The organism is Serratia sp. K1WW1 (assembly GCF_055790865.1).
Genome location: NZ_CM147697.1, coordinates 5,873,436 through 5,929,702, shown reverse-complemented (window position 1 = coordinate 5,929,702; position 56,267 = coordinate 5,873,436). Strand labels below are relative to the sequence as shown.

The window sequence follows — 56,267 nt, the reverse complement described above, 5'->3', positions numbered from 1 at the left end:
TGCAAACACCTTGACCAACGCCGGGACGATGCAGGCGGTCCTGATGGTCTTGTCACTGGCCAAACAGTTCAGCAACCAACAAAACGGCACCGTCAACGCGAGCGGCTCCCTGGCGCTGGCCACCCCTCAGTTCAGTAATGATGGCCAGCTGGCTGCAACGACGCTGACCTTGGATACCACGGCCCTGTTCAATACGGGGACTCTGCAAGGCAGCCGTCAGCTCAATATCGGCACCTCCACGTTAGACAACCAGCTCGATGGTGTTTTACTCAGTGGCGGAGCACTGACAATACGGGCAGATTCGCTGACCAATAGCGGATTGCTTCAGGGCCAGACACTGGATCTGTCCACCCAAGAGTGGCTTAACAACGGCAATGCGCTGAGTGAACAAACGGCGAGCCTGACAGTCGCCAATACGTTGACCAACCAAGGGAAGATCCTCGGCCAGCAAGGGATGAATATCTCTGCGGGCTCAGTGGACAACGCGGGATGGCTGGCGGCCACCGTGCTCTCCGTCGTGGGCGACGTTATCAACAAGGGGCTGGTGCAGGGTAGCCAGTCCCTGCAACTTTCCGGCACTCATCTCAATAACGCAGCCACAGGCCAGATGTTATCAAGCGGGGCGTTACGCCTTGAAGGCCAGCAGTTGGTCAACCAGGGCGCTCTGCAGGGGCAACAACTGGCGGTGAAGGCTCAGACCTGGCAGAACAGTGGCAGTGCCCAGGCGCAAGATCGCCTGACGGCAGACCTGACCGGTGACATGCTCAACAGTGGCCTGTTACTGAGCCAGGATCGGTTTGATCTCAATGCGGCCCAGATTCTGAACCAGGGAACCCTGGCGGCAGACAAGGTGGTATTGACCGCGCCACAGCTGACCAATAGCGGCCTGCTACAGGGCAACAGCCATCTGCAACTGGCTATCCCCAATATCAGTAACCTTGCCAGCGGGAAGCTGGTCAGCGGCGGTGCGCTGGAGCTGGCGCTCGATCAACTGGACAACGCTGGCCTATTGCAGGTGAACGATGATTTGTCTCTCACCGGACAGCAATTCACCAACCAGGGCAGCATCCTGGCGAACAACCTGAACCTGAATGTGCAGGGTGCCTTGGTAAACCAACAAGGCGGCCAACTGGTGGCCCGTGAAAATGCCATCTTCCGTAGCCAATCGGTGAACAATGCCGGAGTGTTGGCGGGTAATACGCTGGCGGTAGACAGTGGCACCGTGACTCACCGCGGCATCATGCAGGGTAATGCCGGGCTGACTCTGAACAGCACCGCGCTGAACGTGCTGGCCGGTGCACAACTGCTGAGCGGGGGTGAGCTGGCGATCAAAGGTGGCGCAGTCACCAACGCCGGATCCTGGCAGGGGAATGGCCTGACCTTTGGCGTCGATAGCCTGGATAACAGCGGATCGATAAACGCGGTTGCGGGCCTGACTGGCACCGTGGCTAACACGCTGCAAAACAGCGGGCAGATGGGAAGCCTGGGGACTCTGAACCTGAGCGGTGACTATCTGACCAACAGCGGCAAGCTGGTGGCCAACCGGTTGACGCTGGATGCCGCCACGCTGAATAACACGGGATTATGGCAAGGTAGCGAGTGGCTGAATGCCCACGGTGATGCGCTGACGCTGGGTGCGTCAAGCCGTACGTTGGCTGGAGGCGCATTGTCGCTGAATGCTGGGCAACTGACCTCAGAAGGGTTGGTTCAGGGTGGACAAACCCACGTCACTGCCACTAGCTGGTTGAACCGTGGCAGCCTGCTGGGGAGCGATTCTCTGGCCGTCAACGTCACCGATGAACTGGTGAATGAAGGGTCACTGCTTAGTCAGGGTAACAGCGAAATACAGGCGCAGACGCTGACCAATGACGGTGCCGTCCTGAGCGACGGAAGTCTGTCTTTGGCGGGCGCTACGTTGAACAACCAAGGAGCCGTACAGGGTAACATCCTCAACCTGACGCAGAACTTGGTGAATAACGCAGGTACGCTGATCGGCCTGCAGTCGCTGACGTTAGGCATTCAGGCATTCTCCGTCCCGTTGTTGACGCTGGTGAACCACAGCCAGGGATCACTTCTGACGCAGGGAACGCTTTCTGTTAATGGCAGTACGGTGACCAATGACGGTCGCTGGCAGGGGCAACAGATCCTGCTGAATGCTCAGACGTTGAATAACGGTGGCGCAATCCAGAGTGCGGATGCGCTGCAAATGGCTCTGTCTGGGGCATTGAATTCGACGGCTGGCAGCAAAATTACCGCCAATGGTGCAGCTGTATTACAGGCACAGTCGTTGACCAACGCCGGGCAGTGGCTGGCAAAAAATCTCATCCTACGCGCTGACACCCTGAATAATCAGGGCGAAATCACCGGCGTTGACGGCCTGACGGTCGCGCTGATCGGAGATTTCACCCAGCAGCAAGATAAAACCCTGCTGACGGCGGGTGACCTGAAACTGGATGCGGCCTCGGTCACCAACCTTGGGCGTATCCAGGGGAACGGCGTGTGGGTTAACAGCGGTACGCTAACCAACAGCGGGCGCGTACAAGGTGAAACAGGCTTAACGCTGAACCTTACCGGTGGATTGACCAATAACGCTACGGGTACCCTTCTCAGCCAGAACGCACTCACCATTACCTCGCCGTACTGGGTCAACAGCGGCCTGATGCAAAGCGGTGCTGACACCCGGTTCGAGGGGACGATATCAGGGCGTAATGACGGTAGCCTGCTTGCTGGCTCCGATCTGTCACTCTATGGCTCGCAATTTACCAACACCGGTTGGTTGCAGGCCGGCTCCCTGTTACTGAATGCGGATGCATTAGACAACAGCGGTACCTTGCTGGCAGAACTGCAGGGAACGTTGACCGCAGGCAGCCTGAACAATCAGGGCACGGTCCAGGGAAGCAACCTGGCGTTGAATACCCAGCAACTGACTAACGGTGGCACGCTGCTTGGTACCTCCGGGCTTGGCATCAATGCCAGTCAGGTGGTGCTTCAAGAGACAGGGAAAATGTTCAGCGGGGGCGATTTACTGCTGAGCAGTGGCGATTTTGAACAACGTGGCCAGGTCGTGGCGTTGGGCAACCTGACGCTGCAACTGGTGAACGCCTTTACCAACCAGAACGTGATTGCCGCAGGCCAGAGCCTGAATATTAACAGCCAGGGGGCGTTGACCAACCAGGGCACTCTGCAGGGGCAGAGCGTCAACCTTACGGCGTACGGCATCTTGACCAACAACGGGCAAATCACCGGCGGAAGTGGGGCCAGCACCCTCAATGGCAGCTCCATTGCCATGAACGCGGCCGGAACCCTGCAATCAGGGGGCGATGTGACCCTGAACAGCCAGAGCGATATCACCGTTGACGGGTTTACCGGCACGCTGGGTTCAATGACGCTGAATGCGGCTGGCAGCCTGATTAACACCGCCTTGCTGTATGCCGGTAACAACCTGTACTTGCTGGCCAACAGCATCAAAAACCTGCGCGGTGACATCCTGGCGGGCAATAGCCTGTGGATGCAGCGTGATATGGCGGGCAATGCTAACGGGGAAGTGGTGAACAGCTCTGGCACCATTGAGACACAAAATGGTGATATCACCATTAACACCGCCCATTTGCTGAATCAGCGCGATGGCTTGAGTGTGGTCAGCTCTGAAAGCAGCGCACCGCAGTACTCCTGGGTGACAGATTTTGAGGCCAAAATACCGTTAACCTTCTTCAACAAAGGCGACTACGGCTATGTCATCAAGTCCTGGGAATCGGGCGGCGGCAGCCCTGGCCACGGAGCATCTCCGACAACGCATTACAGTTCAACGCCAACGCCTTATCTTAACCAACGGATTAAGGAGTTTGCCTCTGGCGTTTCGACGGTCACCGTCACGGCAAACGGTGGCGCAGCCCGTATCGCGGCCGGGCGCGATCTCAGCCTTTATGCCGGCCAACTGGACAATCAGGCCAGCAACATTTTAGCCAATAACAATGCCTATCTTTCAGGGAGTAACCTGAATAACCAATCCTGGTTCTCGGGCACTGAAACCCGCTATCAAACGTATCAGTATGGTTATGGCCTGAGTAAAGTTCCGGTGCCAGAAACCAGTGTTTCTAAAGGGGAAATTACATCCAACTACATCGTCTACACGGCGACGGGCGAAGTACGCTATGAACGTGGAGAAGGTGAAATCTACCGTTCCGTTATTCAGGCTGGCGGTAACGTCGTGGCCAACTTTGCCAACGATCTGAGTAATACCACCACCTCACCCAACGCAGGTGGTGTAAGTCACACTATCAATGCCCCAACGCTCAATACCCTGAGCCAACAGACAATCGGTAATGCCGTAGAGAAACAGGCGTTGTCAGCCGGTGATAAGGCGGCGGTCAATTCGCCTGAATGGCAAGACAGCCTGCAAAATGCCCTGCAACAGATTAACGGGGGCAGCGGCCTGGATAACGTTACGCCTGAGCTCACCGGGTTAGGAAAATATAGCGACGCTGGCCAGGGCAGCGCCAATCTGGGGGATGGAACCGCGTTACAAAACACCACCACCGATGGCAAGGACCTGATCGGCACGGATGGTAAGGCCTTAAACCAGTATCAAGGCAAAACGGTCGATACCAGTGCGTATCCTCTGCCTACGGGCGAGAATGGCTATTTTGTGGCGTCTACCGATCCGGACAGCCCGTATCTGATCACCACCAACCCGAAACTTAACGGGCTGGGGCAACTCGATCCGAGCCTGTTTGGCGATCTCTACGCATTGCTGGGGATCATCCCAGGCCAGAGCCCGCGTGAAACCAACGAACAGTTCACGGTGGAAGACAAATTTATCGGCTCTTCCTATTTCCTTGACCGCCTGAACCTCCACCCGGATTACGACTACCGTTTCCTGGGGGATGCGGCCTTTGATACCCGTTACGTCAGCAATGCCATGCTCAATCAGACGGGCAGCCGTTATCTGAACGGCGTGGGTTCAGACCTGGAGCAGATGCAAACCCTGATGGACAACGCCGCCAGGGCGCAACAGTCTCTGGGGCTGAAGTTTGGGGTTGCGCTAACGGCGGAGCAGATCGCCTCTTTGGATCACAGCATCTTGTGGTGGGAAGCGACCAGCATCAATGGCCAGACGGTGATGGTGCCGAAGCTCTACCTGTCACCAAAAGATGTGACGATCAATAACGGCAGTGTGATTTCAGGGAAAAATGTCTCGCTCACCGCCGGTAATATCACCAACAGCGGCAGCACGCTGATCGCACAGAACGCGCTGACGCTCGATAGCCAGAACAGCATCAGCAACCTCAATGCTGGCCTGCTCAATGCGGGCGGCAACCTGCAACTGAGCGCGATTGGCGATATCAACAATATCGGCTCAATCATCAGCGGCAAAACGGTGCAGTTGGAAAGCCTTGATGGCAGCATCATCAACCAGACGCTGACGAATCAGTGGAATACCCAGGGTTCTCTGGGGGGCTGGATGCCACAAAGCCTGTCGCTGTCACGCACGGAAATCGGCGATATCGGCACCATCCAGGCCTTGGACAGCTTGAGCCTGAGCGCTGGCAACAACATCGATATCCTGGGAGCAAAATTGACTTCCGGTGGTGCGATGGACTTGCTGGCGGGAGGCGATATCAACGTCCTGGCCAACACCACCTACAGCGCCGATAAATATCAGAGCTGGCGGAACGTAAGAGAGAGCGAAACTCACAGCAGCCAGGGCAGCGAAATTAGTGCTGGTGGACCGCTGACGGTCGATGCAGGCCGTGATGTCAACGTGAAGGCCAGCCAGGTTGGCAGCCAGAGTGATACTACCCTGATGGCAGGGCGCGATATCAACCTGCAAACGCAGGAAGCGAGCACCCGGCAGAAAGATAACGGTACCGAACAGCGCAGTAACGATGCCACGCGCACCACCCTCACCAGCGGCGGCGATTTAACGCTGGATGCAGGCCGGGATGTGAACTCGCAGGCTGCAGCGATGGTAGCGGACAACAACGTCAACCTGAACGCCGGGCGTGACGTGAACCTCAACACCCAGCAAACCAGCGAATACCGCGAGAGCAAGGAAGGTAAACGCCAGCAGGTGGATGAGTCCATTCGCCAGCAAGGAACGGAGATCGCTAGCGGGGGCAACACCACCATTCGCGCCGATAGAGATGCCACCTTGAATGCGGCGCAGGTGCAGGCCAGCGGTGATGTTGCGGTGAGCGCCGGACGCGATCTGGCGCTCAACAGCGCCACCGAAAGCGACTACTCTTTCTTCGAGGAAACTAAGACCAAGAAAGGGTTCCTGTCGAAGACCACCACCCACACGGTGCGGGAAGATTACGCCACGCAGGAAAAAGGCACGCTGCTGAGCGGCGATAACGTGTCGCTGTCTGCGGGTAACGATCTGACGGTGAAGGGGTCTTCGGTTGTTGGCGACGGCAAAGTTAACCTGCAAGCAGGTAACAACGTCGAGATCGTGGCTGCGACGGAAGAGCAGTCCAGCTATCGGTTGGATGAGAAGAAAAAGAGCGGGCTGATGGGCACCGGTGGTATCGGGGTGACGATTGGTAGTTCAAGCTCTCGCCATCAGGTGAACGAAGACGGTACCACGCAGAGCCAGAGTGTCAGCACTATCGGCTCGACCGGTGGCGATGTGAATATCGTTGCGGGCGGCAAGGCACATATTGGCGGTGCGGATCTGATTGCCGGTAAAAATCTCAGCGTTACTGGCGACAGCGTCGTTATCGAACCGGGGCATGACCTGCGTACGGTAGAAGAACGGTTTGAGCAGAAGCAGAGTGGCCTGACGGTGGCGTTGTCCGGTGCGGCAGGTGCAGCGGCCAACTCAGCAATAGCGGCAGCGCAGAGTGCCAAAAGTGAAAGCGATGGCCGTTTGGCTGCCTTGCAGGGCACCAAAGCCGCGTTGTCTGGGGTGCAGGCAGGGCAGGCCGCGGTGTTGGATAATACCAAGGGCGATGCGGGTAATGCGATTGGTATCAGCCTTTCCCTGGGGGCCCAAAAGTCGTCATCCACGCAAAAACAGGTCTCTGATAATGTCACCGGTTCGACGTTGACGGCGGGGAATAATTTGTCGGTGACCGCAACCGGCAAAGGCAGTGGTGCCAACAGTGGCGATGTGGTGATTGCGGGTAGCCAGTTGAAGGCGGGTGGCGATACCACCATCGATGCCTCTCGCGACATTTTGCTTGCCGGGGCTGCTAATTCCCAGCAGCAGACGGGGAGTAACAAGAGCAGCGGCGGTGAAATCGGTATCGGCCTGAGCCTGGGTAAAGACACGGGTATCAAGGTGTTCGCCAACGTCAACGCTGGCAAAGGCAGTGAGAAAGGCACCGGTACGCAGTGGACAGAGACAACCATCGATAGCGGTAAGACGCTTGCCATGAACAGCGGGCGCGATACCACCCTGGCCGGTGCACAGGTCAGCGGTGACAAGGTGGATGTTGACGTCGGACGTAATCTGACGCTCTCCAGCCAGCAGGACAGCGATCTCTACGACATGAAGCAGCAAAACGCCAGTGCGGGTGGCAGCTTCACCTGGGGCTCGATGAGCGGTTCTGGCTACCTGAACCTGAGCCAGGACAAGATGCACAGCAACTACGACTCTGTGCAGGAGCAGACCGGGATTTATGCGGGCAAGGGCGGCTTTGACGTTAAGGTCGGCGAGCATACCCAACTGGATGGCGCGGTAATCAGTTCAACGGGCACGGCGGACAAAAACAGCCTGGATACCGGGACGTTGGGCTTCAGTGACCTGCACAATAAGGCGGACTACAACGTCGAACATGTCGGGGTCGGGATAAGCGGCGGTGGTGACTTTGGTGGTAAGGAGTTCCAGGGCAACCTGGCGGGCGGGATGCTATCGGGCCTGAACGGCAGCGGCCATGCTAGCGGCACCACGCAGGCGGCGGTGAGCGAAGGTAACATCACTGTTCGTGACAAAGACAACCAGCAACAAAATGTCGCCGACCTAAGCCGGGATACGGAGAATGCCAATGGCAGCATTGCGCCGATCTTCGACAAGGAGAAAGAGCAGAACCGGTTGAAACAGGCGCAGCTGATTGGCGAGATCGGTGGGCAGGCAGCGGATATCATCCGCACGCAGGGTGAGATAAACGGGCTGAATGCGGCGAAGGCCGATCTGGCGAAAGATGGGAAACTGCCGCCGGAGCCGGGAAAAAATGCCAAGCAGGAAGAGATTGATCAGTACGTCAGCATCCTGAAAGACACCACTGCGTATAAAGAGGCCATGAAGCAGTATGGTACGGGCAGTGACTTGCAGAAAGCGGCGCAGGCGGTAACGGCTGCGTTGCAGGGCATGGCAGGGGGAAATATCTCCCAGGCTCTTGCTGGTGGTTTGAGCCCGTACGCGGCAGAGCAAATCAAGAAGTATACCGGCACGAATGAAACGGCCAACGCGCTTGCCCATGCGGTGTGGGGGGCGATAGCGGCACAAGTGAGTGGCAACTCGGCCGCCGCTGGTGCTGCGGGGGCCGCTGGTGGTGAATTGGCCGCGCGTTATCTGGCAGAGAAGTTATATGGTGCAGACACGCCGGAAAAAATTGCTAAACTGAGTGAGGAGCAGAAGCAGAGTCTCAGTGCGCTATCGACGCTGGCAGCAGGTTTAGCTGGCGGCGTGACGGGCGATAGCACGGCGAATGCTCTGGCGGGGGCTCAGGCCGGCAAGAATGCGGTGGAGAATAACTTCCTGAAGGTTGTTGCGGAAGGCTGTGCCATTGCTGCTCCATGTCGTAGCAAGGTTGCAGAGCAACTGCTGGAGATCGGAACAAAAGCAGGTATCGCAGGGTTGGCAGGTGCCGCGATCAAGGATATTGCGGACAAGATGACCTCCGATGAACTGGATCACCTTGTTACCCTGAAAATGATGGGCAATGACGAGATCACCGGAAAGTATCTCAGTTCGCTTCAGGATAAATACGCGCCCGGCGCATCCTCAAATCCTAATATCGGCAAGGATCTGACTGATGAACAGAAGAAAGAGATGGGTGGTTCGGGGTCAGGAACACCAGGTGGGCATGGGCCAGAGGATGAGGAAGCAGGACGAAATAGTAACTCTTCATCGGACCCTAAAAGTAGGGGGCAGTATGAAGAATATGTGGACTCATTACGTGCATCAATGGAAAAACCAAATGTTAAAGATGGAAATCTTAAAAACATAATTGATGACTTATATCGACCAAATGCCAAAGTTGGTAATGGAAGTACGGCTGATGCTGTTCGTTACGAATTAGCTACTGGCGAAAAAGTCGGTGGCAGGGGACACGTTGAAAAAGCCCAAACATATTCTAAAGCGCTTCAGGATTGGTTAAATAAGAACCCTCAAGCTTCTTCGAGTGATAGAGCTGCGGCGGAAAACGTTCTGAAGGACATGCAAAATGCTCTTAAGGGTAAGTAATGATGGATAATTATATTGATGGTTACTTGAGTTTTTTTACTCAAGCGTCAGAGCATATAAAGAATGAAGTAAATAGATGTGTTGAGTATTGGTTGCCAGATCCTCCACCGACGATCTTGTTGTTTTCACTAGTGGGTAAAGCCTTGGTGAACCAGTTGGCTTCATTAAATCACTCGGAGAAATCAGCCCTGTTCCAGCACATTGAAACAGGTATGAGGTCTGATAATGATGAGTTAGCAACAGCGGTTGCAACTGGACTTGTTGAATCGTTAGTTACAGCATCTGATGAAAATGAGTCAGTCTGGAAAGAAATCGAAGCTTATCTGCATGTCGAGTCAAAAAAACATGCTCTAGCATGGAAAAACTTTGGCCAATAATCTTATATACAATCCCCCGGTCAACTGGCCGGGGGTCTTACTTCTAAGCCCTGCAAACCCCATCTTCCCGCAGTTGCAACCGGATCACACCGGGTGCAGCGGTGATCTCCAGTTGTTCCATATTAGTGATCCAATCTCCGGCGATGATCAGCTCGCCGTTCTGCCGTACCCAGTCCGCTCCCAAATCTTGCCTAAGTTGACTAGCCTCACAGACGGCCTCCCAGGTGGCCGCATCGGTGACGATGGTGATCCACAGGCCATCGGGCCGGAGCGTGAGCTGTAACGGCGTGCCGGGGATAAAACCCAGCCCGGCCAGTGTGTTGCCGCTGATCGTCAACTCCGGGATCGGCTGGGGTGTGAAGGTGATGTTCATGCGACTCCCCTGTCGATATAGCGCCGGAAACCGTCACAAAACCCCGACAGCGGTAATGGCAGGGACGAAAAGCGCTGTTATGATGGGGCGCTGGTTGCTCTTTAACAGCGTTGGGGAAAATGGCGTAACGGGCTGAAAAAGCGCGTCTGGGAAAAAAGTTGCCTGGGTCAGAGTGCACAGGGAAAAAGTGGTTGTAACCTACTGAGTGCGATAGGAAAAATTCTGTTGACTGGCTGACTGACTCCGCACTGGATGAAGTTGTTGTGGAGAATAATGCGCTGACAGCCGGTTCAGATCTTGGGTTCTGGCTAGGTAACACCCCAGGCTGTGATACTGCCTGTAAGACCGGCATTGCGAAAGGTGTTACTGAAGGAAATCTGGTGGTTTCAGCAGGTGTTGCTGGAGTGGCAGGCGGTGGCCAAAGCAGCACTGGAAGGCTGTAAAGCAGCCCCCGGCAATCTGTCTGAATAACGCAGGGTTGCAAGTAGCAGAAGGAGTTACGCCTGGTGGTGTAGGTGCTGCGGGAGCTATTGGGGTTGGTAAAACGGCAGCAGAGGCGACGGCGGCGAAAGCTGAAGCTGTTGCCGCGAGTATTGCAAAAAACACCAATAATGCTGCTCACAACTCTGCTAGCTATGCAGGTCTAAAATTGGATCTGAAAACCACTGAAGCGGCAAATGACGTTGTGGATAGTTTACGCAACACTGGGCAATTGCCTCAGAATTATGTAAATAAAACGCAGGCAGCGGCTAATGGTTGGAAACCAGGCAAGGCATTAAACAATACGACTCCTGGCGGCCAGTTAGGCGGGGATATCTTTGAAAACTCGACTAACATATTGCCCTCAGCTCAGGGTAGAGTGTGGCGAGAAGCTGATATAGGGTTAAATAATACTATATCGAGAAGCAACCAACCAGGCACAAGATTGTTATATTAAAATGATGGTTTGCTTTATATAACGACTGACCACTATGGAACTGCGACTTCAATAGGTAAGTGGAAGTAAGTATGAGTGAAATAATTTTAGATGGGACAAACATAAAAAACGAGTATGACTTCCATAAGGTTATGTCTGCTCTATTAGATTTTTGCCCCTACTATGGGGGCAATCTTGATGCTCTCAGAGATCGCTTAAGTAGTGACGTAGAAAGGCCAGTAACAATAATTTGGCTAAACTCCGAGCAATCAAAGAAATATCTTGGTGGATGCTTTGATAAAATTGTTAAAATCTTCGAGCAAACAAAAGAACAAGACATTAGATTTAACTGGGATGAGAAATTTGATTATATCTTGAAGTAACGAGAATCCCGGCCAATTGACCGGGATCTTTGCTTCTAAGTCCTGAAAACTCCATCTTCCCGCCGCTATAACCGGATCACTCCAGGTGCGGTGGTGATCTCCAGTTGTTCTGCATTAGTGATCCCAGACTCAGTGATCCAGTCGCCGCCGATGATCAACTCACCGTTCTGCCGTACCCAATCCGCCCCCAAATCTTGCCGCTGTTGGCTGGCTTCGCATAGCACGTCCCAGGTGGCTGCATCGGTGACGGGGGTGATCCACAGGCCATCGGGCCGGAGCGTGAGCTGTAACGGTATGCCGGGGGTAAAACCCAGTCCGGCCAGCGTGCCACCGTCGATCGTCAACTCCTGGATCGGTTGGGGTGTGAAGGTGGTGTTCAAGATGCTCCCATATCGATATAGCGGCGGAAGTCGTCACCCTCAAGGCTTTTGCACAGGGCCTCATGGGGGCTGGTGATCAGCTGTTCCAGCATCTGGCGCTGGGTCAGGCAGTGATGGTGCGCCGGTCGTTCAAGTGCAAAATGGGCGACGAGGCTCACTTCGATCTTCAGGGGAGTGCTAACCCCATCGCGGTACTCGGCCTGATGTTGTGCGTTGGTCTTGGCCATGATGAACCTCCCCGTTACTGCGTAATGACGCGGATGATCAACTGACCCGACTCGGTGATCGCTTCGATCCTCTGGCCGGCAGTAAAGGCAATTGAATTAAACAACTAATGGCAGCAAGGGATCTTGTTGGTACTATGACTAATGAGCAGGCAAGGATGCCAAGGCAGGGCGGTAGCTTGTCTTTTGTTCCCCGCCTTATTGTTCTAGCAGCCACTTCCATCGATTCGATCGACCACTGTGACCGACATTAGCTGAAGGTAGGTTGCGGTAGTGATTTGGATCGCTGCCATGGGGTTATGGCAGACAATGTTCATGTGGGCTTAGGGGGCAGGTCAAACGATTGTCATCAGTGTATATAGAGGCTTTTAATTAAATGGGGAATAAAGCTATTAAATCAGAGCAACAGTTGGTTGAGGGTTTGGAGTCGTATCTGGAATATGGTTATATTGATCCTTTTTATATCAATTGTGACTCATTCGATGAGAATGCAGATCAGGCTGAAGAATATTTAAGATATTTATCGTCTATCAATATAGAATTGGTTGAGACTTACTACAAAAGAATCATCGAGTCTGAAGCTATATGGAATGACTTCTTTAAATCACGTTGCATATATAGATTGCTATTATCAGTGTCAGAGAGGGGATATGTTTTTAATTATTTGAATGAAAATAGCGCAAACTTATCGATTCCTATCCTAAAAGAAGCATTATCTTATTTTTTTTACGCAAAAAATGATTATGAAGCTCGTTTAGTTCCGGAAGGATTATTTAAAAAATTGCAAGCCAGATATGAAGAGGTTAAAGATGAGCATGATGCTAAGTTTTATCATCTGGATGAAGAATATAACAATTTTGTTAAAGCTTATTGTTTGAGCTAAGTCAATTCCTTGCCTAGAAACTGTGAGGCTCAGTAAGTTCGGCTCTAAAGATTTTGAGGGTAAGTTAATGATTACCTTTGATGAGGCAGTAAAAAAGGCAAATGAATATTTAAGTGATACTGAGATTCCTGTCGTTATAACGTCTCAGGGGCGTTTTTCAGAGGGGTGGTTCTTTTGTTTTCAATCTAGAGAATATATTGAAAATGGTGATCCATCAGCTCAGCTTGCAGGGAATTCCCCATTTATAATAGATAAAGATAATGGGGAGATTCATGTGTTCGGGACAGCACAACCGTTAAACGAATATCTACAAGAATATGAAGAAAAGAAAAATAATATGAACTAGTAAAATCCCTGCAGCTGGGGCGGAAACTTTTATTCCAAGTCCTGAAAACGCTATCTCCTCGCCGCTGCAACCGGAGTACATCGGTTTTGGTTAATGATCGACCAGCTATCGGGTTGGATAAAGTGATTGTCATTGATAAGTCCGGCCAAATAATCAGAATTAAGTGAGTTTATATAAATGGCAATAGATATATTTTGTTATACTAAACTGGATGTTAGTTTTCTTGATGAGAAAATCAACTTAATAAAGTCAAAGTATAATAATGTTTTTGATAGTTCATATCTTATGTATAAAGCAAATTCGATTTTAAATCGGCAGGAGCTTGCTCTATTAAAAAGTAAGGTAGAGCAATATCATAAGGAAACGAAGTTATTAATCTCAGAGGAGTTTGGTCTTGGCAACGCAAGATCATATTTTATGATATCGGTTAATGATAAAACCTTCTCTAAATGTAGTACCTCTGGTGTGGCTGACATTTTACGTAAAGAGTTAGGTGGCGAAAATATTATTGTTCTTCATAATGGTGATGTATTGATTTGATTATTAACATCCGTCTTAATCACCAACACTAGCCGGATATTACGAGATAAACTGGATTGCGGCGACTAAAAAAAGTGGCTTGATTAGTGGTGCAGTATACAGGTGATGCTGTTTATGTTTGCCATACGCGTAAATAAATGAGGAGGTCATGCAATAGGATATTATCAGTTTGATATAGTAACGCTCGTTGTAGATTTACCAGAGGAGAATCTATATCGTGGTATGAAAGGAACAATATTGGATGTTTATACTCACCCGTCTGAAGCATATGAGGTAGAGTTTTGTGATGATAAAGGAGGAACTATCATGCAAATTGCGTTAGCTCCAGAGCAGATCGCATGATGAAGCCCAGCTATCAAGCTTAATGCTGAGCTAGTCAAGTACCTGATGCCGTATCCGTTATAACTTAGGTGACTCTTTCTCTAAGTTCTTAGACACTCAGAGGCTGCAATAATTATGCGTACTAATTTTGAAATTACTTCCTTTAGTGACTCAAGATATGAGGATCTTACGATTGAAATCTCTTATAAAGAGCAGATTCTTTGTCAACTGAACAAGGATAACGGCCTGGATAAAGTTGAGATTGAATTTTTCTCAGATGCTTGGCTTCTTACTGAGCAAGATGCGATGAAGTACAGTCTTGAAGATTTTTTACAAATTTTAGCAGAGGCTACAGACGAGCTAAAAAACTGATTGACCCATCGAGCCAGTTTTTTTCCTGTTGATTTCGAAAAATGCCATCTAAAAATACGATATGGCTCCGCTGCTGAAAATTGCTTATAATCTCAGGCCAAAATACCCCCGCTGGGAAAAATCATTATTATCAAGGATGTAGCATCCTTCTGAAAAAGAATGATATATATGTAAAAATTCTGGCGCTTGCCCTGCCTTATATAAGGAACGTACTTAATGATTATGGGGACTCTTTACGAATTTTTGAATGCGCTTCGCATTATTGAGATTTTCACAGTTAACCAATTGAATATATTAAAAATAAATTTTATAAATTATTTGTCCTACTCTAACCCGTAGGCTTGGTAGATCCGGCCGAACGATTAGTATCTGAAGATGACAGCTCAAAATCTAGCATGCATAATGACAACACAAATGACACCACGCAGGCGGAATGATAATGAGCACCATCCACTTCAGAATAGATGAAGAAACCAAGCGTCTGGCGATGCAGGCCGCAGAAAGACAGAAAACGAGTCTGACAGAGGTTATGCGGCAACGGGCGGAAGAACTGGCCGCAGAGGAGCGCCGCTATCAAAACAGTGAACATGAAGGCTGGTTGGAGCAGCAGATAATGGCTGCGTTCAGTCGCTATGATAGCGGTGAAAGTGACTTTATCAGCAATGATGAAATGGAAAATCATATGGATGAACTGAAAGCGAAGGCAGCACGAGGCGAACGGTGAGAACAGCTGTTGAGTGGGAAAAGCAGGCGCGGGCGGACAGGGAAGCGATCTTCCTCTATCTGTACCAGGAAGCTGGCGTTCTGGTAGCCAGCGCTACAGATGATAGATTCGCCAGCATGGTTGATATCCTGCTGGAAAACCCGCTGGCAGGTACGAAAGCTGGAAGCGTAGAGAAACAACGCAAACTAGTAGTTCCGCGCTTCCCGTTTATCATCGTATACGTGGTTGAGAACACCTCTGTTCGTATCCTGCGGGTACTGCATACATCGCGGAAAATAGCTGGCCTATATAGCAAAAGTTAACTTTATCTTAGGGCGGTAGAGCAGCCAAATCGAAGACCGATATGGAAGGCTTCTGTATTAAAGGAGTTTAAGATGGATAAGTTACACCTCTCATGGACTTGTTCGCCAAAAGGAGGCTCTAAGAAATCCGATAGTTGGGATGATATAGGTAACCAACTAAATAATCTTCGATTATCCAGTGGCTGTGTGACAGTGAATAAATTAGATGATGAGGGTTATTTAATCTCAGGAGTTCAAGCGAGAATGGAAAAAGGTATCTATTTGGTTACTTTTTTGAATGAAGATGATGAAGTTATGACACTTTCTGATTTAACTCAACCGAATGAAATGATACTTATCATCGGAGATTACTGGTCAGCAAGGCAGGTAACAAAAGATTTTGATCTTGTTGTCAGGATCTTTAAGGAGTTTTTTGATACTGGTAATGTATCAGGGGATCTATTGAACTGAAACACCGTAACATGGAACAATATTAATAATGTTCATAGAAGACAAGCCTGATGAGATAGAGTTACTCTCTTTCTTTGAAAGTGAGCCAGCTTACTTTGATAGAGATAATGTAAGTTACTTATATACGGCTAAAGATGAAAAAGGGCTTTGCATCGACTTCTTTTGCAGTGTTGTAGAGGGATGGATTCAGTACGTCATAAAACTTGATGGAAGTGAATGTGTACGTAACGCCATTGATGGGGTTAGCTCATTCAGTATAAAAATTGACAACTCAGGGGAGTATTTGTTTACTGAAGTAATAACTCATGGGTTTATTACGAAAGTCATAATACGTATAAAACCATATATATCAGTAAGTAGCAGTTCTTTGGTTAGGTGATGAATCCCGACCAAATTAGCCGGGATTTTTATTTCTTAGTTCTGCAAACGTCAATCTCTCGCTGCTGCCACCAGATCACTCCAGAAGCAGCGGTATTCAACATCAGTTCACGGCACCTGCTGCTCCAGAGTCTGCCCATCCTTACTGGTAGCCTGCAACTGGCCCTTCAAAGACGCTTTAAACGGCCCATCGCTGTTGAGTAATCCCTTCAGCTGCAACTGCAGATTACCATCACCCTCCAGCGGCACATGCTGCCAACCCCATTGCTGCAAGGTATTCACAGGCACCGAACGCCCGTTAAGGGACAGGGTGAACGGTTTACCAGGCAGTTGGCTGACGTTGGCCTTGGCATCCAACAGGCCATCGGGCATAAAGGCGCTCAGCTCGGTAACGTTGATCTGCTGTGCATCCGCATCCAACGCCAGTGAAGGGCGGCGTACGTCGATCTTGTTAAAGGTGGCACCACCGGCGTTGAGTTTCAGCGAGCCGGACCAAATCCCCCACTCATGGTCACTGGCCAACAGCAGATTGCTGCCGTTACCATCCAGCGAGGTGAGCTGGAAGGGGAAATCCGGGTTGATATCGATGATCAGGTTACGGTTGGTGCTCATCTTGGCGACGTACACCTCCGCCAGCCAGCTTGGTAGCGGCTGTAACCAGAGTTCACGCCAGTTGCTGGGCAAGGTGTACTCCAGCGCAGAGACGGCTACCTCGTCGAGTTGCAGGCGCTTATTGGCGCGCAGCCAGTTGCCGGTGGTACGCAGCAATCCACCTTCCCAGCGGGTGCTGAACTGGCCAATGGCAATACCGGCTGGTGAGAGCTGCATATCCATAATTGGGTCAATGAGATGGAAGTTGCCATTGATCAGGTCGTCGGCGGTGAAGTTGATCGCGCCATCCTGACTGCTCCAATCCCCTTGTTGGAAGGTGATATTTTGCATCGACAAATCGAGATCGTTCGCCGCCCAGGCGTTACCTTCCAGGCGGGCGTTAATCAGATCAAAGCGTTTCAACGTAATGGGTGGCAACGCCGTGAAGCGGTCCCAGAACTGTTCTAGCGTCATTGGTACTTGCAGGCGGACGTTGCTCAGCCGCAGCCGTTCAACCAACCAACTGCCATCGGCAGCTCGGCTGGCTACCCCGGTCAAATCGCCCTGTGCCAGATCGGCACCAAAGTCGCTCAATACCAGCTGATTTTGTTTGATTTCGCCCTGGATCAACACCTGCGATGCCGGAATACCGTTGACCACCATCGAACCGGCGCTGAACTGGAACTGATTGTTATCCCCGAGCAAATGGCCTGCCGTTGGCTGCCACGGGTTGATCCCGGCATTGACCTTCTGCGCGTTAAGCTGCCAGCTCTCATCGTTAGATTGCAGTGCCATATTGCTCAGTTGCAGCACATCGGCCTGTATTGGCAGCGGTGCGCCCTGCAAAGGCTGAACGTTTAGGGTACCGTCGCGCAGCGTGATGCTATCGAAATAGCGTGGCTCGGTAATTTGCCGCAGGCTGAAAGCCATATCCACCTGCTTGGCCGCCAAGAGTTGCGGTTGGTTGGCACGGGCGAGGGTTACGCCCTCCAGGCTGAGCTGTCCTGGTTTGCTCCACGAATGCGTTATTTTTTCTACCGACAGCTGGTAATCACCACGATCGCTGATCCAGTGACTCAACCAGCCTGCGGCCCAGCGGGTTTGCCCCACTACGTAGAGCAGCACAATGGCCAGCACTATCAGCAGCAGCAACGTGATCAATAGTTTTCCGATAAATTTCATCGTGTGGATCCGTAGCGGACAGAAAAGATACCCTGTTTATGCCGCAATTAGCCTTCCAGCTCAAGGGCAATGGCCTGAAAGACAATAAAAAAACGGCCAGTAGCGGTTTGCCAATGGCCGTTGGTTTGCTGCGGGAAGTGCTTATTTTTCTTCTGGTGGGAACAGCAGGTTCAGCACAATGGCGGTGATACCACCGGCAGCGATACCGGAAGAAAGCAGAGTTTTCAGCCAGTCCGGTGCAAACTGCAAGATCAGCGGCTGTTGGGAAACCCCCATACCGACGGCCAGCGACAGCGCCATAATCATGATGGCGCGGCGGTTTAGCTTCTCGCGGGAAACGATACGCACGCCGGAGGCTGCAATAGTACCGAACATCACGATGGTTGCACCGCCTAGCACCGGCTCAGGAATATGCTGCACAAAACCGGCAACGGCCGGGAACAGCCCCAGCAGGATCAGCATCAGTGCTACCACAAAACCGACGTAGCGGCTGGCAACGCCTGTCAACTGGATCACCCCGTTGTTCTGACCAAAGCAGGAGTTCGGGAAGGTGTTGAACACCGCCGACAGCATCGAGTTCAGGCCGTTGGCCAGCACGCCGCCTTTCAGGCGCTTCATATATAGCGGGCCACTGACCGGCTGTTCAGAAACGTCGGAGGTGGCGGTGATATCACCGATGGTTTCCAGCGACGTGACCATAAAGATCAGCATCAGCGGCAATAACAGGTTCCAGTCAAAGCCCAGGCCGTAATACAGCGGGGTAGGAACGGTGATCAAGTTCGTTTGGGTAGCCGCTTCGGTTTCCGGCAGCATGCCCATGGCCCAGGCCAGCAGATAACCTGTGGCCATGGCGATCACCAACGAAGCGACGCGCAGGTAAGGGTTACGTTGGCGGTTAAGCAGAATAATCACTACCAGCACTGCGCCTGCCAGCAGCAGATTCTTGGGCGCGCCGAAGGTGTGATCGCCCATCGCCGCATAGCCGCCACCGATAGAGGTCAGCCCGACCTGGATCAGCGACAGGCCGATAATCATCACCACAATGCCGGAGACCAGCGGGGTAATGATGCGGCGCGCCAGGTGCAGCACGCGTGAAAGCAGGATTTCGGTACAAGAGGCGACCATCAAGGTGCCAAACAGCGCAGCCATCATGGTGGGCACGTCTGCGCCGCCGTTTTTCAGCGCCAGCCCGCCCATAATCAGCGGTGAGACAAAGTTGAAGCTGGTGCCCTGAATGGACAGCAGACCAGACCCCACCGGGCCCCAGGTTTTGATTTGCAGTATCGAGGCCAAACCGGAAGCAAACAGCGACATGCTGATGATGTGCTGCGTATCCTGCGCTGGCAGGCCAAGCGCCTGGCAGATCAACAGGGCCGGGGTGATCACGGCAACAAACATCGCCAGTAGATGCTGACTGGCGGCAAACAGCGTTTGTGGCAGCGGCGGGCGATCTTCCAGGCGGTAAATCAGTTCACTATTTTGTGAAACGGGGGCTGATGCTTTTTGCGCGGCATCAAGCTCGGCGGTTTGGCTGGACATGGTGTGGCTTTCCCTAAGGCGGCAAAGAAGGCATTTTAATGATCTGCCTCACAAAAGCAAACGGTTGCGCATTAATATTTTGCACCACCCCAACACCGTGCATGTCGCATTTTCGTTCATTTTTTCTTGTGTTATTAGCCGTTTTTACTTTTAATCCACCCTTCATCGAGTTAAAAAACTGAGTAAATTTTATAACTTATTAATTTATTGGATTTAATTACTACACGGAGTAGCTAGATGTTTCATCTCGATACTTACGGCACTTTAGTTGCCGCCACGCTGGTCCTGTTGCTTGGGGGCAAATGCGTGCGCTCCATTCCCCTGCTGAGAAAATATACAATTCCTGCTCCCGTTGCCGGTGGTTTACTGGTGGCGGTTATGCTCTTGGTTTTGAAGAAAACGGTGAACTGGGAAGTCGGCTTTGATATGTCGCTGAAAGACCCATTGATGCTGGCCTTCTTCGCCACTATCGGCCTGAATGCCAACCTGGCCCGCCTGCGGGCGGGGGGCAAGGCACTGGTCGTGTTCCTGTTCGTGGTGCTGGGTCTGCTGTTGGTACAGAATGCCATCGGTATCGGCATGGCGAAAATGCTGGGCCTGGATCCGTTAATGGGGCTGATTGCGGGCTCGATTACGCTTTCGGGCGGGCATGGCACCGGGGCGGCCTGGAGCAAGGTGTTCATCGAACGCTATGGGTTTGAGAATGCCACCGAAGTGGCCATGGCCTGCGCCACCTTTGGTCTGGTGCTGGGGGGGCTGATTGGTGGCCCGGTAGCCCGCTATCTGGTGAAACACTCCTCAACGCCAGAAGGCACACCGGATGACAGCGTGCAGCCGAGCGGCTTTGAGAAGCCGGAAAGTGGCCGCCTGATCACCTCGCTGGTGATGATTGAAACCATCGCCATGATCGCCATCTGCCTGAGCCTCGGTAACTTTATTGCCGGGTTATTGAATGGTACTGCCTTCGAACTGCCGACCTTTGTCTGCGTGCTGTTTGTTGGCGTGATCCTCAGCAACACCCTGTCGGCAACGGGCTTCTACCAAGTGTTTGAGCGAGCGGTCTCCGTACTGGGTAACGTGAGCCTGTCGCTGTTCCTGGCGATGGCGTTGATGAGCCTGCGCCTGTGGGAGCTGGCTTCGCTAGCCCTGCCGATGTTGGCGATCCTGGCGGTGCAGACACTGGTCATGGCTTTGTATGCCATCTTCGTGACCTATCGCGTGATGGGTAAAAACTACGATGCTGCCGTGCTGGCTGCGGGGCACTGCGGTTTTGGCATGGGGGCGACGCCAACGGCCATTGCCAACATGCAGGCGATCACCGATCGTTTCGGCCCTTCGCATCTGGCATTTTTGGTGGTGCCGATGGTGGGCGCGTTCTTTATCGATATCGCTAACGCCATCGTGATCAAGCTGTACCTGATGCTGCCGGTGTTCCCGGCGATCGGCTAAGTGATGTAGCCCCTCTTTGTAAAAAGAGGGGCAGATTGATTAAGCGTTGGAGTAGCGAGCGGTTTCTGGCAGCCAGCGCTCAATCAGTGCATGCGCATGCTGCGGATATTGCTGGTGAATATGGCGCGCTACGCGCTGAACTTCGGGGATCATGGCCTGATCGCGCATCAAATCGGCCACTTTAAACTCCGCACTGCCGGTTTGGCGCGTCCCCAATAGCTCACCCGGCCCACGGATTTCCAAATCCTGCTGGGCAATCACAAAGCCATCGTTACTGTCGCGCAGCACCTGCAGGCGTTTTTGAGCGGTTTTGCTGAGCGGGGTTTTATATAGCAGCACGCAGTGAGAGGCTACCGCACCACGGCCAACCCGGCCACGCAGCTGGTGCAGCTGGGCCAAGCCAAGCCGCTCCGGGTTTTCGATGATCATCAGGCTGGCGTTTGGTACATCAACGCCCACTTCAATCACCGTGGTGGCTACCAGCAATTGCAGTTCGCCCTGCTTGAAGGCTTGCATTACCGCCTGCTTCTCCGCTGACTTCATGCGGCCATGCACCAGCGCCACCTTCAGTTCCGGCAGCGCAATCTTCAATTCTTCCCAGGTTGCTTCTGCGGCTTGGGCTTCCAGTAAATCAGACTCTTCGATCAGCGTGCAGACCCAATATGCCTGGCGGCCTTCTTCAATACAGGCGCTTTTTACCCGCTGGATAATATCGGCCCGGCGCGTATCGGGGATCGCCACGGTTGTCACCGGCGTACGGCCCGGCGGCAATTCATCGATCACCGAGGTGTCCAGATCGGCGTAGGCGGTCATCGCCAGCGTGCGTGGGATTGGCGTGGCGGTCATGATCAACTGATGAGCATGGAACCCTTGTTCTTCGCCTTTCTCCCACAGCGCCAGCCGCTGATGCACACCAAAGCGGTGTTGTTCATCGATAATCACCAGGGCCAGGCCATTAAACTGCACCTGCTCCTGGAAAATGGCGTGCGTCCCTACCACCATCGACACCTGGCCGCTGGCAATAGCTTCCTGTTGGGCGAGGCGTGCCTTGCCCTTTTGCTTGCCGGCCAACCAACCTACCTCAATCCCCAAGGGTTCAAACCATTGGCGGAAGTTATTGGCGTGTTGTTCGGCGAGTAATTCGGTGGGGGCCATCAGCGCCACCTGTTTGCCGTGAGCAATGACGCGTAGTGCGGCCAGGGCAGCAACCAGAGTTTTACCTGAGCCGACGTCGCCCTGTACCAGGCGCATCATCGGGAAACCTTTTTGCAGATCCGCTTCAATATCTGCCACAACCCGAGTCTGAGCACCGGTAGGCGAGAAGGGGAGCTGGGCCAGGAAACTGTTTTTAAGCCGATCGTCAGGCGTTAGCGATAATGCCCGATAGCTTTGCGCTCCGGCGCGGACGGCCAACATGCTGAGGTTATGCGCCAGCAGCTCTTCAAGGATCAGGCGTTTTTGTGCCGGGTGCTTGCCCTGTTCCAAATCAGCCAGTTGGATATCCGGCGGCGGACGGTGCAGCATATGCAGCGCCTGCGGCAGGCTCATCAGGCCACCGCTTAACTCTGGTGGCAGCAGCTCGGCAATCGCACAGGTATCCAGCAACTCCAGCGCCTGATCGGTCAACTTGCGCAAAGTGGCTTGGCGGATCCCTTCGGTGGTGGGATACACCGGCGTCAGGGCTTCTTGTAGCTCGACCTCACTGTTTTCCCCTTGGACACGGTATTCCGGGTGGATAATTTCTGCGCCGTGGGTGCCGCGTTTGACTTCGCCATAGGCCGTTACGTGGCGGCCGGTAGCCAGGCTGTTCTTCATCGCCGCGTTGAAGTTGAAAAAACGCATAGTCAGGATGCCGGTGCCGTCGCTGATCTGGCAGGTGAGCATGCGGCGGCGGCCAAAGCTGATATCGCTGCGCAGCACTTCCCCTTCCACCGTGGCAAAAATGCCCGGCAGCAGATCGTTGATTGGGTAGAGGTGGGTGCGGTCTTCGTAACGTAACGGGAGGTGCAGCAGCAGATCCTGGATGGTATTCAGGCCGATTTTGGCCAGTTTCCCCGCCTGGCTGGCTCCAACCCCGGAAAGTGTAGTGAGTGGGACGGCATCCAGCAGGCGGCCTTTCATCGGCGTACCGTCGTTGCCTGCATGGCTGCCCACCATTCGGCGTCGGCAACCACTTGGCCTTGATCGTCAATCTGCGGGCGCGGCAGCCTTTTGCGCTTGGCCACGTTGGCTAACACCGGGTAACCGCCTTCAAACAGCAGGCGTTGCTGTTCCTGCTCATCTAACGCGCTGAGATCGCGGCGATACATACCGGCGTTTTGCCGCTGGCGTTGGGCCTCATACAGGATCAGAGCCGCAGCGACAGAGACGTTCAGCGACTGCACCATACCGATCATCGGAATGATAATGTCCTGATCGGCCAGGGCTAGCGCCTCTTCGGTAATGCCGGTTTTTTCCTGCCCCAGCAGTATGCAGGTGGGGCGGGTATAGTCTATTTCGCGAAAATCGACGGCGCGGGCGGAAAGGTGAGTTGCCAGGATCTGCATCCCTTGGCCTTTCAGATGCGTGACCGCATCGGCGATGGTGGGGTGGGTTTTGACGCTCACCCAGCTATTGCTGCCCGCAGCGGAGGAGACCAGGGTACGCATCCGTGGAGTAGGCCACACGGCATGCACCTGATGTACGCCGACGGCATCGGCGGTACGGATAATCGCGGAGACGTTATGCGGTTTGTGAACCTGCTCCAGGCAGACCGTCAGATCGGGCTGCCGGGTAGCCAGCATTTCACAAATCCGCGCATAGCGTTCGGGGCTCATAGGCGCTAGTTTCGGTTACGGTTAACTTTAATCACATCCGGCATGATACGGATCTTACGCATAATATTTGCCAGGTGGATGCGATCGCGGGTGGTCAGGCGGATAAAGGCGCTGTAGACCCGGCCATCTTTCTCTTCGGTATTCAGGCTTTGAATATTCGATTCGGCCGCGTTGATCGCCGCCGTGAGGTTGGCCAACGCACCTTGATGGTTGAACATGTCCACTTTGATTTCCGCAATGAACTCCTGCTCGGTTTCCATATCCCACTCGACCGCCATGAATTTCTCTGGCTCTTTCTGGTAGCCGCGGATATTACGACAGGATTCATGGTGAACCACCAGGCCCTTGCCCGGGCTGACATGGGCAATAATCGGGTCGCCTGGAATTGGGCGGCAACACTTGGCAAAGGTGATCAGGACGCCATCGGCGCCTTTGATAGCCAGGTTGCGCACGCCGTTCGAGGAGCCCAAGCTGGACTGATCGCCCTGCAGGTTCTTCGCGACTACCACGCTCATGGCGTTACCGAGGCCGATTTCTGCCAGCAGATCGTCCAGCGTGGCCAGCTTCATGCGATCCAGCTCATGCTGGATATTCTCTGGCGGCACTTCCGAAAGTTTGCGGCTGCCCCCGAGTGCATGGTTGAGCAAACGGCGGCCGAGGCTGACGGAATCATCGCGCTTGAGGTTTTTCAACATCTGGCGGATCTTGGCGCGGGCTTTGGAGCTCACCACAAAGTTCAGCCAGGCGGCATTTGGCCGGGCACCCGGAGCGGTGATGATCTCTACCGTCTGGCCACTGGCTAAAGCTTGTGACAACGGATGCGGCTGGCGATCGACACGTGCGCCAACGCAGGCGTGGCCGATATCGGTATGCACGGCGTAGGCAAAGTCGACCGGTGTGGCACCGGCTGGCAGTTCGACAATACGGCCTTCCGGGGTGAAAACGTAAATCTCATCGGGGAACAGATCGGATTTTACGCTTTCAATAAATTCAAACGAGCTACCGGCGCTTTGTTGCAGCTCCAGCAGGCTCTGCATCCAGCGCTGGGCGCGGATTTGTGCGGTGGTGCCGCCGGTTTCGCCCTGTTCCTTTTCTTTATAGGCCCAGTGCGCGGCGACCCCCATTTCGGCCATTTGATCCATATCTTCGGTACGGATCTGTACCTCAACCGGCACGCCGTGCGGGCCGATTAGTGAGGTATGCAGCGATTGATAGCCGTTGGCCTTGGGAATGGCGATATAGTCTTTTACCCGGCCCGGGCGCGGCTTATACAGGCTGTGTGCCTGGCCCAGCACCCGGTAGCAGGTATCCACTTCTTTGACGATCACCCGGAACGCGTAAATATCCATGATGGAATGGAAGCGCTGTTCTTTCAGATGCATCTTGCAGTAGATGGAGTAGAGGTGCTTTTCCCGCCCGCTGACGCGGCAGGGGATACCCGCTTCGGTCAAACGACCTTCGATCTCGGAGAGGATTTTCTGGATCATCTCCTTACGGTTACCGCGCGCGGCTTTCACCACTTCTTTGATGACGCGGTAGCGGTTCGGGTAAAGCGCTTCAAAACCCAGCTCTTCCAGCTCGGTTTTCAGATGATGAATACCCAGGCGGTGGGCCAATGGGCTATAGATTTCCAGGGTTTCACGGGCGATACGCCGCCGTTTGTCTGGGCGCAGCGAGCCAAGCGTTCGCATATTGTGGGTGCGGTCCGCCAGCTTGATCAGCACGACGCGGATATCCTGTACCATCGCCATGATCATCTTGCGGAAGTTCTCCGCCTGCGCTTCTTTCTTATCCTGGAATTTTAATTTGTCTAGCTTGGATACGCCCTCAACCAGTTCGGCAACGCTTTTGCCAAACAGTTGTTCCATATCCTGATAGGTGGCCGGGGTGTCTTCGATGACGTCGTGCAGCAGGGCTGCCATCAGCGTCTCATGATCGAGACGCATTTCCGCCAGAATACAGGCCACGGCGACCGGGTGAGTAATGTAGGGCTCACCACTGGAGCGTGTCTGTCCCTCGTGAGCATCACGTGCGACGAGGTATGCCTGTTTGAGGCGCTTAATCTGCTCCTCAGGCAAGTAACGTTGAATCAGCAGATTCAGGCTTTCAAACAGGTACAAGGCAGACTCACAGTCTAATTAACGACGACCTTCAGCAATCGCGGTAACCGCCTGGATCTCTGCGGCTTCCTGCTCTTGCTGCTCCTGGCGCTCACGAACATCGAGGATCTGGCTGTTGATCAGGCCTTCTTCGATTTCGCGCAGAGCGATAACGGTGTACTTATCATTCTCTTCAGGTACCAGTGCATCCTTACCACCGGTCTGGATTTGACGTGCCCGACGAGCAGCGACCAACACCAGGTCAAAACGGTTACCAATTTTCTCTACAGCGTCTTGAACAGTTACGCGTGCCATATTTGTGCTACTCCACAGGTGACGAAAAGACTGGGCATAATACTGAAACTGTCTTCAGTCTGCCAATAGTTTGCTGATTAAAGCATCATGCCGCAGCATTTGACGGCCCAAACGCAAGCGTTCGGCGCGAATAATGGTCTTCAGATCGGACAGGGCCAGATCGAAATCGTCATTCACGATTAAATAATCATACTCCGCGAAATGCGTCATCTCCGCGACGGCCTGCGCCATGCGCTTGGCGATCACGTCATCCGCATCTTGACCACGGCCACGCAGGCGGCGGCCAAGCTCTTCCTTCGACGGCGGCAGAATAAAGATGCTGCGCGCCTGGGGCATTTTGGCACGGATCTGCTGTGCGCCCTGCCAGTCGATATCCAGGAAGACGTCAACGCCGGTCGACAGTACCTGCTCGATGGCCGCGCGGGACGTGCCGTAATAGTTGCCGAACACTTCTGCGTGCTCAAGAAACGCATCCTGCTCAATCATCCGGCGGAATTCGTCTTTGGAGACGAAAAAGTAGTGCTCGCCGTGATTTTCACCCGGGCGGCTATCGCGCGTGGTGTGTGAAACCGAAACCTGCGTATCGTACAGCGGTTGCGTCTTTAACAAAGCCTGAATCAGACTTGATTTCCCTGCGCCACTTGGGGCAGAGACAATATAAAGCGTGCCTTGAGCCATGATGATGTTCGTTGCTAGCGGTTGATGAGTCAGTTACAGCGGATGTGTAAATTCTCCGCACAGTATACACGGCTAACGGGCGGTATGCAGCGTTAGCTCGCATTTTGGCCGTCGCTTTCTGTTAAAAACAGCGTGAAAAAGTCAATTTGCGCGGCGGATCTGGAAATTTTTGCCGTTTTCAGCAAAAACGCATTCCTTTTGGGAAGCGTTTCGCACCTCCGGTTTTTGGCGTTAGCCAGCAAAGGCGATTGAGTATTTACTGCCGGGAAGCAAGGAGGTACTCAATGTGGAGAGGTATTTATCGGGCGCTGGTGTTGGTTGGAATGCTGTGTAGCTCGGCATGGGCTGGTGATTGTCCAGTGTGGTCGCCAGAGCGCTTACAGGTGGAAATTTCGGCGCTGGATGATCAACTCGGGCGCTGGGATGAGGCTTATTATCGCCTGGGCAACAGCCCGATCGACGATGAGCTCTACGACAGCCTGCTGCAGAAACTGCAAGATTGGCGGCGTTGTGTCGGTGTAGCAGAAGACGGTACGCGGCCATTGCCAGCGGGCAAAGTACCGCATCCGGTGGCGCACACCGGATTGCGTAAACTGCGCAACTCGCGTGCCATAGAACAATGGATGCAGGGCCGCCACGATCTGTGGGTGCAACCCAAGGTTGATGGTGTGGCGGTCACTTTGGTCTACCGGCAAGGCGTATTGGTGAACGCCATTAGTCGGGGGGATGGACAGAAGGGTGAAAACTGGCTGGAAAAGGTCAAGGCGATCCCCGCTATCCCCAACGTTTTACCGGAGGTTGCGGCCAATATAGTCCTGCAAGGGGAGCTGTTCCTGATGGTGAACGATCATCACCAGCAAACCCAAGGGGGCATTAACGCCCGCTCCAAGGTTGCCGGGATGCTGATGCGTAATCCGCGCACTGCGCAGCTTGAGCAGCTTGGCCTGTTCGTCTGGGCGTGGCCCGATGGCCCGCCAACCATGGCCGAACGCTTGCAACAGCTTGCCGCCATGGGGTTTACGCTGCCGCAGCAATATTCACAGCCGGTCACCACGTTGGCGGAGGTGGAGCAGTGGCGGGCAGCTTGGTACCGCGGCCCTTTGCCGTTTGTCACCGATGGCGTGGTGATCCACCAAGGGCAAGAACCTCAGGGGCGCTACTGGCAGGCCAAGCCTAATGATTGGGCGGTTGCCTGGAAATATACCCCGGTTCAGCAAGTGGCCAGAGTCACGGATGTTGAGTTTGCCATTGGCCGCACCGGCAAAATTGCCGTGATGCTACGCCTGGATCCGGTGCGTATGGACGATAAATGGATCCGGCGGGTTAACGTGGGCTCGCTGGCCCTGTGGCAAAAATGGGACATCGTGCCTGGCGATCATATTGCGATTAGCCTGATGGGGCATGGCATCCCGCATTTGAAACAGGTGGTCTGGCGTGAGGTTGCCAGGGCAACACCCATTGCGCCAAAACCGGAGGATTATCATGCGCTGAGCTGTTTTACCTTACAGCCCGGATGCCGCCAGCAGTTTCTGGCGCGGCTGGTTTGGTTGAGCAGCGCCAATGGGCTGAATATCACCGGGTTGAATAAAGCTGGCTGGCAGGTGCTGATCGATCAGGGATTGGTGAATAACCTGCTGGATTGGTTGGAATTAACCCCGGAACAGCTCAGCGCGGTGCCCAGCCTGGGGGCGAAGCGTGCGCAGGCGCTTTATCGTCAATTTCGGCTGGCGCGGCAGCAACCTTTCGAGCGTTGGCCGCTCGCCCTCGGCGTGCCAATTTCATCATCACAGCTGACCACGCTACAAAATTGGCCACAGGTACAGCAGATGACGTTGGCACAGTGGCAGGAACTTGCTGGCTTGGGTGCGCAAAAAGCCAGAAAAGTGCAGGAATTTTTGCAACACCCTGCCTTTCTGGCACTGGTTCAAACCTTGCAGCAGCACCATATCAGCGGCTTTGATGTGGTTCCCGATCGTGCCGAACCGCTTGGCGATGCGTTCGCGAATTAATGATCGGGATGCTGATAGTTAAACACCGGCAAGCCAAGGCGAAAGCGCAGAGCGATCAGGCGAGCGCTGAGGCCAGCAACCAGGGTAATAATAATCACCATGTTATGCGGCAAGTTAAGGTATTGCAGGCCGATATACAGCCAGGCCGCGGCAAAAGCGATGCCTGCATAGATTTCCTTCTGGAAAACCAGCGGGATACGGTTGCAGAACATATCGCGCAGTACCCCGCCGAAAACACCGGTGATCACGGCGGCAATGGCCGCAATCAGTGGGGCATGGCCCATATCCAGAGCCACCTGCGCGCCGATGATCGAGAATACGATCAGCCCAATGGCATCCAACACCAGGAACAGATGGCGCAGGTGGCGCATCAGCGGAGCCATCCAGGTGGTGATAATTGCCGCTATGGCTATGATAACAATATACTCAGGGTGTTTAACCCAGCTCAGCGGGAAGTGCCCAAGCAGCATATCACGCACCGAGCCCCCGCCAATGGCGGTAGCGGAGGCGATAAAAATCACGCCAAACAAATCCATTTGGCGGCGGCCTGCGGCTAACGCGCCGGTCATGGCTTCTGCGGTGATGCCGATGATATAAAGAATGCTCAGTAACATAGGGAATTCACAGGGTCGGAGGGCTAGAGTGTCAACGCCGGAGGGTAACGAGCCTGGTGGCAACGCACCACTGAGTTTTTTTGTTGTTGTCGCTTTCGAATTACTTTATCTAATGCCAAATAGGTAATTTTTGCTTATTACTAGTCTCTAGTGTTACTTGTGATTTTTACAACACATTAGAAATTTATCGTTAGTATCTGTTGATGATTATTTAAGGAATATGAAAGCGAGATGAAAAACACCCCGATATTGGCCGTCGCCATCGCCATAACCTTGCTGTTGAGCGGCTGCGTAGCGCCAGTGCAACAGGCATCACCGTTAAAACCGGCAGCAACGTGCAGCATCGGCGAGCCGATGACCCAAACCACGCTCTATTTTGGCTTGAATCGCCCGGCAGGGCCGGTAATTACGGCGGTTGAATGGCAGACCTTTGTCGATCAGCAGGTAACCCCGCGTTTTAAAGATGGGTTATCGGTATTTGATGCCAAAGGGCAATGGTTGGGGAACGATGGCAAGCTGGCGCGGGAAAACAGCAAGGCGTTGATGCTGATCCATAGCCCTGATGCGGCCAGTGAGCAAAACATTGAGGCGCTTCGCACCCGCTATAAACAGCAGTTTGCCCAAGACTCGGTAATGCGTGTCGATGCGCCGGTGTGCGTCGCGTTCTAATGAATTCCCGGCTTGCTGCAAAAGCTTCAAGCCGGGTAGCGTTTTTACAGCACCAGCCCGGCAACCGCAGCCGAAAGCAGGCTGACCAGCGTGGAGCCGTAAACCAGCTTCAGGCCGAAGCGGGAAACCACGTTGCCCTGGCGTTCGTTTAACCCCTTGATGGCCCCGGCAACAATGCCGATGGAAGCAAAGTTGGCAAAGGACACCAGGAACACCGAGAGGATCCCCAAACCACGTGGGGACAGCTCTGCCGCGATTTTTTTCAGTTCAATCATCGCCACAAACTCATTGGCGACCAGCTTGGTGGCCATAATGCTGCCAGCCCGCAGCGCATCAGGCGCCGGAATGCCGATTAACCAGGCTAGCGGGTAGAACACGTAACCCAGGATCTGCTGGAAACTGATGCCAAAAATGGCGGCGAAAATGGCGTTCACGGCGGCGATCAGGGCGATAAAGCCGATCAGCATGGCGGCAATGATCATCGCAATTTTGAAACCCGCGAGAATATATTCCCCCAACATTTCAAAGAAGCTCTGCTCTTCATGCAGTTTATTCAGCTTGAGTTCCGGCTCGTCGTCCACCTGATAAGGATTGATGATCGAGAGAATGATAAAGGTGCTGAACATATTGAGGATTAACGCGGCTACTACGTACTGAGCGTCGATCATCGCCATATAGGCACCCACGATCGACATCGAAACCGTCGACATCGCGGTGGCTGCCATGGTGTACATCCGGCGTGGGGAGATATCCGCAATGATGCCCTTATAGGCAATAAAGTTTTCCGACTGGCCCAGCACCAGCGTGCTGACGGCGTTGAAGGACTCCAGCTTGCCCATGCCGTTCACTTTGGAAAGCAAGGTACCCACGACGCGGATCACCAACGGCAAGATGCGGAAATGCTGCAAAATACCGATCAATGCAGAGATAAAGATAATCGGGCACAACACGCCGAGGAAGATAAAGGCCAGCCCCTGGTTGCTCATGCCACCGAAAACAAAGTCGGAGCCTTGTGCTGCAAAGGCCAGCAGGATGCCAAAGAAATCGGCCACATGCTTGATAACGCCCAGTCCGCTGGCTGAATGCAGGAAGAAATAGGCCAGCGCGGCTTCAATCACCAGCAACTGAATAATATAACGTGGGCGGATTTTCCTGCGGTCATTGCTGGCCAATAACGCGAGAACGACAATAACCACCAAGGCTAAAATAAATTGCAAAATTTGCGACATAAACAATCCGAACGGCATACAGGCTAGGAAAGCGCTATTTAGCCACAGCCCGTGGTGCCTTTCATTACCCCGCATGACGATTAGAACAAAATACTTTGGGCGAGAGTTATGCGTTCAGATTATTGCTGGCCATCGGCGGCCAGCAGCGTTTGATCGTGAAATTACCCCTATAACAATAGTGGATTAAGCGTTATTTCGCCTGGGCCAGCACGTTACCTTCCCAGCCCTGTTGGGCATAGTCGTTAAGATGGGCGATCTTACGCACCGGCTGCCCTTGGCTGAAGTTGATGTCATGCAGCGGAACCCAAACCTGCGAGGCCGCAAAGGCGGACTTGAAGTGATACTCTGCATGGCTCAGATCTGAAATCGCCGTCCAGTAAGTCCCGATGCCTTTGTTCTGGTCCGGGCGCTTGCTGTATTTGGCATACATGTCGGTGACCTTTTGTTCGCTTGGCTCAGCCGGTGAACCGATCGGGTAAGCCACATTATTAAGCACCGATAAGATGAAGCCCTGCGCCTGGTTTTTATTGTCCGGCTGCGGCAGATTTTTCAAATCATAGCTGGCGCGCACCAGGCGCTCATCCGCTTCCAAGCCACCAGGGATCTCGCTGCGCTTGGCATTCTGATACTTGGCCAGGTTCTGCAGTTGTTTATCGTAAGAAGGGGGATTGGTCATCACCCGATAATTTTTGTCGTGATAGATATTCACTTTGCCATTATCGATCTCGATGATGGCCGAATCGCCGCTAACGTCCTCGATCGCGATGTGTTTGGTATCCGAAGCGTAATCGATAGGCATATGGGCGGCGGCCAGGCGAACGTCGCTGCGGATGGCTTTAACCGCCTCATCAACGGTGGCGTAATTATCCAGGATATAGCTCAACCAGGCGCGGCTTTCGATCACCGGCTTGTCCTGATTGTCCTGCTGCACCTGGCTGCCATTCATATAAAACAGCGTATGGCCCGCCAGCCCCTTTTCATTCATGCCGTCCATTGGGAACACGCCATCGGCGTAAACCACGACGCTGCCGTAGTGGGTTTGCCACTGGGCGGCGTTCTTCGCATCCCCGCCGTTATGCGCAATACCGCGTGGTGTGATCACCAGTGAGGGATCTACCGGCCCGAAGAAATCCAGATTGCGTGCGCTGACCATATAGCCTGGGTACATATTCATAAAGGCGCGGGTGCAGGCTTGCGCCCCGGTTGCCAGGCTGGCGCTGAGTGCGGCACCTACCAGTAGGGCGGATACGCTGTGTGTGAACTTTTTCATGATTATTTTCCTTACCTGAATGAGGTGAACAAAATAATGGTAAGCCCGCGAACTCATATCGTAGAGTGGATGAACGGGGGGAAATCCCCCGCAATTTTGTGGAGGAGAGATGGGGAAGATAGGTTTTTCGTTGGCGCAGATTGAAGCTTTCGCCAGCGTTTGTGAGACCGGCAATCTCACCCAGGCCGCCAAGCGGTTGGGAAAGGATCGCACCACCGTCAGTGAACTGATCGAAAATCTGGAATTGGATCTGGGCTATTCCCTGTGCGATCGCCGTACCCGCCCATTGCAATTGACCGAGGCGGGCCAACGCCTTTACCGGCAAGCTCGGCTGTTTTTGCAGGAGGCAGAGGCCCTTAGCCTGCTGGCTCAGCATATTCCGCAGCAGGTGCGGCAGAAACTGACACTGTGCTATGACCCGTTTACTCCGCGCGCTTTTTTAACGGAACTGGCGATGTTTCTGGGCCAGCGTGGCATTCAGCTTGATTTGCTGATGATGGAGCGTGGCGAGGGTGAGCAGGCGTTGGCAGACGATGTGGCGGATATTGGTGTTTATCAGGCGATCAACCGATCGATTGGCGAAAAATTTAAGTGGCGAGCCTTAGGGGCCATTGAGTTGGCCGTCTACGCTCGCGAGGGATTTTTCCCCGCTGGCAGCCCGGTCACCTTGCTGTCGCTGGCATCCAGCACCCAACTTATTCCCTTTAATGACCTCCCCGAGCCGATGGCGAAGCGCCTGCAGATCGCCGATCGCATCCAGGTCGTCAATGAACCGGCTTTGCTACAAACGTTGTTAACCGCTGGGCTGGGATGGGCATTCCTGCCAACTCATCTAAAAATGCAGCATCTGCCGCAGGTAGAGCGGCTCAATACGGAATTGGGGAAACAGGGGTTGATGCACCCGATGGTGGCACTGTGGAAGCCTGGGGCCAATAGCGAGTTGCTGAGCCTGATCGAAAGCATGCAGCAGATCTTTGATGGTTCAGTGGTCGCTTGAGGAGATTGTCGCCCCCTCATTCGAAGGGGCGAATTTCAACGGGTTACTGCTCGTCTTTCTGCTCTTCAGCCTCGACCTTACGGTACCAGCGTGGGTGATGCTTCTTCGCCCAGCGGCGGCTGACCTTGCCTTCAATCATCCCTTTGATCGAGCCTTTCACCCAGAATGCCATATACATATGGATCAGAATGGCGTGGATCAGCACGATCGCCGACGCGGCGTGGATCAACAGCGCATAGCGGATCACTGGGATCGGGAAGTTGTGGGCGAAGTAAGGGCGCCAAATGATAATACCGGTGATCAACAGCACGAAAATCATGCTCATGATGCTCCAGAACATCATCTTCTGGCCGGCATTATATTTGCCGACGTCAGCGACCTTATGCTCATTGCCCTTCAGCACTTCCACGATGCCTTTGACCCACGGCAAGTCCTCTTTCTCGGGGATGTTATGCTTCACAAAGCGGAAGAACATAAACATCAGCGCGATAAAGATCAGCACGCCAAAGAAGGGATGCAGGATGCGGCCCATCTGCGGCGTACCAAAGGTTTCGGTCAGCCATTGCAGCGTCGGGAAGAACAGCGCAATGCCGGACAGTGACACCAGGAAGAAGCAGATGACCACCGTCCAGTGACAGGCCCGGTCGATAAACTTGGTGCGAACGATCATTTTACTTTTGCTCATGATGGTCCTCCTCGTCTTCATCATCCACTTCCTTGTTCGGGCCAATGCCGATGTAGTGGTAAATCAAACCGGCAAAGGTGGCGATGAAGCCAGCCACGGATAAGGGTTTGAGCACGCTTTTCCACAGCCCGATCGACAGATCGATATGCGGGTCTTTTGGCAGATTGTGGTACAACTCGGGGTTATCGGCATGGTGCAGTACGTACATCACGTGGGTGCCGCCAACGCCTTGCGGGTTATACACGCCCGCATGTTCAAAACCACGTTTCTTCAGCTTTTCGACCCTCTCCTGTGCCACATCCAGCATTTCCGCCTTGGTGCCAAAGTGGATTGCTCCCGTTGGGCAGGTTTTCACACAGGCCGGTTCCTGGCCCACGCTGACGCGGTCAACGCACAGGGTACATTTGTACGCCCGGTTGTCTTGCGGGTTCAGCCGTGGAATGTTGAACGGGCAGCCGCTGATGCAGTAACCACAACCGATGCACTGCTCGGACTGAAAATCCACGATGCCGTTGGCATATTGGATAATCGCCCCGGCAGACGGGCAGGCCTTCAGGCAACCCGGATCTGCGCAGTGCATGCAGCCATCCTTGCGGATCAGCCATTCCAGCTTGCCGTTCTGCTCCACTTCCGAGAAACGCATCAGCGTCCAGGATTTGGCACTCAGATCGGCGGGGTTGTCATAAACCCCGACGCAGTGGCCCACTTCATCGCGAATGTCGTTCCATTCGGAACAGGCCACCTGACAAGCCTTGCAACCAATGCAGGTGGAAACGTCAATCAGCTTGGCGACCTCGACCTTGTAATCACGCGCTTGCGGAGGCGGCGTCAGGGTGTTGGTGGCCGAACGTTTGATAATGTCTTGGGATTGCATGGACATAAATTCGGCTCCTTACACCTTTTCCACGTTAACCAGAAACGCCTTGTATTCCGGCGTTTGCGAGTTGGCATCGCCGACAAACGGCGTCAGGGTGTTGGCCAGATAGCCTTTGCGGGCTGCCCCTTCAAAGCCCCAATGCAGTGGAATACCGATGGTGTCGACATCCTGCCCGTTAACCTTCAGGGTTTGCAGACGGCGGGTCACCACGGCTTTCGCCTTGATAAAGCCGCGTTTGCTGCTGACCTTGACGGTATCGCCTTGCTCAATCCCTTTCTCCTTCGCCAGACGTTCACTGATTTCCACGAACTGCTCCGGCTGCATGATCGCGTTAAGGCGCGCGTGCTTGGTCCAGGTGTGGAAATGCTCGGTCAGACGATAGGTGGTACCGACGTAAGGGAACTCGGATTTATCACCCATGCGCTTGGCGTCGGACGGATAAAGACGGGCCGCCGGGTTAGAGATCACGTTTGGATGCAGTGGGTTGGTGCCCAACGGCGTTTCAAACGGCTCGTAGTGTTCCGGGAACGGGCCTTCGGCCATTTTGTCGAGGGCAAACAGCCTGCCAAGCCCTTCCGGTTGCATGATGAACGGCCCAACGCCGCTGCCCGGTGCGGCGGTGTTGTAGTCTGGAATATCATTCCCGACCCACTTACTGCCGTTCCATTCAATCAGCATGCGTTGCGGATCCCAAGGTTTACCCATTGGGTCAGCGGAGGCGCGGTTGTAGATAATGCGGCGGTTCAGCGGCCATGCCCAGGCCCAACCCAGCGTGTTGCCCAACCCGGACGGATCGCTGTTATCACGGTTGGCCATCTGGTTGCCCTTGCTGGTCCAACTTCCGGTATAGATCCAACAGGCTGAAGCCGTGCTGCCGTCATCGCGCAGCATCGCGAAGGAATCCAGCAACTGGCCTTTTTTCGCCACCAGATTGCCGTTGGCGTCATACAGATCTTCCAGCGCGTAGCCGTTGCTGTCTTTGGCCACTTCCTCGGATTCTGGGTGGTCTGGCCGTTCATAGTGCCAGCCCATCTTCAGTAGTGGCTCGACACCTTTACCGCCTTCGCTGCCATACATCTGGCGCAGGCGATGGTACAGGCCGGCCAGGATCTCGCCGTCGGTAATCGCTTCACCTGGGGCATCGCCGCCTTTCCAGTGCCATTGCAGCCAGCGGCCGGAGTTGGCGATCGAGCCGTCTTCTTCGGCAAAGCAGGTGGATGGCAGCCGAAACACTTCGGTTTGGATCGACGCGGTATCGACATCGTTCATCTCGCCGTGGTTCTGCCAGAAATTGGAAGTTTCCGTCACCAGCGGGTCGATGATCACCAGATACTTCAGCTTGGCCAGTGAGGCGACCACCTGATTCTTGTCCGGGAAGGAGGCGACCGGGTTAAAGCCCTGGCAGATATAGCCGTTGACCTTATTCTGATCCATCATCTGGAAGTACTTCATGACGTCGTAGGACTGATCCCACTTCGGCAACCAATCAAAGCCCCAGTTATTCTCTTTCTGGGCAGCGTCGCCGTAGAAGCTCTTCATCAGGCTGACGAAGAATTTCGGGTAATTGCTCCAGTAGTTAACCTGGCCAGGCAAGGTGGCCTTTGGCGTATTGGCGGCCATATAGGTAGCCAGATCGGTCTGTTTATCCGAAGGCAGCGTCAGGTAACCCGGCAGGCTGGTGGACAGCAGGCCAATATCGGTCAACCCCTGAATGTTGGAGTGACCGCGCAGGGCGTTGATGCCGCCGCCCGCCATGCCCATGTTGCCGAGCAGCAACTGGATCATCGCCATGGTACGGATGTTCTGCGCGCCGACCGTGTGCTGGGTCCAGCCCAAGGCGTACAGGAAGGTGGTGGTTCGGTCTGCTGCGCTGGTGGAAGCCAGGACTTCACACACCTTCAGGAAATCTTCCTTCGGAGTGCCGCAGATGTTTTCCACCACTTCAGGCGTGTAGCGGCTGACGTGTGCTTTCAGCAGGTTCCAGACGCAACGCGGATGCTGGAGCGTATCATCACGCAAGGCATAGCCATCTTCACCAAACTGGTAGTTCCAGGTGGTTTTGTCGTACTGACGTTTGTTGTCGTCATAGCCGCTGAACAAGCCATCTTCAAACGTAAAGTCATCCCGAACCAACAGGTTGGCGTTGGTGTAATGCTTGACGTATTCAGCGTTGATCTTGTTGTTGGAAATCAGGTACAGCAACACGCCCGACAGGAAGGTAATGTCGGTGCCGGAGCGGATCGGCGCGTAGATATCGGCTACCGATGCGGTACGGGTAAAGCGGGGATCGACGACGATTAACGTGGCGTCGTTGTTGTTTTTGGCTTCCATCGCCCAGCGGAATCCCACTGGATGCGCTTCAGCGGCGTTACCGCCCATCACCATCACAACGTTGGCGTTTTTGATATCAACCCAGTGGTTGGTCATCGCACCGCGACCAAATGTTGGAGCAAGACTTGCTACCGTTGGTCCGTGTCAGACACGCGCTTGGTTATCAACTGCCAGCATGCCCAGCGATCGGACAAACTTTTGTGTCAGCATGCCGGTTTCGTTACTGGCCGCAGAGGCGCATAACATCCCGGTAGAGAGCCAACGGTTTACCGTCACACCAGCGGCGTTGGTGGCTTCGAAGTTGGCATCCCGGTCATTTTTCATCAGCCTGGCAATGCGGTCAAAGGCATCATTCCAACTGATGCGCTGCCATTTATCTGAACCAGGCGCGCGATACTCTGGGTAACGCAGGCGGCTATCACTGTGGATATAGTCCAACAGGCCAGCGCCTTTCGGGCACAGCGCCCCGCGGTTTACCGGGTGATCCGCGTCGCCTTCGATATGGAAAATCGTCGATTTGGCGTTTTTTGCCCCATCGCCCAGGCTATACATCAATAAACCGCAGCCTACGGAACAGTAGGTACAGGTGTTGCGGGTTTCTTTGGCGCGCAATAATTTGTAGTTGCGCGTTTCCGCTAACGCAGCCTTGGGCGCGAAGCCTAATGCTGCCACCGTGGTCCCAGCCATCCCGCCAGCGCAGATTTTAAAAAACTGTCTGCGATTGACGTCCATTGCTTTCCCTAATGCTTATCAGTGGTTTTTTAGTCATGGCAAACTAACAGCAATAACCCAAGCGTTATTGAGGGAAATCAAAATAAGGGAGAGTTAGCGGGAAAATACTCCTTAATAAGTAGCCAGCGGCGCGGTGAGTAATCCTTAATTTATCGCGGTCGGTCTAAACTCGGTAAGTAGTTAATTTAATTTGTTAATTTCAAATTAAAACTATCTGTGAATATTGAAAGTAAACCTGTTTTACCGATTTCCGGGAGAATTATCGACGGCATAGAGTTACCCGTTTCCGAATGGATTTTGTTTTTAAGTGGTTATTTTCTTGCAAGAAATAGAGTTAATTTGGAATTTACTTCGCAAAGTTAATACGCGATCCGATCGAATCGTTGAATGGTTCGTTTTGTGAGCAATAATAGGTAGGGAACTAGCCGCTAGAATGACGGATAGATTTTTTAAGGACGGAAACCATGATGCAGACCTACCTGACGTTGCGTGCGTTGGCGAGGGGGATTAACCCGGAAACGGGGGAGTTTTTGAATCACACCTCGCTGGTTCATTCCCCAGAGACGATCCGGATGCTGTTTGCCCTGGCAGATGAGTTTTACGCCGAGCGAGAACGGGTGAAAAAGGCGAAGTTATCGCCCGAGGAGCGGCGGCAGAAAAATATTGCCGAGGGTAGGCCCGCAAACTTCAATTTTCCCTGGTCGGAAGAAGACAGAAAGCTATTGGAGGAAGGCTACAGCGGTGGCAAAACGATAGAGGCGTTAAGCGTGGAGTTTGGGCGCTCACTGCGCGGTATTGCCGTTCAGCTTGAAAAGATGGAGCTGATCACCGAAGAGCAGGCCGCCGCTTATAACTGACCGGGTTAAGCCCCCCTTCTGGAGGCCACTTGTCCGCAAGCTTCAATCTACCGGCGAGGTGGGTAGGCGAACGATGTCCTGATTGTCGTTCCCCATCCAATAAACGCCTTCTTTTGCCCAGAATGGGCCTTCGACAAAGTCGAGCAGGTCGGAATACTCTTCGTAGAACTGCTTGCCGTTTCGGTCATAAACCCGCATGTAACCGGAGTAATGCCCGCCATCGCCAGGCATGGTGAAGCGCGGAATAAACTCGAAGGTTTTATAATAACGCACCACATACTGCTGGTTGGGGCTCCACTCTTCGTATCGCAGTGTCCCTTGTTTCCACCACAGGTAGCTGCCAACAATGGCCGCCACCAGGAGCGCTAGCACTACCCAGCGCTTACGCTCGCGTACCAGAGTTTCTTGGCTTTTTATTTTTGGCATCAGTGTTCTTTCAGACCCATTCCAATTTAGCTTTTGGCCAGCATACCAGCACTGCCGCTTTTACTGACCTATGTCACATACATCGGCCGTATCAATCTCTATCATGCTGCATAACGTCCGAGGTTCGGAGTTATTTGGAGTCACATCCCTCATGCAGCATCCTACCTTCCCGACGCCATTTCCCTATTTTCCGTATCACCAAACCCACTGGGGTAAAGGATCTTAGCGTGGAGACATCAACGCCGTCTACGGCACGGTTTTATGCCTTGCGTCTGTTACCGCAACAAGACCTGCTGGCTGCACTTCGTGATTTTATCCGGCAGCAGGATTTACGTGCCGCCTGGATCAGCGGTTGCGTCGGTAGCTTGAGCGACGTGGCGTTGCGTTATGCCGGGTGCGAAGATACCACGTTATTGAGCGGAAAATTTGAAGTGGTCTCACTGATTGGCACGTTGGAGGCCGGAGGTGAACATCTGCATCTGGCAGTGGCCGATGAGCATGGCCATATGACCGGCGGCCATGTGATGGCAGGCTGCACCGTGCGCACCACGCTCGAATTGGTGATTGGGGAATTGAACGATGTCGTATTTAACCGACAACCTTGCGCGCTTTCGGGCTATGACGAATTAAACGTCGAGCAACGCTAATTTTCCTACTTTTTGAGTGAGGTTGTTATGGCACGTAATGGGTTATCGAGTCAGACGTTGGTGTTGATGGTGATTTCAATAGCCATCAACATGATCGGCGGGCAGTTGGTATCGATGTTGAAGCTGCCTATTTTCCTCGATTCTATCGGTACCTTGCTGAGTGCAATTCTCGCCGGGCCGATTATCGGCATGTTGACCGGTTTATTGACCAACCTGATCTGGGGCCTGCTCACCGGCCCGATTGCGGCGGCGTTCGCACCGGTGGCAATGGTGATTGGTTTGGTGGCTGGCCTATTGGCGAGCATCGGTTGGTTCCGGACGTTACCGAAAGTGATCCTGAGTGGCGTAGTGATCACCTTGGCCGTGACGATTGTTGCCGTACCGATCCGAACCTATCTGTTCGCCGGGGTCACTGGCAGTGGCGCAGACTTCTTTGTCGCCTATGTGCACTCAATGGGTAGCAATCTGATCGAATCTGTCGCAATGACCGTGCTGGGGATCAACCTGATAGATAAAGTGCTGGTTGCCATCATCGTCTGGCTATTGGTGCGTAATATGTCGCAGCGAACCTTGCGTAATTTCCCCGCAATGGCTGCCGTGCGTTAATGCACCCGTTTACCTCGCTGGCTCTTTGGCTGGTACTGGGTACTAGCAGCTTGCTGATGCCGTTTGGCTATCCGTTGCTAGCCTATAGCCTGGCGAGCTTTCTGTTGCTGATCCTGATGAAGAGTACCCGGCATCGCTGGCGCTACGTGGCGTGGATCATGTTACCCATGGCGGGCGGCTTATGGCTGGTGCATAGCGGTTGGCTGGCGTGGTGGTTACGGGGGGAGGCGCGTGATGATAGCGAAATGCTCAACGCCGCCGCGCTCTGGCTACGCTTGTTGGCGTTGTTAAGTTTTGGGCAAATCTGGCTGCAATACGTGCCGCCACAGCGCGTTATTCGCGCTCTGTTTGCCAGCCGTTTGCCGCTCGGGCTGGCCTACCTGCTGGCAGGGCCGTTGCTGGTTGCCGAACAGCTGCGAGCGCAACTGGCCGCGATTTACCAGGCACAGTTGGCGCGAGGCGTGCCGCTAGACGGCTATTGGTATCAACGATTGCGCTACATTCCGGCATTGGTTATCCCGTTAACCCACAGTGCGTTGAATGATTTAACCGCGCGCAGCACGGCGCTGGATATGCGTGCTTTTCGGCTGCATCCCAGACGCACAACGCTATGGGCACCGAGCGACAGCCCGCTGCAACGTTGCATGCGCTATGGCTTGCTGTTGGTGGCGGCATTGGAAATAGGAGCCTGGCTGTGGTTGTGGCACTGAATGCGCTGAGCTTTATTCCTCAAGGTAGTCGCTGGCAGTTGGCAAGCATCGATCTACATTGCGAGGTTCCAGGTTTATATGGCATTAGCGGTGGGAATGGCAGCGGAAAAACCACGCTTGCCCAGCTGCTGGCAGGCTGTTTCCCCGATTTCTTACCCGGCACATTACAGGGTTCAGGACAGGTCCTCGGTGATGAAATAGGTTCGCGCCCGTTGGTTGAAATGGCGCAGCAGGTGCAGCTCATTCAACAGGCACCCCAGCTGCAACTTTCCGGCTGTACCTTCACGGTCGAAGAGGAGATCGCCTTCGGGCCGGAGAATCTGTGCCTGGATGAAGCCGAGATAATGGCGCGTATCGAACAGGCGCTGACGTTCACCGATTGCCACGCCTTACGCCATCGTCATCCAGCTACGCTCTCTGGCGGTGAGGCGCAACGGGTGGTGATGGCCTGTGCGCTGGCGATGCGCCCCCGGCTACTACTGCTGGATGAAGCCTTTAGCCGCCTGACACCTGATGCTACCACCAAGCTGTTACAACAGCTGGCTACTTACGCTAATCAGCAGCAGTGCGTGATTTTGCTCTTTGAGCGGTCACTCACCAAGGTTGCCGCTTATTGCCTGCAAACCTGGGCGCTGGAGCAAGGCAGGCTTTCATTATGCTAACGATTGAATCGCTGGAATATCAGTGGCCAGGCGTGAGCGAACCCATCATTAACGGTTTGGATTTGACCATTGAGGCGGGGGAATGGGTGGCCTTGCTCGGGGATAACGGTGCCGGGAAATCCACGTTATTGCGCCTGATGGCCGGGTTGCTAAAACCGACCGGGGGCAAGGTTCTCTTGCAGGGGCAGAATATTGCCACCCTAAAAGCAGCACAGCGTGCTCCGTTGCTGGGAGTATTATTTCAGGAAGCAGAACGGCAGATCTTTCGCAACCGGGTACGCGATGAGATCGCTTTTGGCTTACGCCATCAGGGTGTGCGCGGCGATAGTCTGGATCAGCGTGTTGATCAAACGCTGGCGCTTTGTGAGCTGACGGATGTAGCGGATGCTCACCCATTGGATTTACATGCTGGTCAGCGGCGTATGGTAGCCGTTGCCAGTCTCGCTGCCGTTGCGCCACCTCTGCTGCTGCTGGACGAACCCAGCCGTGATTTTGATAGCTATTGGTTAGGAGTATTTGCCCGTTGGTTAGCGGTTTGCCGTTCGCAAGGCACCACCGTGCTGGCCATCAGCCATGATTATGCTTTTGTTAAAACGCACTTTCCGCGCGTGATCCGTCTGGCCGATGGGGTTATTGCGGAGGATGGTGGGGCTGGCAGGGTAGTGGGCTAACCTTAAGGCGAACCATTGCGAGGATATCCTCGCAATGGTTTAGGCCTAGGTTACTGATGATAAGCTTTGCCCTATTCGTGTCGTTGAGGCGAAGCAAAAATGCGCCCGTTAAGTGGTCTATTTCTTATCCAGGCGTTTCGCTGCTGATTCGAGTTGCTTGATGCTTTTTTCCGGCGTAGGGAGATTTTCCGGCATGGTTCCGCCCAGTTCTTCAATGGTTTGCCGTACTTTCCTACCTACATCGAAATGGGTCTGATTTGCCTGTTGTTTTGATTTTACCTGGTCGCGGCGCAGTTTTTCTTCCGCTTGGGTTGCTCGGAACAGGTTGGCAGCAAGCTCAGTAGAACCCATATGGTCGAGGATTTTTTGGCTCTTTTTAAGGCCTTTACGCTGGTGGATCGCTTTTTGATCCAATCTACCGTATAGGCCTTGATAGCCATGGTTCTGAAATATGGCGAAATCCAGAGTTGTTTCCACCCCTGCCAAGTGTGCGGTTTCAACCAATTGTTTGTTATGTTCTTTTAACTCATTACGCAGGAAAAGTCGTTTTTCATCTTCACGCAGGCGTTTGAAGGTTTCATCATCAGCAAGTTCTTGTCGTCTGGTTTGGATGGCGAAATAGGTCTGTCCAGCAGCGATAACGGGTTTGTTTGGGTCACCATTCTGCACAACCAAGTAGCATGCATATCGAGACAGTAGAACATCATCTAAATCACGGTAAGCTCCAGAACCTAGCAATACCTTTTTGGTGGCTTCAACGAAATGGTCTGAAACCTCCAGGTTGCTGGTTTCACAGGCTTGGGTCGCTCTGGATAAAACATTCAGAAAGTTCCTCCAGTCCTTATATTCCAGTACAGGAGCTAAATCTCTTGCTGACCAATACTCGTTACCATCTTCAGTGTGAAGGCGAAGGTTTTCGAAAGGCTGGTGCTGTTTGTTCATCTCAAATCTCCATGATGCTGAAATGATTGGCTGAGAGTTCCCGTGACAAGATATGCGATGTCGGTATAACTAATAGCAGGGGAGCAGCGACAGGAGCGTATCTTGGTGTATGAAAAGTGTGCACTTTCTTGATTCGTTATGCTAGTTCATCACTACAAAAAAGCCCGCTGTTATGCGGGCCTTCTGGTTTTTTGCGGCTTGTTGATTCTTCCTGAATACTTACTCGATATTCTGGATCTGCTCGCGCATCTGCTCAATCAGCACCTTCAGCTCGATAGCTGAGGTAGTCACTTCGGCATTAATTGACTTGGACGCCAGCGTATTCGATTCGCGGTTGAATTCCTGCATCATAAAGTCAAGGCGACGGCCAACGGCTTCTTTCTTCTTCAGGATATTGTGCGTCTCTTTGACGTGCGCTTCCAGGCGGTCCAGCTCTTCGGCGACGTCGATACGCTGTGCCATCAGCACCAGTTCCTGCTCCAGGCGAGTGTTTTCCAGCTGTACCTGGGCTTCCTCCAGCTTGCTGACCAAACGTTCGCGCTGCCATTGCAGGATATTAGGCATCTGGGCGCGTACTTTGATCACTTCGGCGCTCACGCCGTCGAGGCGCTGCTCGATCAGGGCTTTCAGCGCGGTGCCTTCGCTTTCGCGTGCCACGATGAAATCATCCAGTGCGCCTTCCAGCGCCTGCATCAGCTCGTTGCTGATGAGGTCCAGATCCTGTTCCTGAGCGGACATCACGCCCGGCCAGCGCAGGACGTCGATCGGATCGATTTCCCCTTCGTCGCTCTGCATTTTCACCCAGTTGGCGGCTTCAACCAGCTGTTTGGCCAGTTTTTCGTTTAGGATCATCGAGCTTTGCGCGCTTGGGTCGAGCTCAAAGCGCAGGTTGCACTCCACTTTGCCGCGCGTCAGGCGGCCACGGATACGCTCGCGGATCACTGGCTCAAGGCTGCGGAACTGCTCAGGCAGGCGGATGTAGGTTTCTAAGTAGCGTTGGTTAACGGAACGCAGCTCCCAAGCTGCGCTGCCCCATTCACCCTTGATTTCACGCCGGGCGTAGGCGGTCATGCTGCGGATCATTGTGCGTACCCGTAAATAGGAAAAGATGGAACGATTATAGCGTTGCACCTGCGGGCAGGATAGGCATAACGTCACGAAGCCCGTATAATGCGCAGCCAAACGTTAATAAGAAGCCGGAGAGAGCCCATGCGTCCTGCAGGCAGAGCACCACAACAAGTTCGCCCCCTGACACTGACCCGTCACTACACGAAACACGCTGAAGGTTCAGTGCTGGTTGAGTTTGGCGATACCAAAGTTTTGTGCACAGCCACGGTAGAAGAGGGCGTTCCGCGCTTTTTGAAAGGCCAAGGGCAAGGGTGGATCACTGCAGAATACGGCATGTTGCCGCGTTCGACCCACAGCCGTAATGCCCGCGAAGCGGCCAAAGGCAAGCAGGGTGGCCGTACGTTGGAGATCCAGCGTCTGATCGCTCGTTCACTGCGTGCCGCAGTGGATCTGAAAAAGCTCGGTGAGTTCACCATCACCCTGGACTGCGATGTGCTGCAAGCCGATGGCGGCACCCGTACTGCTTCCATCTCCGGAGCCTGTGTGGCGCTGGCCGATGCGCTGAATGCGCTGGTTGCCGCCGGTAAACTGAAAGCCAACCCGATGAAAGGGCTGGTGGCTGCGGTTTCAGTCGGTATCGTTGGCGGCGAAGCGCTGTGCGATCTGGAGTATGTGGAAGATTCCGCCGCAGAAACCGATATGAACGTGGTGATGATGGAGGATGGCCGCATGATCGAGGTGCAAGGCACCGCCGAGGGTGAGCCGTTCAGCCACGATGAGCTATTGGCGCTACTGGCGCTGGCCCGAGGGGGCATCGAAACCATCTTCCAGGCGCAGAAAGCGGCGCTGGCAGACTAATTTTTAAAGGCGACCAAGCAGTCGCCTTTTTTATGCCCGGAAATCGGGCTGCAATAGCACTAAAGTTACCGACCAATATTAGGAGAAGCAGTAATGAAAGCCTACCAGCGCCAGTTTATCGAGTTTGCGCTCCGCAAGCAGGTATTAAAATTCGGCGAGTTCACCCTGAAATCCGGCCGTACCAGCCCCTATTTCTTCAATGCCGGCCTGTTTAATACCGGGCGTGATCTGGCGCTGTTAGGGCGTTTTTATGCTGAAGCGTTGGTGGATTCCGGCATCGAGTTCGATCTGCTGTTTGGCCCAGCCTACAAAGGTATCCCGATCGCGACCACCACCGCAGTGGCATTGGCAGAACATCACAATCTCGATGTGCCTTATTGCTTCAACCGTAAGGAAGCCAAGGAACATGGCGAAGGCGGCACGCTGGTAGGCAGCCCGTTGCAGGGCCGCGTGATGCTGGTGGATGATGTGATCACCGCCGGAACGGCTATCCGCGAATCGATGGAAATTATCAGTGCCCATAACGCCAGCCTGGCAGGTGTGCTGATTTCTCTCGATCGTCAGGAGCGTGGCCGTGCCGAAATTTCTGCAATCCAGGAAGTGGAGCGTGATTATCACTGCAAAGTGATCTCGATTATTACACTCAAGGAGCTGATTGCTTACCTGGAAGAGCAGCCGGAAATGGCCGAAAGCCTGGTGGCAGTGCGGGCCTATCGCGAGCAGTACGGGGTTTAAAATAATAGCGCCGGGTTGAACCCGGCGATATTTGTTACTGCAGTTGCGCCGCTAACAGCGGCCAGCGGGCATCGAAATCCTGCGTTGGGCGGTAGCGGAATTCAGAGCGAATATAGCGCGACAGCATCCCTTCACAGAAGGCCAGGATTTGGCTGGCCAGCAAGGTCTCATCGACGATAAAGCCCTTTCCTTCCCGGAGCTTACGTTCCTTCAACACCTGACGCAGTTGCGCTTCAATCCGCTCGAACAGCTGGTTGATCCTGCCCTGCAGGCGATCTTGCTCAAACATCAGCGCGTGGCCGGTCATGATCCTGGTCAGGCCTGGGTTGCGCTCTGCAAACCCCAGTACTAACAACACAATCAGTCGAAGGCGGTTAAACGTCTCTTTTTCATCCTGCAAGATCAGGTTGATGCGCGTTATCAGGCTATCTTCAATAAACTCGATCAGGCTATCAAACATCCGCGTCTTGCTGGGGAAATGCCGATAAAGGGCAGCCTCAGAGACACCAACGTTTGCGGCAAGCTTGGCTGTGGTAATGCGCTGGCTGCCGTCGCTGGATTCCAGCATTTGGGCTAACGCCTGCAATATCTCCTCACGCCGATTCCTTTTGGTATTTTCTTTTTCTGCCATGTTTGATTAGACCCTTGCTAAAACGGCTTATCCCCTCAATCTCTTCGGGTATAGATTTGCGAAAACCCGCGCACCGGCCGTTGCAGAGTAAACTCTGTGCGGCTTATAAGATCGCTGTTGTACGGTGTAATGGCTAACAGGTCTTTCAGACCCTTATTCTCCGTGCGTTACTCTCAATTGCCAGACCAACCGTGCCGCATTGCAAGCGGCGCGGTTGCAGGCGCCATCCCTGTAAATCATTCGGTTACGGGCAGGTTCTATTGGCGACCGGAGTGGCCAAAACCACCGGTACCCCGTTCGCTGCTATCGAACTCTTCCACCAGATTAAACTCGGCTTGCACTACCGGCACAAATACCATCTGTGCGATGCGTTCACCCGGCTCAATGGTGAAGGATTTCTGGCCACGGTTCCATACGGACACCATCAGTTGACCCTGATAATCGGAATCGATCAGGCCAACCAGGTTACCCAGCACGACGCCGTGCTTATGGCCCAGACCGGAGCGCGGCAGGATCACTGCAGCAAGACCGGTATCGGCGATGTGGATAGCCAGGCCGGTAGGCAGCAGGGTGGTTTCGCCTGGAGCCAACTCCACCGCGCTGTCCAGACAGGCGCGCAGATCAAGCCCGGCAGAGCCTGGGGTGGCATAGGTCGGCAGTGGGAAATCTTGACCGATACGTGGGTCAAGGATCTTAACGTCGATTTTTTTCATCATAACGGCTGACTATCTCGTCTAGTAAACGTTGGCCAAGGAGTGCCTTGTCGCTATGCGGCAGGCGCTTGTCTCCATCCTGCCAAAAAAGATGCAGGGCATTGGTATCACTGTTAAAACCGTGCTCTGCAAGCGATACATCGTTAGCGCAGATTAAATCCAGTTTTTTACGCAGTAGTTTTTGTCGCGCATATTCTTCCACATTCTGGGTTTCAGCCGCAAACCCGACGACAAAGGGACGATTTTTGCTCATCGCGGCAACGCCCGCGACAATATCCGGATTCTTGATCATCTTGAGGATGATTTCATCACCCTGCTTTTTGATTTTCTCATCGGCAATCTGTTCTGCCCGGTAATCCGCCACGGCGGCGCAGGAGATAAAGATGTTCTGCTGCGCGGCGTGCTGTTGTACCGCTTGCTCCATTTCCAGCGCGCTGACGACATCCACACGGGTTACCCAAGGCGGCGTAGGCAGGCTGACCGGCCCGGCGACCAACGTGACTTGCGCACCGCGAGCGGCGGCGGCCTTGGCGATAGCAAAACCCATCTTGCCGGAGCTGTGGTTGCTGACGAAACGCACCGGGTCCAGTGCCTCACGGGTGGGGCCCGCGGTGATCATAATCTTTAAATGTTGCAGATCCTGCGGCGCAGAGAAATGAGCGTTAGCCAGTTCCACTATCTCCAACGGATCCAGCATGCGGCCAGGCCCGATATCACCACAGGCCTGGCTACCGCTGTCTGGCCCCCACAGCAGCACACCACGCCCTTGTAGGGTCTGTAGATTGGCCTGGGTGGCGGCAGCGCGATACATCTGTTGGTTCATGGCCGGTGCTGCCGCGATCGGGGCATCGGTAGCCAGGCAGACCGTGGTCAGCAGATCGTTGGCCATGCCGGCGGCAACGCGGGCCAGCAGATCGGCGGTGGCCGGGGCCAGGATCACCAGATCGGCCCATTTGCCCAATTCAATATGGCCCATGGCAGCTTCTGCTGCGGGATCCAGCAGATCGTCGAAAACCGGATAGCCGGAAACGGCCTGCAGCGTCAGTGGGGTAATGAAGGCTTTGGCAGCGCTGGTCATTACCACTCTTACCTCGGCGCCTCTGTCGCGCAGGCGGCGCACCAGCTCAGGGCATTTGTAAGCGGCGATACCGCCACTGATGCCAAGCACAATATGTTTGCCGGAAAGTCCCGTCATCATGATTGTCCGATTGAAATCCGAAAGAGGCGGACATTTTAGCATAACCGCTGCCAGGTGGAGCGATTCTGCTGTGTATGCAGCCAGTTACATGCGGGTTTTCGTAACACTTCGCAATATTATCAATCACCTGTCGCACGATGAAATTCCCCGTGACATGCTGCTGTAGCAGGCAGGGAGGTGGCAATGAGCAATCAGGATATGTCGTTATGGCCTGGGGCTTTGGCACCCAGGGAAAAATTGATGCGTGATGGTGCAGCGGCGCTCTCCGATATGGAGCTGTTGGCAATTTTCTTGCGAACCGGGCTACCTGGGGTTCACGTCTCACAGCGGGCCGAACAGTTGCTGGCGCACTTTGGTTCGCTGTATCACCTGGTTTCGGCGGACTACGAACAATTTCATAGTCAGAAAGGGTTGGGGATTGCCACCTATGCGCAGCTGCAGGCAATTTCCGAATTAGCCTTCAGGCTGTTTTCCGGCCCCCATTTGCTGGAAAACGCGCTGCTGAACCCGAAAATTACCCAGCATTACCTGCACAGTTTGCTGGCTCACCATGAGCGAGAGGTGTTTTTAGTATTGTTTTTAGACAATCAGCACCGGGTTATTCGCCATCAGGAGATGTTTGCTGGTACCATCAACAGCGTCGTTGTCCACCCAAGAGAAATTGTGCGTGCGGCGTTGAAGGCTAATGCAGCAGCCCTCATTCTGGCGCATAATCACCCTTCGGGTAAGGCTGAACCCAGTCACGCCGACCGTTTGATAACCGAGCAAGTGGTTAATGCCTGCCGGTTATTGGAGATCCGAGTGCTCGATCATTTGGTGATAGGCCGGGGTGAATGCGTCTCTTTTGCCGAGCGCGGATGGCTATAAGCAACTTTTTCGCGATCCTTGAGGGATCTTTAGCTGTTCGGGACTTGAGCACTTACGCTTCAGAGCGTATACTACGCCACCTTTGAGAATCTTGGGTTTGGCGTTAAGAGCCTATCTCAGCAGGTTTCCAACCTGATGTGAGGTTTCTGACCTGATGACGAGAGTCTCCTCAGTATGAAGTTTGCTGAGATGGGCTCTAAAAGCCTGACGAGGCGGCCATACCCTATACGAAGCTCGAGCTGATTTGATTTTTGGAGAATAAGACATGTCACGAGTCTGCCAAGTTACTGGCAAGCGCCCGGTGAGCGGTAACAACCGTTCCCACGCAATGAACGCGACCAAACGCCGTTTTCTGCCTAACCTGCACTCACACCGTTTTTGGGTTGAGGCTGAGAAGCGCTTTGTAACTCTGCGTGTATCTGCTAAAGGTATGCGTGTTATCGATAAGAAGGGTATTGAGACGGTCTTGGCCGATCTGCGTGCCCGTGGTGAGAAGTATTAAGGAACTGCATCATGGCTAAAGGTGTTCGCGAGAAGATCAAGCTGGTTTCTTCTGCTGGTACTGGTCACTTCTATACCACCACGAAGAACAAGCGTACTAAGCCGGAAAAATTGGAACTGAAGAAATTCGATCCAGTTGTCCGTCAACACGTGCTCTACAAAGAAGCTAAAATTAAATAATTTTAGTGGATTAATGAAAACCCGGCCTCGGCCGGGTTTTTTCATTTTATAGGGGTAGCAAACGGAGAGGGAGCCAGTCATGCCTGAATTACCAGAAGTCGAAACCAGCCGCCGTGGTATCGAGCCTTATCTTGTTGGCCACAACATCCAGTATGCGGTGGTGCGTAACGCTCGCCTGCGTTGGCCGGTCTCCGAGCAGATCCTGGCGCTGAGCGATCGGCCGGTGCGCAGCGTACAGCGCCGTGCCAAGTATCTGCTGATCGAGTTGGACCACGGCTGGATTATCGTGCATCTGGGGATGTCTGGCAGCTTACGTATGCTGGCAGAGGAAACCGAGCCAGGTAAGCATGACCACGTCGATCTGGTGATGAGCAACGGTTTTATCCTGCGCTACACCGACCCGCGCCGCTTTGGTGCCTGGCTATGGTGTGACGATCTGGCCGCCTGCAACGTATTGGCTCATCTTGGCCCGGAACCGTTGGGTGAAGAGTTTAATGGCACCTACCTGTACGAGAAATCCCGTAATAAGCGCACGCTGATCAAGCCTTGGTTGATGGATAACAAGCTGGTGGTTGGCGTGGGGAATATCTATGCCAGCGAATCGCTGTTTACCGCCGGGATCCTGCCGGATCGTCAGGCGGGATCCTTGACCAAGGCGCAGGCGGATCTGCTGGCCGAAACCATCAAGGCGGTGTTGCTGCGTTCAATTGAACAAGGGGGAACGACGCTGCGTGACTTCCTGCAGTCGGACGGTAAGCCGGGGTATTTCGCGCAGGAACTGCAGGTCTATGGCCGGGCAGGTGAACCCTGCCGCGCCTGTGGCACACCGATCGAGAGCGCCAAACACGGGCAGCGCAGCACCTTCTTCTGCCGCCGCTGCCAGCACTGATTACTGCGCGGCGAGCTTTTCCATCAGCGCTTTGGTGACGACATCCGGCAAGAACGGTGCGATGTCGCCGCCATGACGTGCCACTTCCTTCACCAAGGAAGAAGAGATAAATGACCACTGCTCGGAAGGCATCAGAAACACGCTTTCCAACGTTGGCATCAGATGGCGGTTCATGTTCGCCAGCTGCAATTCATATTCAAAGTCGGACACCGCACGTAGGCCGCGTATCAGAATATTGGCGTTCTGATGGGCGGCGAAGTGCGCCATCAACTCGCTGAACCCCAGCACCTCGACGTTATCCAGATGAGAGGTCACCTGCGTGGCCAGGGCAACGCGTTCTTCCAGCGAAAACAGCGGTTTTTTGCTCGAGCTGGCGGCAATGGCCAGGATCACGTGATCAAACATCAGTGAGGCTCGGGTGACCAGGTCCAGATGGCCGTTGGTCATTGGATCGAAGGTACCTGGGTAGATGGCTTTGCTGCTCATGATTCACTTCTCTGAATAGTTGCGGCCCAATGCCCACAGTGCGGCATATTTATTGAAGGTATATTGCGCGTTGACCACGGCTAACAGCAAGCCCTGTTTGCCGTCGAGGAAACCGGCCCGCAGCAGCCAGGTTTTGCAGAACGCCCCCAGCGTGTGGGTGAGGATCGACAGATAACCGCAGCGATTACCGGCCTGGTGGCGTTGGATTGCCCACTGCTCGGCGTAATGCAGCTGTTTGCGCTGGAAGGCAAAAAAGTCACGGCAGGTCAGGTGCAGCAGATCGCCTTGTAGCGGCACGACTTTTGCGCCACCGGTGTTGAGGGATTCATGGACCAGATCGTCGTTATAGCGATAGCGCTGATTGGCATACAGCCGGTTGACCCGATCGGGATACCAGCCGCTGTGGCGCATAAAGCGGCCAAGAAACAGGTTACGGCGGCCCAGGCTGTAGACGACGTTATCGTCGGCGTTGGCTAATACCTGCTCGATGGAGTGGCGCAATTCTGGCGTGACGCGTTCGTCGGCGTCGATCATCAGCACGTAATCCTGGGTAGCGTAGCTTTGCGCCTTCTGCCGCTGCTTGCCGAAGCCTTGCCAGTCGGTATGGGTAAACACCTTGGCACCCAGACTTTTCGCCAAAGCGACGGAACCGTCGCTGCTGCCAGAGTCGAGCACGATGATTTCATCAGCCCAGGCGACCGATTGCAGGCACTCGCTCAGCAACTCGGCTTCGTTTTTGGCGATCATCACTACCGACAGGCTGTTACGGTGGCTCATATCAGTGGCTCCGTGGCGGCAGGTGTGGCTCCAACAGCTGCAGCAGGCGTTGCAACGCCCCCTGGTTCTGATACAACACTTCAACCGCGTGGCGGCCGTAATAGCGGCGATAATCTTCATCGGTCAGCAGAGTTTCTATCTCTTTCACCAAAGAGTCGACATCGCTGATGGTGATCATCCCGCCTGCTTCGGAGAGTTTGGCGCAGATATCTTTGAAGTTGAAGGTATGTGGGCCCATCAGCACCGGAATGGCATGGGCGGCCGCTTCCAGGGGGTTATGCCCCCCACGCTCAACCAGGCTGCCACCGACGAAGGCCAGATCGGCAATGCCGTACAGCAGCATCAGTTCGCCCATGGTATCGCCAATCACGACCTGTGTGCTGCTGGAAGGGATTTCGCCGCTGCTGCGGGTGGTGTAACTGAAGCCCGCTTTTTGCGTCAGCTCTTTGGCGGTTGGGAAGCGCTCCGGGTGGCGTGGCACCAGGATAAGTAATAGGTCGGGGTGCTTTTCCAGCAACCGGCGGTGGGCTTCCAGCAGAATGGTTTCTTCACCTTCGTGAGTGCTGGTGGCGATCCACACCGGGCGGCGTGGTGCCCATTGGCGGCGTAGCGTAACGGCTCGGGCCGCCAGCTCTGGCGTTACGGAGATATCGAACTTCAGGCTACCGGTGACGGTCAATTGTGAACGCTTCAGGCCCAGTTCGATAAAGCGCTCGCCGTCTTCCTGATTTTGCGCAGCGATCAGAGTAATGCGGCGCAGGATATCACGGATAAAACCGCCGATTTTCTTGTAGCCAGCCGCCGAACGGGCGGAAAGGCGCGCGTTGGCAATCACCAGCGGGATTTGGCGCTGATGCAGGGCGTTAATCAGGTTGGGCCACAGCTCGGTTTCCATGATGATCACCAGCTTGGGATCCACCTGGTCGAGGAAACGGCGCATCGAACCCGGCAGATCGTAAGGCAGGTAGACATGATGCACATCTTTACCGAAAGCAGACTGCACCCGTTCGGAACCCGTTGGCGTCATTGTGGTCACAGTAATCGGCAGGTAAGGGTAACGATGGCGCAAGGCGCGAACCAGAGGGATCGCCGCCAGGGTTTCGCCAACAGAAACGGAATGCAGCATAATGCCGCCCGATACTACTTTCCCGGCGCAGAAACCATAGCGTTCCGCCCAGCGTTTACGGTAGGCTGGTGCTTTGCGGCTGCGCAACAGTAAGCGGAGCCAGATCAGGGGTTGGATAAGGTAGAGTAGTACCTGATATAAACGGAGCAGCATTCTATCAATTTCATTTATATGGGTTATCCAGAATAGTACCATAACCGGAAGGGAAAGGCGCTAACTTGGTGGCTCGGTGTCAGGTTGGGACAACAGGCGAGAGATGTCGCCGATAGGTTTGTAATGAAGAATATTTTAATTATCCGCCGCGACAATATTGGCGATCTTGTATGTACCACTCCGCTGATTGAAGGGGTGAAAACCGCTTACCCTGACGCCAACCTCTATCTGCTTATCAATAAAGTCAGCCAGGATGTGGTGAAAAATAACCCGCATCTCACCAAGGTGTTTGTTTATAAGAAGGCTAAACACAAGGCCAAGAATGAGACCACCCTTGGGGTCTATTTTGAACGGCTGATGATATTTTTACAGCTGAGAAAAATAAAGTTTGATGCGGCGATTCTGGCTAACCCGGTGCCGTGCAAATATAGCCTGCGCCTGGCAAAAATGGCCGGGGTTAAAAATATTATCGGCGCAGATCTTGGCACCAGTGAAATTCATCACCCTTTCCGCGCGGCGGATTTTCACGGCAAGCATCAGGTGGAGCACACCTTCAGCTACCTGTCTGCCATCACCGATCGCTCCATTGCCATTCCTCCGGTGAAGGTCTTCCTCACCGCGGAAGAACAGCAGCAAGCGCAGCAACGTTTGCATAGCCTGTTGCCGCCGGTTGAACGGGTATTTGCCGTGCATATCAGCAGCCGCAGTCCGAAACGGCGCTGGCCCATTGAGCGCTATGCCGAAATCATCAACCGCCTGGTTGCCGATCCTACCACCGGCGTGCTGATCTTCTGGTCACCACAGGGAACGCTAACGCCTGATGACATCGGCGATCAAAAGCGGGCGGAGCAGCTGTTGGCGGGCTGCCAGAACGAAAGGGTAGCGCTCTACCCAACAGCATCGGTACGCGAACTGTTGGCCGGTTTCGAGCTATGCGACAGGGTGCTGTGCAGCGACGGTGGCCAGATGCATTTGGCCGCGGCACTGAATAAAAGCATGGTGGTATTCTTTGGCGATACGGATAAAGAGTCTTGGCATCCGTGGAGTGGGCAATATCGGATCCTGCAAACCGAGTCCGGTGATTGCGTCGATGTTACCGTCGATGAGGTCTGGCAAGAAATACAGGCCTTGAATTAATTAACAACCAGGCAGGGTAAACCTGCCTGGACTTATTTCTTTAACGCCAGATACTGTTGGCAAATAGGCTCCAGGCCATAGCTCAGCAGCTGCTGGTGATTAATGACCGGCGGATGAGCATAAATCTCTGCCATTTTCTCCGCCAGTGAGGCTTCATTTAATTCCGCTAGCGCACGGGTTAACCCCGCTTTTTCCAGAATTTCCTCAGGCCCGCCAGGGCAACGAGTGCTGACGACCGGCGTATCGCACAGCAAGGCTTCAACCAGCACGTTACCGAACCCCTCACTGTCTGAACTGAGCACCAGCATCGCGGCGTGTTTGATCAGGGGATAGGGATTGGCCTGAAAACCGAGGAACAGCACGCGATCGCTAATGTTTAACTCTGTGGCAAGGCGTTTGGTCTCGTTGATTTGCGCTTCATTACCGGCGCCCACCAGCGCCAAAGGGGCCTGGATACCAGACAGTGCGTAGGCTTTCAGCAAGCGGTCGTGGCGTTTATGTGGATGAAAACGACCTACGTGCACCAGATAGTCTTTGCCTGCCAGCCCACAAGGCTCTGCCGCCTGCTGTTCGATGGCGGCGATATCGAACGGGTTGTTGATCACCGCCAGCCGGTTAGGAGCAATCCCCAGATTTTGCTGGAGATCGTTGCCCACCGCCTGTGAGACGGCAACGATATTCTGCCGTTGGTAGACACCCGCGACCTTGCGGCTTTTCAGCCAGCGATCGAGGCCGGTACGGTGACCGAGGTAGGAGGTGGACAGAATGCCGTGAATGCAGAACCACAGCCGGGTGCTGTCCAGCACTTTGCTATGGCTGACGATACGATCGGTCTTGTGCAGGTTGGAGAACACCAGGTCGTAACGGCCGTGCTGCTGCTCGTTGGCGGCAACCGCCCGATCCAACATCGCGGCGCGGCGTGCCAGCTCGGTCAGCTTACGCCATGGCGATCGGCAGTTGTCGCTGA

56 protein-coding genes (2 of these 56 cut by a window edge) are annotated in these 56,267 nt (G+C 53.9%); 30 read left to right on the top strand and 26 right to left on the bottom strand.

What is annotated here, in order from left to right; genetic code table 11:
• On the top strand, positions 1-9,409 hold the 3' portion of the coding sequence (locus tag ACX9GU_RS26990) for a hemagglutinin repeat-containing protein (protein ID WP_473193444.1). It extends 2,384 nt beyond the left edge of the window; the window shows 9,409 of its 11,793 coding nt (coding positions 2,385-11,793); its start codon lies beyond the left edge, outside the window; the stop codon is at positions 9,407-9,409.
• Complete coding sequence (locus ACX9GU_RS26985; RefSeq protein ID WP_265525576.1) at positions 9,409-9,786, top strand: DUF7674 family protein; 378 nt, start codon at positions 9,409-9,411, stop codon at positions 9,784-9,786. Before ACX9GU_RS26990 ends, ACX9GU_RS26985 begins: the two co-directional genes overlap by 1 nt.
• A gap of 43 nt (positions 9,787-9,829) precedes the next feature.
• On the opposite strand, the gene ACX9GU_RS26980 is transcribed toward ACX9GU_RS26985, so the two are convergent.
• On the bottom strand, positions 9,830-10,159 hold the full coding sequence (locus ACX9GU_RS26980) for a SymE family type I addiction module toxin (protein ID WP_473193443.1): 330 nt from the start codon (positions 10,157-10,159) through the stop codon (positions 9,830-9,832).
• A 478-nt stretch (positions 10,160-10,637) separates the two neighbouring features.
• Here ACX9GU_RS26980 and ACX9GU_RS26975 point away from each other — a divergent pair, with 478 nt between their 5' ends.
• Positions 10,638-11,096, top strand: a complete 459-nt coding sequence (locus ACX9GU_RS26975) for a hypothetical protein (protein WP_473193442.1) — start codon at positions 10,638-10,640, stop codon at positions 11,094-11,096.
• A 71-nt stretch (positions 11,097-11,167) separates the two neighbouring features.
• Positions 11,168-11,458: a barstar family protein gene (locus ACX9GU_RS26970; protein WP_473193441.1), complete on the top strand. Its 291-nt coding sequence runs from the start codon at positions 11,168-11,170 to the stop codon at positions 11,456-11,458.
• A gap of 65 nt (positions 11,459-11,523) precedes the next feature.
• On the opposite strand, the gene ACX9GU_RS26965 is transcribed toward ACX9GU_RS26970, so the two are convergent.
• A complete protein-coding gene (locus ACX9GU_RS26965) occupies positions 11,524-11,838 on the bottom strand; it encodes a SymE family type I addiction module toxin (RefSeq protein ID WP_473193440.1) in 315 nt (104 codons plus the stop codon).
• On the bottom strand, positions 11,835-12,065 hold the full coding sequence (locus ACX9GU_RS26960; protein ID WP_473193439.1) for a hypothetical protein: 231 nt from the start codon (positions 12,063-12,065) through the stop codon (positions 11,835-11,837). The genes ACX9GU_RS26965 and ACX9GU_RS26960 overlap by 4 nt, the downstream gene beginning before the upstream one ends.
• A gap of 373 nt (positions 12,066-12,438) precedes the next feature.
• Here ACX9GU_RS26960 and ACX9GU_RS26955 point away from each other — a divergent pair, with 373 nt between their 5' ends.
• The 9 genes from ACX9GU_RS26955 to ACX9GU_RS26915 all read left to right on the top strand — a co-directional run bounded on the left by ACX9GU_RS26955 (position 12,439) and on the right by ACX9GU_RS26915 (position 16,379).
• Positions 12,439-12,945 carry a hypothetical protein gene (locus ACX9GU_RS26955; RefSeq protein ID WP_473193438.1) on the top strand — a complete coding sequence of 169 codons (507 nt, stop codon included), beginning with the start codon at positions 12,439-12,441 and terminating at the stop codon, positions 12,943-12,945.
• A 67-nt stretch (positions 12,946-13,012) separates the two neighbouring features.
• Entirely contained in the window at positions 13,013-13,291 is a 279-nt protein-coding gene (locus ACX9GU_RS26950; RefSeq protein WP_071683778.1) for a YrhB domain-containing protein, read from the top strand.
• Positions 13,292-13,468: 177 nt separating this feature from the next.
• On the top strand, positions 13,469-13,831 hold the full coding sequence (locus tag ACX9GU_RS26945; RefSeq protein ID WP_473193437.1) for a hypothetical protein: 363 nt from the start codon (positions 13,469-13,471) through the stop codon (positions 13,829-13,831).
• 222 nt (positions 13,832-14,053) lie between these two features.
• Complete coding sequence (locus ACX9GU_RS26940) at positions 14,054-14,173, top strand: DUF4926 domain-containing protein (RefSeq protein ID WP_473193436.1); 120 nt, start codon at positions 14,054-14,056, stop codon at positions 14,171-14,173.
• 114 nt (positions 14,174-14,287) lie between these two features.
• Positions 14,288-14,524 (top strand): hypothetical protein, encoded by a 237-nt coding sequence (locus ACX9GU_RS26935; RefSeq protein ID WP_473193435.1) that lies wholly within the window; start codon positions 14,288-14,290, stop codon positions 14,522-14,524.
• 439 nt (positions 14,525-14,963) lie between these two features.
• Positions 14,964-15,248 carry a damage-inducible protein J gene (locus ACX9GU_RS26930; RefSeq protein ID WP_473193434.1) on the top strand — a complete coding sequence of 95 codons (285 nt, stop codon included), beginning with the start codon at positions 14,964-14,966 and terminating at the stop codon, positions 15,246-15,248.
• Entirely contained in the window at positions 15,245-15,550 is a 306-nt protein-coding gene (locus ACX9GU_RS26925) for a type II toxin-antitoxin system RelE/ParE family toxin (protein ID WP_473193433.1), read from the top strand. Before ACX9GU_RS26930 ends, ACX9GU_RS26925 begins: the two co-directional genes overlap by 4 nt.
• A gap of 72 nt (positions 15,551-15,622) precedes the next feature.
• Positions 15,623-16,000 (top strand): DUF6911 family protein, encoded by a 378-nt coding sequence (locus tag ACX9GU_RS26920; RefSeq protein ID WP_473193432.1) that lies wholly within the window; start codon positions 15,623-15,625, stop codon positions 15,998-16,000.
• 28 nt (positions 16,001-16,028) lie between these two features.
• A complete protein-coding gene (locus ACX9GU_RS26915; protein WP_473193431.1) occupies positions 16,029-16,379 on the top strand; it encodes a hypothetical protein in 351 nt (116 codons plus the stop codon).
• A 107-nt stretch (positions 16,380-16,486) separates the two neighbouring features.
• Here the strand turns inward: ACX9GU_RS26915 and ACX9GU_RS26910 are convergent, their stop codons facing one another.
• Entirely contained in the window at positions 16,487-18,151 is a 1,665-nt protein-coding gene (locus ACX9GU_RS26910; protein ID WP_473193430.1) for an AsmA family protein, read from the bottom strand.
• Between the two features lie 141 nt (positions 18,152-18,292).
• Positions 18,293-19,690, bottom strand: a complete 1,398-nt coding sequence (locus ACX9GU_RS26905; protein WP_473193429.1) for a nucleobase:cation symporter-2 family protein — start codon at positions 19,688-19,690, stop codon at positions 18,293-18,295.
• Positions 19,691-19,927: 237 nt separating this feature from the next.
• On the opposite strand from ACX9GU_RS26905, the gene gltS reads away from it, so the two are divergent.
• Complete coding sequence (gene gltS, locus ACX9GU_RS26900) at positions 19,928-21,139, top strand: sodium/glutamate symporter (RefSeq protein ID WP_071683774.1); 1,212 nt, start codon at positions 19,928-19,930, stop codon at positions 21,137-21,139.
• Positions 21,140-21,178: 39 nt separating this feature from the next.
• Here gltS and recG read toward each other — a convergent pair whose 3' ends face one another.
• From recG to gmk, 5 genes are read right to left on the bottom strand one after another with little or no spacing between them, the layout of a single operon-like run.
• On the bottom strand, positions 21,179-23,260 hold the full coding sequence (gene recG / locus ACX9GU_RS26895; RefSeq protein WP_473195244.1) for an ATP-dependent DNA helicase RecG: 2,082 nt from the start codon (positions 23,258-23,260) through the stop codon (positions 21,179-21,181).
• Entirely contained in the window at positions 23,257-23,955 is a 699-nt protein-coding gene (gene trmH / locus ACX9GU_RS26890; protein ID WP_418348621.1) for a tRNA (guanosine(18)-2'-O)-methyltransferase TrmH, read from the bottom strand. The genes recG and trmH overlap by 4 nt, the downstream gene beginning before the upstream one ends.
• Before the next feature lie 5 nt (positions 23,956-23,960).
• On the bottom strand, positions 23,961-26,075 hold the full coding sequence (gene spoT, locus ACX9GU_RS26885; RefSeq protein WP_024482946.1) for a bifunctional GTP diphosphokinase/guanosine-3',5'-bis pyrophosphate 3'-pyrophosphohydrolase: 2,115 nt from the start codon (positions 26,073-26,075) through the stop codon (positions 23,961-23,963).
• An 18-nt stretch (positions 26,076-26,093) separates the two neighbouring features.
• On the bottom strand, positions 26,094-26,369 hold the full coding sequence (gene rpoZ / locus ACX9GU_RS26880; RefSeq protein WP_024482945.1) for a DNA-directed RNA polymerase subunit omega: 276 nt from the start codon (positions 26,367-26,369) through the stop codon (positions 26,094-26,096).
• 54 nt (positions 26,370-26,423) lie between these two features.
• The gene (gene gmk, locus ACX9GU_RS26875; RefSeq protein ID WP_024482944.1) at positions 26,424-27,047 is read right to left on the bottom strand and encodes a guanylate kinase; all 624 of its coding nucleotides are present in this window, start codon (positions 27,045-27,047) and stop codon (positions 26,424-26,426) included.
• Between the two features lie 284 nt (positions 27,048-27,331).
• On the opposite strand from gmk, the gene ligB reads away from it, so the two are divergent.
• A complete protein-coding gene (gene ligB / locus ACX9GU_RS26870) occupies positions 27,332-29,056 on the top strand; it encodes an NAD-dependent DNA ligase LigB (RefSeq protein ID WP_473193428.1) in 1,725 nt (574 codons plus the stop codon).
• Here the strand turns inward: ligB and ACX9GU_RS26865 are convergent.
• Positions 29,053-29,670 carry a trimeric intracellular cation channel family protein gene (locus ACX9GU_RS26865; protein WP_024527839.1) on the bottom strand — a complete coding sequence of 206 codons (618 nt, stop codon included), beginning with the start codon at positions 29,668-29,670 and terminating at the stop codon, positions 29,053-29,055. The two genes, ligB and ACX9GU_RS26865, sit on opposite strands and share 4 nt — an antisense overlap.
• A gap of 231 nt (positions 29,671-29,901) precedes the next feature.
• Here ACX9GU_RS26865 and ACX9GU_RS26860 point away from each other — a divergent pair, with 231 nt between their 5' ends.
• Positions 29,902-30,339 carry a DUF3574 domain-containing protein gene (locus ACX9GU_RS26860; protein ID WP_473193427.1) on the top strand — a complete coding sequence of 146 codons (438 nt, stop codon included), beginning with the start codon at positions 29,902-29,904 and terminating at the stop codon, positions 30,337-30,339.
• A 44-nt stretch (positions 30,340-30,383) separates the two neighbouring features.
• Here ACX9GU_RS26860 and ACX9GU_RS26855 read toward each other — a convergent pair whose 3' ends face one another.
• Both ACX9GU_RS26855 and ACX9GU_RS26850 read right to left on the bottom strand, forming a co-directional pair.
• Positions 30,384-31,568 carry a NupC/NupG family nucleoside CNT transporter gene (locus tag ACX9GU_RS26855; RefSeq protein ID WP_473193426.1) on the bottom strand — a complete coding sequence of 395 codons (1,185 nt, stop codon included), beginning with the start codon at positions 31,566-31,568 and terminating at the stop codon, positions 30,384-30,386.
• 190 nt (positions 31,569-31,758) lie between these two features.
• On the bottom strand, positions 31,759-32,838 hold the full coding sequence (locus tag ACX9GU_RS26850; protein ID WP_121608292.1) for a linear amide C-N hydrolase: 1,080 nt from the start codon (positions 32,836-32,838) through the stop codon (positions 31,759-31,761).
• A 109-nt stretch (positions 32,839-32,947) separates the two neighbouring features.
• Here ACX9GU_RS26850 and ACX9GU_RS26845 point away from each other — a divergent pair, with 109 nt between their 5' ends.
• Positions 32,948-33,835, top strand: coding sequence for a LysR family transcriptional regulator (locus ACX9GU_RS26845; RefSeq protein ID WP_473193425.1), 888 nt, complete (start codon positions 32,948-32,950; stop codon positions 33,833-33,835).
• Positions 33,836-33,878: 43 nt separating this feature from the next.
• Here ACX9GU_RS26845 and fdnI read toward each other — a convergent pair whose 3' ends face one another.
• The 3 genes from fdnI to fdnG are packed head-to-tail and all read right to left on the bottom strand — an operon-like array spanning position 33,879 to position 38,460.
• Positions 33,879-34,520: a formate dehydrogenase-N subunit gamma gene (gene fdnI, locus ACX9GU_RS26840; protein ID WP_024482937.1), complete on the bottom strand. Its 642-nt coding sequence runs from the start codon at positions 34,518-34,520 to the stop codon at positions 33,879-33,881.
• Positions 34,507-35,400 (bottom strand): formate dehydrogenase subunit beta, encoded by an 894-nt coding sequence (fdxH, locus tag ACX9GU_RS26835; RefSeq protein WP_473193424.1) that lies wholly within the window; start codon positions 35,398-35,400, stop codon positions 34,507-34,509. The genes fdnI and fdxH overlap by 14 nt, the downstream gene beginning before the upstream one ends.
• Before the next feature lie 12 nt (positions 35,401-35,412).
• The gene (gene fdnG, locus ACX9GU_RS26830) at positions 35,413-38,460 is read right to left on the bottom strand and encodes a formate dehydrogenase-N subunit alpha (RefSeq protein ID WP_473193423.1); all 3,048 of its coding nucleotides are present in this window, start codon (positions 38,458-38,460) and stop codon (positions 35,413-35,415) included.
• A 467-nt stretch (positions 38,461-38,927) separates the two neighbouring features.
• Here fdnG and ACX9GU_RS26825 point away from each other — a divergent pair, with 467 nt between their 5' ends.
• On the top strand, positions 38,928-39,317 hold the full coding sequence (locus ACX9GU_RS26825) for a hypothetical protein (protein WP_284122509.1): 390 nt from the start codon (positions 38,928-38,930) through the stop codon (positions 39,315-39,317).
• 42 nt (positions 39,318-39,359) lie between these two features.
• Here ACX9GU_RS26825 and ACX9GU_RS26820 read toward each other — a convergent pair whose 3' ends face one another.
• Complete coding sequence (locus ACX9GU_RS26820) at positions 39,360-39,743, bottom strand: hypothetical protein (protein ID WP_473193422.1); 384 nt, start codon at positions 39,741-39,743, stop codon at positions 39,360-39,362.
• 227 nt (positions 39,744-39,970) lie between these two features.
• Between ACX9GU_RS26820 and ACX9GU_RS26815 the strand changes: the two genes are divergently transcribed.
• The 5 genes from ACX9GU_RS26815 to ACX9GU_RS26795 are packed head-to-tail and all read left to right on the top strand — an operon-like array spanning position 39,971 to position 43,039.
• On the top strand, positions 39,971-40,390 hold the full coding sequence (locus tag ACX9GU_RS26815; protein ID WP_071683765.1) for a PPC domain-containing DNA-binding protein: 420 nt from the start codon (positions 39,971-39,973) through the stop codon (positions 40,388-40,390).
• Positions 40,391-40,417: 27 nt separating this feature from the next.
• Positions 40,418-40,996 carry an ECF transporter S component gene (locus tag ACX9GU_RS26810; protein WP_021807285.1) on the top strand — a complete coding sequence of 193 codons (579 nt, stop codon included), beginning with the start codon at positions 40,418-40,420 and terminating at the stop codon, positions 40,994-40,996.
• Positions 40,996-41,706, top strand: coding sequence for an energy-coupling factor transporter transmembrane component T family protein (locus tag ACX9GU_RS26805; RefSeq protein ID WP_473193421.1), 711 nt, complete (start codon positions 40,996-40,998; stop codon positions 41,704-41,706). The genes ACX9GU_RS26810 and ACX9GU_RS26805 overlap by 1 nt, the downstream gene beginning before the upstream one ends.
• Complete coding sequence (locus ACX9GU_RS26800) at positions 41,691-42,368, top strand: energy-coupling factor ABC transporter ATP-binding protein (RefSeq protein ID WP_473193420.1); 678 nt, start codon at positions 41,691-41,693, stop codon at positions 42,366-42,368. Before ACX9GU_RS26805 ends, ACX9GU_RS26800 begins: the two co-directional genes overlap by 16 nt.
• On the top strand, positions 42,362-43,039 hold the full coding sequence (locus ACX9GU_RS26795) for an ABC transporter ATP-binding protein (RefSeq protein WP_473193419.1): 678 nt from the start codon (positions 42,362-42,364) through the stop codon (positions 43,037-43,039). The genes ACX9GU_RS26800 and ACX9GU_RS26795 overlap by 7 nt, the downstream gene beginning before the upstream one ends.
• Positions 43,040-43,156: 117 nt before the next feature.
• Here the strand turns inward: ACX9GU_RS26795 and dinD are convergent, their stop codons facing one another.
• The gene (gene dinD / locus ACX9GU_RS26790; RefSeq protein ID WP_473193418.1) at positions 43,157-43,981 is read right to left on the bottom strand and encodes a DNA damage-inducible protein D; all 825 of its coding nucleotides are present in this window, start codon (positions 43,979-43,981) and stop codon (positions 43,157-43,159) included.
• Between the two features lie 219 nt (positions 43,982-44,200).
• Positions 44,201-45,064: a YicC/YloC family endoribonuclease gene (locus ACX9GU_RS26785; RefSeq protein WP_021181835.1), complete on the bottom strand. Its 864-nt coding sequence runs from the start codon at positions 45,062-45,064 to the stop codon at positions 44,201-44,203.
• 126 nt (positions 45,065-45,190) lie between these two features.
• Here ACX9GU_RS26785 and rph point away from each other — a divergent pair, with 126 nt between their 5' ends.
• Positions 45,191-45,907, top strand: a complete 717-nt coding sequence (rph, locus tag ACX9GU_RS26780; protein ID WP_037376445.1) for a ribonuclease PH — start codon at positions 45,191-45,193, stop codon at positions 45,905-45,907.
• Between the two features lie 93 nt (positions 45,908-46,000).
• Entirely contained in the window at positions 46,001-46,642 is a 642-nt protein-coding gene (gene pyrE, locus ACX9GU_RS26775; RefSeq protein WP_115159592.1) for an orotate phosphoribosyltransferase, read from the top strand.
• A gap of 34 nt (positions 46,643-46,676) precedes the next feature.
• On the opposite strand, the gene slmA is transcribed toward pyrE, so the two are convergent.
• The 3 genes from slmA to coaBC all read right to left on the bottom strand — a co-directional run bounded on the left by slmA (position 46,677) and on the right by coaBC (position 49,184).
• On the bottom strand, positions 46,677-47,273 hold the full coding sequence (gene slmA, locus ACX9GU_RS26770; protein ID WP_021181838.1) for a nucleoid occlusion factor SlmA: 597 nt from the start codon (positions 47,271-47,273) through the stop codon (positions 46,677-46,679).
• Between the two features lie 257 nt (positions 47,274-47,530).
• On the bottom strand, positions 47,531-47,989 hold the full coding sequence (dut, locus tag ACX9GU_RS26765; protein ID WP_039996197.1) for a dUTP diphosphatase: 459 nt from the start codon (positions 47,987-47,989) through the stop codon (positions 47,531-47,533).
• Complete coding sequence (gene coaBC, locus ACX9GU_RS26760) at positions 47,967-49,184, bottom strand: bifunctional phosphopantothenoylcysteine decarboxylase/phosphopantothenate--cysteine ligase CoaBC (protein ID WP_179250895.1); 1,218 nt, start codon at positions 49,182-49,184, stop codon at positions 47,967-47,969. Before coaBC ends, dut begins: the two co-directional genes overlap by 23 nt.
• Before the next feature lie 183 nt (positions 49,185-49,367).
• Here coaBC and radC point away from each other — a divergent pair, with 183 nt between their 5' ends.
• From radC to mutM, 4 genes are all read left to right on the top strand, one after another.
• Complete coding sequence (gene radC, locus ACX9GU_RS26755) at positions 49,368-50,051, top strand: RadC family protein (RefSeq protein ID WP_422528695.1); 684 nt, start codon at positions 49,368-49,370, stop codon at positions 50,049-50,051.
• Between the two features lie 265 nt (positions 50,052-50,316).
• On the top strand, positions 50,317-50,553 hold the full coding sequence (rpmB, locus tag ACX9GU_RS26750; RefSeq protein ID WP_004931195.1) for a 50S ribosomal protein L28: 237 nt from the start codon (positions 50,317-50,319) through the stop codon (positions 50,551-50,553).
• Positions 50,554-50,564: 11 nt separating this feature from the next.
• On the top strand, positions 50,565-50,732 hold the full coding sequence (rpmG, locus tag ACX9GU_RS26745) for a 50S ribosomal protein L33 (RefSeq protein WP_002208990.1): 168 nt from the start codon (positions 50,565-50,567) through the stop codon (positions 50,730-50,732).
• 79 nt (positions 50,733-50,811) lie between these two features.
• A complete protein-coding gene (gene mutM, locus ACX9GU_RS26740) occupies positions 50,812-51,621 on the top strand; it encodes a bifunctional DNA-formamidopyrimidine glycosylase/DNA-(apurinic or apyrimidinic site) lyase (RefSeq protein WP_473193417.1) in 810 nt (269 codons plus the stop codon).
• Here mutM and coaD read toward each other — a convergent pair whose 3' ends face one another.
• The 3 genes from coaD to waaA are packed head-to-tail and all read right to left on the bottom strand — an operon-like array spanning position 51,622 to position 54,163.
• Complete coding sequence (gene coaD / locus ACX9GU_RS26735; RefSeq protein ID WP_021807277.1) at positions 51,622-52,107, bottom strand: pantetheine-phosphate adenylyltransferase; 486 nt, start codon at positions 52,105-52,107, stop codon at positions 51,622-51,624.
• A 3-nt stretch (positions 52,108-52,110) separates the two neighbouring features.
• Complete coding sequence (locus ACX9GU_RS26730) at positions 52,111-52,884, bottom strand: glycosyltransferase family 2 protein (protein ID WP_473193416.1); 774 nt, start codon at positions 52,882-52,884, stop codon at positions 52,111-52,113.
• 1 nt (position 52,885) lies between these two features.
• On the bottom strand, positions 52,886-54,163 hold the full coding sequence (gene waaA / locus ACX9GU_RS26725) for a lipid IV(A) 3-deoxy-D-manno-octulosonic acid transferase (RefSeq protein WP_024527873.1): 1,278 nt from the start codon (positions 54,161-54,163) through the stop codon (positions 52,886-52,888).
• A gap of 123 nt (positions 54,164-54,286) precedes the next feature.
• Here waaA and ACX9GU_RS26720 point away from each other — a divergent pair, with 123 nt between their 5' ends.
• Positions 54,287-55,300: a glycosyltransferase family 9 protein gene (locus ACX9GU_RS26720; RefSeq protein ID WP_098929415.1), complete on the top strand. Its 1,014-nt coding sequence runs from the start codon at positions 54,287-54,289 to the stop codon at positions 55,298-55,300.
• Between the two features lie 32 nt (positions 55,301-55,332).
• Here the strand turns inward: ACX9GU_RS26720 and ACX9GU_RS26715 are convergent, their stop codons facing one another.
• Positions 55,333-56,267, bottom strand: the 3' portion of a protein-coding gene (locus ACX9GU_RS26715; protein ID WP_473193415.1) for a glycosyltransferase. It continues 163 nt past the right edge of the window; only the last 935 of its 1,098 coding nucleotides appear in the window; its start codon lies off the right edge, out of view; its stop codon occupies positions 55,333-55,335.

Excerpts from the sequence above, each read along its gene's own strand:
- ACX9GU_RS26985 (WP_265525576.1), top strand. The coding sequence starts at position 9,409 with ATGATGGATAATTATATTGATGGTTACTTGAGTTTTTTTACTCAAGCG.
- ACX9GU_RS26980 (WP_473193443.1), bottom strand. The coding sequence starts at position 10,159 with ATGAACATCACCTTCACACCCCAGCCGATCCCGGAGTTGACGATCAGC.
- ACX9GU_RS26970 (WP_473193441.1), top strand. The coding sequence starts at position 11,168 with ATGAGTGAAATAATTTTAGATGGGACAAACATAAAAAACGAGTATGAC.
- ACX9GU_RS26960 (WP_473193439.1), bottom strand. The coding sequence starts at position 12,065 with ATGGCCAAGACCAACGCACAACATCAGGCCGAGTACCGCGATGGGGTT.
- ACX9GU_RS26955 (WP_473193438.1), top strand. The coding sequence starts at position 12,439 with ATGGGGAATAAAGCTATTAAATCAGAGCAACAGTTGGTTGAGGGTTTG.
- ACX9GU_RS26950 (WP_071683778.1), top strand. The coding sequence starts at position 13,013 with ATGATTACCTTTGATGAGGCAGTAAAAAAGGCAAATGAATATTTAAGT.
- ACX9GU_RS26945 (WP_473193437.1), top strand. The coding sequence starts at position 13,469 with ATGGCAATAGATATATTTTGTTATACTAAACTGGATGTTAGTTTTCTT.
- ACX9GU_RS26940 (WP_473193436.1), top strand. The coding sequence starts at position 14,054 with ATGAAAGGAACAATATTGGATGTTTATACTCACCCGTCTGAAGCATAT.
- ACX9GU_RS26935 (WP_473193435.1), top strand. The coding sequence starts at position 14,288 with ATGCGTACTAATTTTGAAATTACTTCCTTTAGTGACTCAAGATATGAG.
- ACX9GU_RS26930 (WP_473193434.1), top strand. The coding sequence starts at position 14,964 with ATGAGCACCATCCACTTCAGAATAGATGAAGAAACCAAGCGTCTGGCG.
- ACX9GU_RS26920 (WP_473193432.1), top strand. The coding sequence starts at position 15,623 with ATGGATAAGTTACACCTCTCATGGACTTGTTCGCCAAAAGGAGGCTCT.
- ACX9GU_RS26915 (WP_473193431.1), top strand. The coding sequence starts at position 16,029 with ATGTTCATAGAAGACAAGCCTGATGAGATAGAGTTACTCTCTTTCTTT.
- ACX9GU_RS26910 (WP_473193430.1), bottom strand. The coding sequence starts at position 18,151 with ATGAAATTTATCGGAAAACTATTGATCACGTTGCTGCTGCTGATAGTG.
- ACX9GU_RS26905 (WP_473193429.1), bottom strand. The coding sequence starts at position 19,690 with ATGTCCAGCCAAACCGCCGAGCTTGATGCCGCGCAAAAAGCATCAGCC.
- gltS (WP_071683774.1), top strand. The coding sequence starts at position 19,928 with ATGTTTCATCTCGATACTTACGGCACTTTAGTTGCCGCCACGCTGGTC.
- recG (WP_473195244.1), bottom strand. The coding sequence starts at position 23,260 with ATGAAAGGCCGCCTGCTGGATGCCGTCCCACTCACTACACTTTCCGGG.
- trmH (WP_418348621.1), bottom strand. The coding sequence starts at position 23,955 with ATGAGCCCCGAACGCTATGCGCGGATTTGTGAAATGCTGGCTACCCGG.
- rpoZ (WP_024482945.1), bottom strand. The coding sequence starts at position 26,369 with ATGGCACGCGTAACTGTTCAAGACGCTGTAGAGAAAATTGGTAACCGT.
- gmk (WP_024482944.1), bottom strand. The coding sequence starts at position 27,047 with ATGGCTCAAGGCACGCTTTATATTGTCTCTGCCCCAAGTGGCGCAGGG.
- ligB (WP_473193428.1), top strand. The coding sequence starts at position 27,332 with ATGTGGAGAGGTATTTATCGGGCGCTGGTGTTGGTTGGAATGCTGTGT.
- ACX9GU_RS26865 (WP_024527839.1), bottom strand. The coding sequence starts at position 29,670 with ATGTTACTGAGCATTCTTTATATCATCGGCATCACCGCAGAAGCCATG.
- ACX9GU_RS26860 (WP_473193427.1), top strand. The coding sequence starts at position 29,902 with ATGAAAAACACCCCGATATTGGCCGTCGCCATCGCCATAACCTTGCTG.
- ACX9GU_RS26855 (WP_473193426.1), bottom strand. The coding sequence starts at position 31,568 with ATGTCGCAAATTTTGCAATTTATTTTAGCCTTGGTGGTTATTGTCGTT.
- ACX9GU_RS26850 (WP_121608292.1), bottom strand. The coding sequence starts at position 32,838 with ATGAAAAAGTTCACACACAGCGTATCCGCCCTACTGGTAGGTGCCGCA.
- ACX9GU_RS26845 (WP_473193425.1), top strand. The coding sequence starts at position 32,948 with ATGGGGAAGATAGGTTTTTCGTTGGCGCAGATTGAAGCTTTCGCCAGC.
- fdnI (WP_024482937.1), bottom strand. The coding sequence starts at position 34,520 with ATGAGCAAAAGTAAAATGATCGTTCGCACCAAGTTTATCGACCGGGCC.
- fdxH (WP_473193424.1), bottom strand. The coding sequence starts at position 35,400 with ATGTCCATGCAATCCCAAGACATTATCAAACGTTCGGCCACCAACACC.
- ACX9GU_RS26825 (WP_284122509.1), top strand. The coding sequence starts at position 38,928 with ATGCAGACCTACCTGACGTTGCGTGCGTTGGCGAGGGGGATTAACCCG.
- ACX9GU_RS26820 (WP_473193422.1), bottom strand. The coding sequence starts at position 39,743 with ATGCCAAAAATAAAAAGCCAAGAAACTCTGGTACGCGAGCGTAAGCGC.
- ACX9GU_RS26810 (WP_021807285.1), top strand. The coding sequence starts at position 40,418 with ATGGCACGTAATGGGTTATCGAGTCAGACGTTGGTGTTGATGGTGATT.
- ACX9GU_RS26805 (WP_473193421.1), top strand. The coding sequence starts at position 40,996 with ATGCACCCGTTTACCTCGCTGGCTCTTTGGCTGGTACTGGGTACTAGC.
- ACX9GU_RS26795 (WP_473193419.1), top strand. The coding sequence starts at position 42,362 with ATGCTAACGATTGAATCGCTGGAATATCAGTGGCCAGGCGTGAGCGAA.
- dinD (WP_473193418.1), bottom strand. The coding sequence starts at position 43,981 with ATGAACAAACAGCACCAGCCTTTCGAAAACCTTCGCCTTCACACTGAA.
- ACX9GU_RS26785 (WP_021181835.1), bottom strand. The coding sequence starts at position 45,064 with ATGATCCGCAGCATGACCGCCTACGCCCGGCGTGAAATCAAGGGTGAA.
- rph (WP_037376445.1), top strand. The coding sequence starts at position 45,191 with ATGCGTCCTGCAGGCAGAGCACCACAACAAGTTCGCCCCCTGACACTG.
- pyrE (WP_115159592.1), top strand. The coding sequence starts at position 46,001 with ATGAAAGCCTACCAGCGCCAGTTTATCGAGTTTGCGCTCCGCAAGCAG.
- slmA (WP_021181838.1), bottom strand. The coding sequence starts at position 47,273 with ATGGCAGAAAAAGAAAATACCAAAAGGAATCGGCGTGAGGAGATATTG.
- dut (WP_039996197.1), bottom strand. The coding sequence starts at position 47,989 with ATGATGAAAAAAATCGACGTTAAGATCCTTGACCCACGTATCGGTCAA.
- coaBC (WP_179250895.1), bottom strand. The coding sequence starts at position 49,184 with ATGATGACGGGACTTTCCGGCAAACATATTGTGCTTGGCATCAGTGGC.
- radC (WP_422528695.1), top strand. The coding sequence starts at position 49,368 with ATGAGCAATCAGGATATGTCGTTATGGCCTGGGGCTTTGGCACCCAGG.
- rpmB (WP_004931195.1), top strand. The coding sequence starts at position 50,317 with ATGTCACGAGTCTGCCAAGTTACTGGCAAGCGCCCGGTGAGCGGTAAC.
- rpmG (WP_002208990.1), top strand. The coding sequence starts at position 50,565 with ATGGCTAAAGGTGTTCGCGAGAAGATCAAGCTGGTTTCTTCTGCTGGT.
- mutM (WP_473193417.1), top strand. The coding sequence starts at position 50,812 with ATGCCTGAATTACCAGAAGTCGAAACCAGCCGCCGTGGTATCGAGCCT.
- coaD (WP_021807277.1), bottom strand. The coding sequence starts at position 52,107 with ATGAGCAGCAAAGCCATCTACCCAGGTACCTTCGATCCAATGACCAAC.
- ACX9GU_RS26730 (WP_473193416.1), bottom strand. The coding sequence starts at position 52,884 with ATGAGCCACCGTAACAGCCTGTCGGTAGTGATGATCGCCAAAAACGAA.
- waaA (WP_024527873.1), bottom strand. The coding sequence starts at position 54,163 with ATGCTGCTCCGTTTATATCAGGTACTACTCTACCTTATCCAACCCCTG.
- ACX9GU_RS26720 (WP_098929415.1), top strand. The coding sequence starts at position 54,287 with ATGAAGAATATTTTAATTATCCGCCGCGACAATATTGGCGATCTTGTA.